We start from the raw sequence: 57354 nt of genomic DNA, 5'->3' as shown, positions 1-57354 counted from the left end.
AAACGGTGGAGCTGAACGATGACGTATTCGTCAGCGCAGGCTGGATCGACTCCCACGTCCACTGCTACCCGAACTCCCCCATTTACCACGACGAACCGGACAGCGTGGGTATCGCTACCGGCGTCACCACCGTGGTGGATGCGGGCAGTACCGGTGCCGACGACGTGGACGATTTCTACGAAATCACCCGCAAAGCCTCAACCGAGGTCTTTGCCCTGCTGAATATCTCCCGCGTGGGGCTGATTGCCCAGAACGAGCTGGCCAATATGGCGAATATTGATGCCGATGCCGTGAAGCAGGCGGTGAAACGCCATCCTGACTTTATCGTCGGGCTGAAAGCGCGCATGAGCAGCAGCGTGGTGGGTGAAAACGGTATTACGCCGCTGGAGCGTGCGAAAGCCATTCAGAAAGAGAACGGCGACCTGCCGCTGATGGTGCACATCGGCAATAACCCGCCTAACCTCGACGAAATTGCCGAGCTGCTGAGCTCGGGCGACATCATTACCCACTGCTACAACGGCAAGCCAAACCGCATTCTGACGCCCTCCGGCGAGCTGCGCGCCTCCATCAACTCCGCCCTGAAACGCGGTGTGCGGCTGGACGTAGGCCACGGTACGGCGAGCTTCAGCTTTGAAGTGGCGAAACGCGCTATCGCGATGGGCATTCTGCCGCACACCATCAGCTCGGATATCTACTGCCGCAACCGCATCAACGGCCCGGTGGGCTCGCTTTCGAGCGTGATGTCGAAATTCCTCGCCATCGGCATGTCATTGCCGCAGGTGATTGACTGCGTCACCGCCAACGCCGCCGACGGCCTGCGCCTGACGCGCAAAGGGCGTATCGAACCCGGCCTCGACGCCGACCTGACGCTGTTCACCCTTAAACGTCAGCCGACGGTGCTGACGGATGCTGAAAACGACAGCCTGCAGGCTGAACACATTCTGGTGCCGCTTGCCGCGATCCGCGCGGGCAAGGGCTACATGACCGAACAAGGGAGCACGGAACATGCCTTCGATTTATGAGAAGTACCACTTAAAGCAAGTCATCAACACCTCCGGCCGCATGACGGCGCTGGGTGTCTCCACGCCGCGCCCGGAGGTGGTGCAGGCGGCGATGGACGGCATGAATCACTATTTCGAGATGAAAGATCTGGTCAATAAAACCGGGGAATACATCGCGAAGCTGCTGGACGTGGAGGGCGCGACGGTGGTCTCCTGCGCATCCGCGGGCATCGCCCAGTCCGTGGCGGCGGTGCTGGTGAAAGACAGCGACTGGCTGCTGGAAAACCTGCACGTTACCCCAATTGAGAACAACGAAATCGTGCTGCCGAAAGGCCACAACGTAAACTTTGGCGCGCCGGTGGGCACCATGGTGGCGCTGGGCGGCGGCAAGCTGGTGGAAGCGGGCTATGCCAACGAATGCTCAGCCGATCAGCTGGCGGCGGCCATCACCCCGCGCACCGCGGCGATCCTTTACATCAAATCGCACCACTGCGTGCAGAAAAGCATGCTCAGCGTTGAGCAGGCGGCGGTTGTGGCGCGCAAACACGATCTGCCCCTGATCGTCGATGCCGCAGCGGAAGAAGATCTGCATACCTATTACCGCTCAGGCGCCGACCTTGTGATCTACAGCGGCGCGAAAGCGATCGAAGGGCCCACCAGCGGCCTGGTGATCGGCAAGACCCAGTACGTTGAGTGGGTGAAGCGCCAGACGGCGGGCATTGGCCGCGCCATGAAGGTGGGTAAAGAGGGGATCCTCGGCCTGACCTGCGCCATCGAACACTACCTGACGGCGACTAAAGAGAGCGGGGCGGAGATGGTGGCGAAGATGACGCCGTTTATCGACGCGCTCAACACCCTGAACGGCGTTACCGCGCGCGTGGTCTGGGACAGCGCCGGTCGCGATATCGCGCGTACCGAGATTAAGTTTGACGAAGCCGTAACCGGCATCGGCACCGGCGAGCTGGTGAATGCCCTGAAGCAGGGCGAATACGCCATTTATTTCCGCGGCTACAAGGCCAACGAAGGGATTATCGAAGCGGACGTGCGCAGCGTGAACGCTGACCAGCTGAACATTGTGTACCGCCGCATAAGCGAAGTGTTAGGACAGGAGAAAAAGGCATGAAACTGACCCCCAATTTTTACCGTGACCGCGTCTGCCTGAACGTGCTGGCAGGCTCAAAAGCGAACGCCAGCGCCATTTACGAGGCGGCGGAAGGTCATGTGCTGGTGGGCGTGCTCTCCAAAAATTACCCGGACGTGGCCAGTGCGGTTGCTGATATGCGCGAGTACGCGGCGCTGATTGATAACGCGCTCTCGGTAGGCCTGGGGGCGGGTGACCCGAACCAGTCGGCGATGGTGAGCGAAATCTCCCGTCAGGTGCAGCCGCAGCACGTTAACCAGGTTTTCACCGGTGTAGCCACCAGCCGTGCGCTGCTGGGGCAGAATGAATCGGTGGTCAACGGTCTGGTCTCCCCGACCGGTACCGTCGGGATGGTAAAAATCTCCACCGGCCCGCTGAGCAGCGTGGCACCGGACGGCATTGTGCCGGTTGAAACGGCGATCGCCCTGCTGAAAGACTTTGGCGGCAGTTCAGTCAAATACTTCCCGATGGGCGGCCTGAAGTGCCGTGACGAATACCAGGCCGTGGCGGAAGCCTGCGCCCGTCACGACTTCTGGCTGGAGCCGACCGGGGGTATCGATCTGGAAAACTACGAGGCGATCCTGCAGATCGCCCTGGACGCGGGCGTGAGCAAAATCATTCCGCATATTTATAGTTCGATTATCGACAAAGCCAGCGGCGATACGCGTCCGGAAGATGTGCGTACGCTGCTTGCGATGACGAAGAAGCTGGTGAAGTAAAACAAAACCTTACCCCTCACCCCAGCCCTCTCCCCAAAGGGGAGAGGGTGTAATCGTCCCCTCTCCCCTTTGGGGAGAGGGTTAGGGTGAGGGGGGAACACACCGCACAACCCCAAAGGAGCCACCATGCACACCCGTACCCTGCTCGTCGCTTCACTCTCTTTACTGGCTAACGCCGCTATCGCCCAGCCGCAGTACGCCTGGGTGGGCACCTATAACCCCAACGGGGAAGGGCTGTACCGCTTTACCGTCGACCCGAACACCGGTGCGCTCGGCGATAAAACGCTGGTGAGTCAGCTGCCGAACGCCGCGCAGCTGGCCGTCTCGCACGATGGCAAAACGCTGTATCTGGCAAGCGAAGTGGAGTAGGGCGTGGTGCAGGCGCTGCGGATAGATGATAACGGTGAGCTGAACGAGCTGAATCAGGTCTCCTCCGGCGGTGCGGGGCCGGTGTATCTTTCGCTCACGCCGAACGGTCAGCATCTGCTGGTGGCGAACTACGTAAGCGGATCGATCGCAGTGCTGCCGATCAAAGCCGATGGCAGCCTGGGTGACGCCACGGATCGGCACCAGGATCAGGGTGAGCCAGGCGCTGCGAAACCGGAGGCGGCAGCAGAAGGCAGTTTTGCCATCAGCGATCATAATGGCCCCCATGCGCACATGATCGCCGCCGATCCGAGCGGGAAATATGTGTTTTCCACCGATCTGGGGCTGGATCGTATCTATCAGTACCGCTTTGACGATCGAGCCGGCAAGCTGACGCCGAACGATCCGCCGTTTATCAGCGCTTCCTCAAAAGGAGCCGGGCCGCGGCACTTTGTCTTTACGCCGAAGGGGGATGCGCTGTGGCTGATTAACGAAGAGGCGTCTACGCTCACCCATTATACGCTGGACAGCAACGGCAGGCTGAAAGAGGGCAAAACGCTCTCCGCGCTGCCAGAAGGTTACAAAGGCACCAGTTTTGCGGCCGGACTGGCGCTGAGTGCAGATGGTAAACAGCTGTACGTGGCTAACCGTTTGCATAACAGCATCGGGCACTTTACCGTAACAGCGGAGGGCACGCTGACGCATCAGGACGATGTCTGGACGCGTGGCGACTACCCGCGCACCCTGACGCTCGATAAACAGGGGCGCTGGCTGTACGTCATGAACCAGCGCAGCGACAACATAACCCGTTTCCGCGTCGGTCAGGACGGCAAGCTAAGCTTTGAGTCAGACTACACCCCGGTCGGCAGCCCATCCCAGATGGTCATTTCACCCTGAGCAGTAAGAGGACAACGACGTGCGATTTCCGAACCAACGTTTAGCGCAACTTTTTGATCTGTTGCAAAACGAGACGCTGCCGCAGGACGAGCTGGCGCAGCGGCTGTCGGTCTCCACGCGAACCGTCCGGGCGGATATTTCCGCCCTGAACGCGCTGCTGGCAAGCCACGGCGCGCAGTTTATTCTCAGCCGCGGCAATGGCTACCAGCTCAAAATTGACGATGCGGTACGTTATCAGCAGCTACAGGCTTCCCATCCGCGCGCGCTGCGCATTCCCCGTACCGGGCCGGAGCGCGTGCATTATCTGGTGGTGCGTTTTCTCACCTCGGCGTTTTCACTCAAGCTGGAAGACCTGGCCGATGAGTGGTTCGTCAGCCGTGCCACGCTGCAGAGCGACATGGTGGAGGTGCGGGAGTGGTTCCACCGCTACAACCTGACGCTGGAAACGCGTCCACGTCACGGCATGAAGCTGTTTGGCAGTGAGATGGCGACCCGCGCCTGTCTGACCGATCTGCTCTGGGAGCTGGCCCAGCAGGACAGCCAGAACCCGCTGGTGACCGACGTGGCGCTCAATGCCGGAGTAGCAGAGCAGATGGTGCCCGTACTGCACGAGGCGCTGACGCGGCATCACATCCGCCTGACCGACGAAGGCGAGCTGTTCCTGCGACTCTACTGCGCGGTGTCGGTGCGCCGCATCAGCGAGGGGTATCCACTGCCGGAATTCCACGCCGAAGATGTGGAAGAGAACGTGCGTGACGCAGCGAAAGATATCGCGGTGACCATTCAGCAGCTGGCGGGCAAAGCGCTTTCCCCTTCGGAAGAGAGCTGGCTGTGCGTGCATATCGCCGCGCGGCAGATCCAGGATATCGCGCCGAGTGCCATCAATGCGGATGACGACGAAGCGCTGGTCAACTACATCCTGCGCTATATCAATACCCACTATAACTACAACCTGCTCAGCGACGAGCAGCTGCATGCGGATCTGCTTACCCATATCAAAACCATGATCACCCGCGTGCGGTATCAAATCATGATCCCGAATCCGCTGCTGGATAACATCAAGCAGCACTATCCGATGGCGTGGGATATGACGCTGGCGGCAGTCTCAAGCTGGGGCAAATACACGCCGTATGTGATCAGCGAAAACGAGATTGGCTTCCTGGTGCTGCATATTGGCGTCGGGCTGGAGCGCCACTACAACATTGGCTACCAGCGCCAGCCGCGCGTGCTGCTGGTGTGCGATGCCGGTAATGCCATGGTGCGCATGATTGAGGCGGTGCTGCAGCGCAAATACCCGCAGATTGAGGTCACACGCACGCTTACGCTTCGCGAGTACGAGCAGACGGAATCCATTAGCGAAGACTTTGTGATCTCGACTGCCCGCGTCAGTGAAAAGTCTAAGCCGGTGGTGATGATCGCCCCGTTCCCGACGGACTACCAGCTGGAGCAGATTGGCAAGCTGGTGCTGGTGGACAGAACCCGTCCGTGGATGCTGGACAAATACTTCGACGCTGCGCATTTCCGTATTCTCAACGCCCCTGTGGACCAGCAAACGCTGTTCCGCGAGCTCTGCGTCCAGCTTGAAGAGGAGGGCTTTGTGGGGGCTGAGTTCCTCGACTCGGTCGTTGAGCGTGAAGCCATCGTCAGCACCATGCTCGGCGACGGCATCGCGCTGCCGCACTCCCTTGGCCTGCTGGCACAGAAAACGGTGGTCTATACCGTGCTCGCCCCGCACGGCGTCCAGTGGGGCGACGAAACTGCCCACGTTATCTTCCTGCTCGCCATCAGCAAAAGCGAATACGAAGAGGCGATGGCGATCTACGATATTTTCGTTACCTTCCTGCGCGAACGTGCGATGTCACGGCTGTGTAACTGCGGAGATTTTGCCGAGTTTAAGGCGGTGGCGATGGAGAGTTTGAGCCGGTTTTGAGAGGCGTTATCCAGAATTCGATGTAATGCGAATGTAATGCTAAACTGCATTACACATTCGATTCTCCTGGAGGCATAATGGCTACGCTTAACGTCCGTCTGGATGACAAACTCAAAAACGAGGCTTATGCCGTGCTGGAAAAACTCAATATCACCCCAACAGAAGCCGTGCGACTCCTGTTTCAGTACGTTGCGGAGACGGGGCGCATGCCGGTGAAAACAGTCACGATTAGCGACAGCGAAGATGCGCTGATACAGACAGTCCGGGAGCGACTGGCTAATCCGCAAAAGGGAATTAAGGTTAGTCTGGATGACTTATGAACTGGAATTTGACCCGAGGGCGTTAAAAGAGTGGAGCAAGCTAGGGGAGACTGTAAAAAAGCAGTTCAAGAAGAAACTTGCCGGGGTGTTGGTAAACCCCCGGATCGAATCAGCCCGTCTGCATAATCTGCCTGATTGCTACAAAATAAAACTCAGATCCCAGGGTTACCGTTTGGTCTATCAGGTTCAGGACAACGTGGTAACGGTAGTTGTCATCGCTATTGGGAAAAGAGAGAAATTAACCGTGTATCACGATTCTAACAAACGGCTATAGCGTTCAGCGCAAATGATGCACAACCTGGTTACTGCTGCCGCGCCAGATAAGCGCCGGGTCTTTTAAATCCTGTACAAATTTGCCGTCGACCAGCACGTTAATCAGATCCACCACTTCCCTTTGCTGCGCGTTCAGCTCGTCCAGCTTATAGCCCGTCCAGACCCAGATATCTTTTCCTGCGCACTCGCGGCGAATGCGTTTCACCAGCTTCAGGATCTCCGGCACGTTTTGCGGGTGCAGCGGATCGCCGCCGGAGAGCGAAATCCCCTGGCGTTTGATGCGAGTGTCATTGAGGTCGTTAATGATCCGGTCTTCCATCTCGGCAGTAAACGGCATGCCGGAATTGAGCCGCCAGGTGCTTTTGTTGTAGCAGCCAGGGCATTCGTGCACGCAGCCTGAGACAAAAAGAGTGCAGCGGGTGCCGGGGCCGTTAACGATGTCGACGGGGTAGTACTGGTGATATCGCATAGAAATGTCCAGAGAATGTATGCGCGCTGATGCCCTCACCCCGGCCCTCTCCCACGGGGAGAGGGGGAAGAGTTCCCTCTCCCTTGAGGGAGAGGGCTAGGGTGAGGGGGAGAACACGGAACTTAACCGATCTGCCCATTCCCTAAATGCTTCACGCGGCGTTTCACCTCTTCCTGCTTACCGGCGTTGAACGGACGCGCATCCGGGCTACCAAGATAGCCGCACACGCGGCGGGTCACCGATACGCGGGCCGCATCGTGGTTGCCGCATTTCGGGCAGGTAAAGCCTTTACTGGTACACTCAAACTCGCCGGTAAAGCCGCACTCGTAGCACTCGTCGATAGGCGTGTTGGTGCCGTAATACGGCACGTGCTGATAGCTGTAATCCCACACGTCTTCCAGCGCTTTAAGGTTGTGCTGGATGTTCGGGTATTCGCCGTAGCAGATAAAGCCGCCGCTGGCGATAGGGGGATAGGCCGCTTCAAAGTCAATTTTGTCGTACGGGTTAACCTTTTTCTCCACGTCCAGGTGGAAGCTGTTGGTGTAGTAACCTTTATCAGTCACCCCTTCCACAATACCGAACTCGGCGGTGTCCAGACGGCAGAAACGGTCACACAGGTTTTCGCTCGGCGTACTGTACAGGCTAAAGCCGTAGCCGGTCTCTTCTTTCCACTGGTCAACGGCGTCGCGCAGGCGCTGAACAATGGCGATGCCTTTCTCGCGCAGCGCGTCGCTGTCATACATATGCGTGTTGCCAAACAGGGCGTTGATGGTTTCGTGAATGCCGATATAGCCCAGCGAGATCGACGCACGACCGTTTTTGAAGATCTCAGACACATCGTCGTCCGCTTTCAGACGTACGCCGCAGGCCCCTTCCATATAGAGGATCGGTGCCACGCGTGCCTTGACCCCTTCCAGACGGGCGATGCGGGTCATCAGCGCTTTACGCGCCAGCTGTAAACGTTCATCCAGCAGCGCCCAGAAGGCGTCTTCATTTCCTTTGGCTTCCAGCGCGATGCGCGGCAGGTTCAGGCTGATCACGCCCAGGTTGTTGCGGCCGTCATGCACCTGCTCACCATTTTCGTCCTCATACACGCCGAGGAAGCTGCGACAGCCCATCGGGGTTTTAAACGAACCGGTGACTTTCACCACCTGGTCGTAGTTCAGAATGTCCGGATACATGCGCTTGCTCGCACACTCCAGCGCCAGCTGTTTAATGTCGTAGTTCGGGTCACCAAACTTATGGTTCAGACCGTCGCGGATGGCGAACACCAGTTTCGGGAACACCGCCGTTTTGCGGTTTTTGCCAAGACCGGAGATACGGTTACGCAGAATGGACTGCTGAATCAGACGCGACTCCCAGCTGGTTCCCAGACCAAAGCCGAACGTGACAAACGGCGTCTGACCATTCGCGGTATGCAGCGTGTTCACCTCGTACTCCAGCGACTGGAACGCGTCATAGCACTCTTTCTCGGTGCGGGAATGGGCGTAGCCGTCAGCATCGGGGATCTGCCACTCTTCCGCCGTTTTACGGTGCTTCTTAAAGCTTGCAGTGACAAACGGGGCCAGCACTTCATCAATGCGGTTAATGGTGGTGCCGCCGTAAATGTGGCTCGCGACCTGGGCGATAATCTGCGCCGTGACGGCCGTCGCCGTGGAGATAGACTTCGGCGGCTCAATCTCGGCGTTACCCATTTTAAAACCGTGGGTCAGCATGCCTTTGAGGTCGATCAGCATGCAGTTAAACATCGGGAAGAACGGCGAGTAGTCGAGATCGTGGTAGTGGATCTCTCCGCGCTCGTGCGCCGATACCACGTCGCGCGGCAACAGATGCTGACGGGCGTAGTGTTTAGCCACGATACCGGCCAGCAGGTCGCGCTGGGTTGGGATCACCTTGCTGTCTTTATTGGCGTTTTCATTGAGCAGGGCGGAGTTGGTCTGCTCGACCAGACCGCGGATTTCCTGATTCAGACGACCGCGTTTTTCACGCTGGACGTCGCGGTCGTGGCGGTACTCAATATAAGCGCGTGCTAACTGCTTGTAAGGACCAGACATCAGCTGGTTCTCAACCGCAGTCTGGATCTCGCTGATATCCACCTGGCTGCGTTCGTTCATCTGGCGGCTAACGACGTCTGCGACGGTGGCGCAGTAATCTGCGTCATCGACTCCCGCTGCTTTAGCTGCACGCAGAATGGCTTCCTGAATGCGCTCTGATTTAAACGGCACTTTACAGCCATCACGTTTCATCACATGCGGTGTCATGATCACTCCATTTTAAAAACAGGTTATCCACAGAGGTGGGGAAGTATGCACCGGGTGGATTATCAGCCAGCCCAATGACTTCCCGCGTTCCCGACCCTTGTTATCCACAATCCCGGAGAGCGGAGTCGCCGTGTTGTTGTTGGAATAGTAGACGATAAATACAAGATGTTGGGTCGGCCAGCATTTTAAGTGCTACATATAGTGATTTGCATCAAACATGTTTGCGATTTTTTTGATTCAGAACAAAGTAAAAAGACGAGAGTACAAACGGCGGGCGCTGGAGCGAATGTAAATCCGCAAAGGAAAAATCTGATTAATTATTCAACAAAAACAGTAAAGTAAGCCGGGCGCTGCTGTTACGCCCGGCGGGAGATTACGCCTGTAGCCACCAGACGGCTTCAAACGGACGTAGCGTGGCGGTATGTGGGGCCGGGTAGTTACGCATGACGGCCTGCCACTCACCGCTGAGAACGTCGGATTCCCATTCATGAGACTGATGGCTGAGGTTAGCCACCACCACCAGGGTTTGCCCCTGCCACTGGCGGCGATAACACCACAGGGACGGATGTTCCGGCAGCAGATCCTGATAATCGCCCCACGTCAGCACCGGCAGGGTTTTGCGCAGGCGAATCAGCGACTGGTAGGTATAAAACACCGAATCGGGATCGTCCAGCGCCGCGCGGGCGTTGGCCGTCTCGTAGTTGTCGCAGACGCCAATCCACGGCTCACCTTCGGTAAAACCCGCATTGTGCGAGGCATCCCACTGCATCGGTGTGCGCCCGTTATCGCGCGACTTACTCGCCAGAATCGCCAGGAGTTCGTTCGGATCGCGGCCGTTAGCCCGCAGTTCGGCGAACATGTTCAGGCTTTCCACGTCGCGGTAATCGGTGATGCGGCTGAAGTGCGGGTTGGTCATGCCAAGCTCTTCACCCTGATAGATATACGGCGTGCCCTGCATCCCGTGCAGCACCATGCCCAGCATCTTCGCCGCCGGTACGCGATATTCGCCTTCATCGCCAAAGCGCGACACAATGCGCGGCTGATCGTGGTTACACCAGAACAGCGCGTTCCACGCTTTGTTATGCATCCCCTGCTGCCAGTGATTGAAGAGGGTTTTCAGCGCCACGAAATCCGGTTTTGCCAGCGTCCATTTTTCGCCGCCGGGGTAATCCACCTTCAGATGATGGAAGTTAAAGGTCATCGACAGCTCGCGCCCGTCGAGAGAGGCATACTGCTGGCAGTTCTCCAGCGAGGTGGAGGACATCTCGCCCACCGTCATCAGATTACGCGGCGTAAAGACGTCGCGGCTCATCTCCTGGAGATATTCATGAATGCGCGGCCCATCGGTGTAGAAGCGGCGACCGTCGCCAATATCGTCATTCGGGAAAGCCTGGTCTTTCGAAATCAGGTTAATCACATCCAGACGCAGGCCGTCCACGCCGCGATCGGCCCAGAACTCGCACACCTTTTTCAGTTCAGCACGCACGGCCGGATTCTCCCAGTTGAGATCCGCCTGCTCCGGGGCGAAGAGGTGCAGATAATACTGCTCGCTCTCGGCGTGCCAGCGCCAGGCGTTGCCGCCGAATTTGGAGCGCCAGTTGTTGGGAAGCTGCTCCGGCGTGCCGTCGCGCCAGATATAAAACTGGCGGTACGGGCTGGCTTTATTCAGTGATTCACGGAACCAGGCGTGCTGGGTTGACGTGTGGTTGAACACCATATCCAGCACGATGCGAATGCCGCGTTCATGCGCCCGGGCGACCAGCTCGTCAAAGTCATCCAGCGTGCCGTACGCCGGGTCGATGGCGGTGTAATTCGCCACGTCGTAGCCGTTATCCACCTGCGGGGAGATGTAAAACGGCGTCAGCCAGATGGCGTCAATACCGAGGGTTTTCAGGTAGTCCAGCCGCTGCGTCACGCCGCGCAAATCGCCGGTGCCGCTGCCGGTCGTGTCCTGAAAACTTTTTGGGTAAATCTGATAGATGACCCCGTTCTGCCACCAGTGAGGAAGGGTATTCATAATGCGTTCCTGCAAATGCGAAGGGGCGCAACTGCGCCCCGAAAGATGAAGTTAAACAATCTGCAGCGCGCCCTGACGGAACTTACGCTGGTAAACCACGGTGGTGAGCGCCATAGGGACGATGATCGCGATGGCCATCGCCAGGGCAAACACCTGCCAGAAGGCGGGCTGAATGGAGAGAATACCCGGCAGGCCACCAACGCCGATGCCGTTCGCCATCACGCCGTTGAGACCACACACCAGACCCGCCAGACCCGAGCCGATCATGGCGCAGAGCATCGGGAAGCGGTATTTCAGGTTGATACCGTACATCGCCGGTTCGGTGACCCCGAGATACGCGGAGATGGCGGCCGGAACGGAAATTTCACGCTCGTTATGCTTACGGCTGACCAGAATAATGCCCGTTACGGCAGATGCCTGAGCGATGTTAGACAGCGCGATAATCGGCCAGACCGGCGTGCCGCCAAGGCTCTGGATCATCTGCATATCAATCGCCAGCGTGGTCTGGTGTACGCCGGTGATCACCAGCGGGGCGTACAGGAAGCCGAACAGCGCGGCACCAATCGGCGCGAAGCTGCCGGTCATCAGGTGACGGACGGCAAAGGCCACGCCGTCGCCGATCATGCGGCCAAACGGACCGATAAAGGCGTGCGCCAGGAACACCGCCAGGATCAGCGAGCAGACCGGCACCACCACCAGATAGAGGTAATCTGGCACGATGCGTTTCAGGCGCGTTTCAATAAAGCCCAGCGCCAGACCCGCCAGCAATGCCGGGATAACCTGCGCCTGATAACCCACTTTGGCGATGGTGAACAGGCCAAAGTTCCATACTTCCGGCGCCTGCTGGCCAAGTAAGTAAGCGTTCATTAACTGCGGAGAGACCAGCGTTACGCCGAGTACGATACCCAGAATCGGGGTACCGCCCATTTTACGCACGGCGGACCAGCAAATCCCCACCGGCAGATAGAAGAAGATCGCTTCGCCAATCAGCCACAGGAAGTCGTAAATGGTTTTCAGCGCCGGGTACATCTGCGCCAGGGTTTTGCCGTCGCTCATCGGCACATCACCGATGACGTTACGGAAGCCTAAAATTAAGCCCCCGCTGATCAGCGCCGGCAGCAGCGGGAAGAAGATCTCTGCGAAGTGGGAGATAAGCTGCTCGTGCCATTTCATATTCTGGCGCGCGGCCTTTTTGGCCTGCTCTTTATCTGCCGCGTTGTGCCCGGTAGTGGCGAGCAGAGACTGATAGTAATCGCCCACTTCGGTACCAATAACCACCTGGAACTGCCCGGCGTTGGTGAAGCAGCCTTTCACCATCGAAAGCGCTTCAATCGCTTTCGGATTGGCTTTGGCCGGATCGTTCAGCACGAAGCGCAGGCGGGTAATACAATGGCTGACCGTCGCGATGTTTTCGCGACCGCCCACCAGGACGATCAGCTGATCGATATCTGCTTGTTTGACTTTACTCATCATGAAACCTCATGACAGATGGGAGGGGTGTAATGACCTGAGCGCAAGCCTACTCCTTCAGCGGGACGGCGAAAATGGGAACGTTCCCGAAATCGGGCGAAGATCACAATAAACCGATTTATGGCGGTTATGAAAGATGGACGGGAATGACGATTTGGCGGGGTTCTGCGCGCCCGTTGATCTGCTCAATCAGCTGTGCGGCCGCCTGACGGCCGGACTCGGCGTAGCCCGGATCGACGGTGATGATCTCCGGGTGCAGGAACTTCATCAGCGGGGTACTGCCTACGCTGGCAACCTGCAGGTCGTCGATGCGCTGTTCCTGTATATATTTGCTCGCACCCAGCGCCAGGGTGTCGGTCGCGCACACCAGCGCGGTGGTCTGCGGGGTCAGCACGCTGGCGACCTGTTCATAGCCCTGCTTCATGCCAAGCCCGGGCAGGGAGGCCACGGCAGAGAGGTTGTGCTTTTTGCAAAACGCCAGATAGGCTTCATGACGGCGTTTGCCGGTGGTGACGTCCGCGTGCGGTACGCCAAGATAGCTGATATGGCGATGGCCTTTTTCGTACAGGCGCTGCATCAGGGTAATAATCGCCCCTTCATCGTCATAGCAGACGGACGCAAATCCGTGGGCATCGCGTGCCAGCAAGACCAGCGAGGGTTGCCAGGGTTTGAGCATCTCCTCTTTAATGCCGGTAAAGCCAAACAGGACCACCCCGTCGATGTTGCGTCGCGCCAGCATCCCCAGATGCTCTTCCACCAGCTGTGGCGAGAACTGACTCTCCATCATGATTGGATCGTAACCCTGCTCATAGAAGGCGGGCAGCATGGTCTGTACGGCGAGGTTTTCAGAGAGGGAATCCAGACGCGAGACAATAATGGCGACCACTTTATCGCTCTGTCCGCGCATGGCGCGTGCGGAACGGGAAGGGGAAAACCCGTGCTGATTCATCACCGCCTCGACGCGCTCGCGCGTGCGTTCGCTGACACCGCTCTCGTTGTTCAGCACGCGCGACACGGTGGATTTCCCCACGCCGCTTAAACGCGCAATGTCTTTAATCGTAAGGCGGTTTTGCATGCTGTATTCCCTGTAACAACGATAACGGTGTCAAATGAGCCTAATGCTATAGCGCTAATTCGCTATGGGCAAAGTCTGGTTTACGTTCGGTTTATTTGAGGGTGGGTATAATACCGCCCGACGCGCCGCTTAGGGTACGGTTAAATCCTTATACTGCGCGGCGTACCCCTTATTTTTACTTACCGGAGGCGACATGGATCCCGATCCCACACCTCTCCTGACCAGGAGAACCCCTTCTTTCCGGTAAGCCAGCCTTGTGCTGTCTCACCGGTGATGTGAGGCAGCAACGTTCTGAACGTTCCTGCTTGAAAATTTAAGTGCCTGTCAGGTACGGCTTTGCCACGCCTGCAGGAATGACTGCGTCCGCCCTGGCGGATGCGGGGGAATGACTATGTTTAAAAATATCACCCGGCAGCTGCAGGCGCTGCTGAGCCGCCACCTGCCACACCGTCTGGTTCAGCGCGATCCGCTGCCAAACGGCAAAAATTTCTCCGGCGCCACTATTCCCGCCAGCCTGACCGAGCGTTGCCTTAACGTGGCGGCGATGGATGAGAACGAAGTCTGGCGCGCCTTTAACGGACACCCGGAAGGGCTGAATGCGGCTGAAGTGCTAAAAATCCGGGCCGTGCATGGCGATAACCTTATCCCGGCGCAAAAGCCAGCGCCGTGGTGGGTGCATCTGTGGATCTGCTACCGCAACCCCTTCAATCTGCTGCTGACGGTGCTGGGCATTATCTCTTATGCCACTGAAGATCTGTTTGCTGCAGGCGTTATCGCCCTGATGGTGGGGATCTCCACGCTGCTGAACTTTATCCAGGAAGCGCGATCCACCAAAGCGGCGGATGCCCTGAAGGCGATGGTCAGCAACACCGCGACTGTGTCGCGAGTCATTAACGATCTGGGTGAAAACGCCTGGGTCGAACTGCCCATCGACCAGCTGGTGCCGGGCGATCTGGTGAAGCTCGCCGCCGGGGATATGATTCCGGCGGATTTACGCATCATCCAGGCGCGCGATCTGTTCGTGGCCCAGGCCTCGCTCACCGGTGAGTCCCTGCCGGTGGAAAAGGTGGCGCGGAGCCGCGATCCGCAGCAGATGAACCCGCTTGAGTGCGACACCCTGTGCTTTATGGGCACCACGGTGGTCAGCGGCACGGCGCAGGCGATTGTTACCGCCACCGGCGGCAATACCTGGTTTGGCCAGCTTGCCGGACGTGTGACAGAGCAGGAGAGCGAGCCGAACGCGTTCCAGAAAGGGATTGGCCGCGTCAGCATGCTGCTGATCCGCTTTATGATGGTGATGACGCCGATTGTGCTGCTGATCAACGGCTACACCAAAGGCGACTGGTGGGAAGCCGCGCTGTTTGCGCTCTCCGTGGCGGTTGGCTTAACGCCGGAAATGCTGCCGATGATTGTCACCTCCACCCTGGCGCGCGGGGCGGTGAAGCTGTCAAAACAGAAGGTAATCGTCAAACACCTCGACGCCATTCAGAACTTTGGCGCGATGGACATTCTCTGCACCGACAAAACCGGCACGCTGACGCAGGACAAAATCGTGCTGGAGAACCACACCGATATCGCCGGTAAAACCAGCGAACGCGTGCTGCACAGCGCCTGGCTGAACAGCCACTACCAGACCGGGCTGAAAAATCTGCTTGATGTTGCGGTGCTGGAAGGGGTGGATGAAGAGTCTGCCCGCTCACTCTCTGGCCGCTGGCAGAAGGTGGATGAGATCCCGTTCGATTTTGAGCGCCGCCGGATGTCGGTGGTGGTCAGCGAGCAGCCGGATGTGCACCAGCTGATCTGCAAAGGCGCGTTGCAGGAGATCCTCAATGTTTCCACCCAGGTGCGCTACAACGGCGACATCGTGCCGCTGGACGACACCATGCTGCGCCGCATCAAACGCGTCACGGATAACCTGAACCGTCAGGGGCTGCGGGTGGTGGCGGTGGCGAGCAAATTCCTGCCTGCGCGCGAGGGGGACTATCAGCGTATCGACGAATCCGATCTGATCCTCGAGGGTTATATCGCATTCCTCGATCCGCCGAAAGAGACCACCGCTCCGGCGCTGAAAGCGCTGAAGGCCAGCGGGATCACCGTGAAAATTCTTACCGGCGACAGCGAGCTGGTAGCCGCCAAAGTGTGCCACGAAGTGGGGCTGGACGCGGGTGACGTGGTGGTAGGCAGCGATATCGAACACCTCAGTGACGACGAGCTGGCTCAGCTTGCCCGGCACACCACGCTGTTTGCCCGCCTGACGCCGATGCATAAAGAGCGCATCGTCACCCTGCTGCGTCGCGAAGGGCACGTGGTGGGCTTTATGGGCGACGGTATCAACGACGCGCCCGCGCTGCGTGCGGCGGATATCGGTATCTCCGTGGACGGGGCGGTGGACATCGCCCGCGAAGCGGCAGACATCATCCTGCTGGAAAAGAGCCTGATGGTGCTGGAAGAGGGCGTGATCGAAGGGCGTCGGACTTTTGCCAACATGCTGAAATACATCAAAATGACCGCCAGCTCCAACTTCGGTAACGTCTTCAGCGTGCTGGTGGCGAGCGCGTTTCTGCCGTTCCTGCCGATGCTGCCGCTGCATCTGCTGATCCAGAACCTGATGTACGATGTCTCTCAGGTGGCGATCCCGTTTGATAACGTCGATGACGAGCAGATCCAGAAGCCGCAGCGCTGGAACCCGGCGGATCTGGGGCGCTTTATGCTCTTCTTTGGCCCGATCAGCTCCATCTTTGACATCCTGACCTTCTGCCTGATGTGGTTTGTGTTCCACGCCAATACACCGGAACATCAGACCCTGTTCCAGTCCGGCTGGTTCGTGGTGGGGCTGCTGTCGCAAACGCTGATTGTGCATATGATCCGCACACGTCGTATTCCGTTCATCCAGAGCCGTGCCGCCTGGCCGCTGATTGTGATGACGGGGATTGTGATGGCGCTCGGCATTGCGCTGCCGTTCTCACCGTTGGCCAGCTACCTGCAGCTGCAGGCCTTACCGCTGAGCTACTTCCCGTGGCTGGTGGCGATCCTCGCGGGCTATATGGTGCTGACGCAGATGGTGAAAGGGTTTTACGCGCGTCGGTATGGGTGGCAGTAAAAACATACCCTCACCCTAACCCTCTCCCCTTTGGGAGAGGGCCGGGGTGACCGGACTGGCTTTCCTCTCAAATTCAACAACCTGTGATCTCCGTCGGCGCATTCGCTTGACGACAAATTGAGCGCATGTTACCAGAATGTTTTGCCTGTATTTGGCCCGTCAGACAAGGAACATTCATGTTACGGTACAGCCTCTTAACCGCCGGGCTGCTGCTCGGCGCGTCAGCGTTTGCCGCCCCGGCAGGCGATCTTCCCCTGATGCCCTGGCCTGCGAAGGTTGAACGCCCGACCACTCAGGGCGCGCTGGTGCTTAATAATCAACTCTCCGTAAGCGTCAGCGGAGACGATCTCGGTGACGCCGTTAACCGCCTGCGCCAGCGCATTGCCCTGCAAACCGGCTGGACGCTGCAGCCGCAGGCCGACAAACCCGAAAAACCGACCATCCGCATTGCCATTGCCAAAAAAGTGAAGCCGCAGCCGCTGCCGGACAGCGACGAAAGCTATAAGCTGACGGTGGATGCCAACGGGGTGGATATCTCCGCCAACACCCGCTTCGGCGCGCTGCGTGCCATAGAAACGCTGCTCCAGCTGGTGCAAAACGGCGCAGAAAACACCTCTGTACCGTGGGTGACCATTGAAGATTCCCCGCGCTTCCCGTGGCGCGGGCTGCTGCTGGACTCGGCGCGCCACTTTATCCCGCTGGCGGATATCAAACGCCAGATCGACGGTATGGCCGCGGCAAAACTCAACGTGCTGCACTGGCATTTAACCGACGATCAGGGCTGGCGTTTCAGCTCAAAGCGCTATCCTAAGCTGACCCAGCTTGCCAGCGACGGGCTATTCTACACGCCAGAGCAGATGCGCGAGATTGTCCGCTATGCTGCCGAGCGCGGTATCCGCGTGGTGCCGGAGATCGATATGCCAGGCCACGCCTCGGCCATTGCCGTGGCCTACCCGGCGCTGATGAGCGCGCCGGGGCCGTACGAAATGGAGCGCCACTGGGGAGTCTTAAAGCCGGTGCTGGATCCGACCAAAGAGGCCACTTACGCCTTTGCTGACACGATGGTCAGCGAACTGGCGGCGATCTTCCCCGATCCTTATCTGCACATCGGTGGCGATGAGGTGGACGACAGCCAGTGGAAAGCGAATCCGGCCATTCAGCAGTTTATGCGCGACCACAAGCTGGCGGACAGCCACGCGCTGCAGGCGTATTTCAACCGCAAGCTGGAAACGATCCTTGAAAAACACCACCGGCAGATGGTGGGCTGGGATGAGATCTACCATCCCGATCTGCCCAAAAGCATTCTGATCCAGTCCTGGCAGGGGCAGGATGCGCTGGGACAGGTGGCGCAGAACGGCTACAAAGGGATCCTCTCGACGGGCTTCTATCTCGATCAGCCGCAGTCCACCGCTTACCACTACCGCAATGAGATCGTGCCGCAGGCCTTAAACGGCGTGGACGTGATTGCCGACACCGACAGCGCCCAGAGCTGGGCCTTCTCCATGCCGCGTCTGAAAGGCAAGCCGGTCGAAGGCAGCTTTACGCTGGTGAAAGGGGAGTCCGGCTGGCGCGGATTTATTGATTTTGCCGGCAAGTCCCGCCGCGCGGTGGATAACATTGCGTGGCGCGATAACAATCAGGTGACGTTTACCGTTGATACCTGGATGGGCGAAACGCGCCCGGTGGTGTCGGTTGATAACGATAAGCTCACGGGTTATTTCCTGGTGGGGAATGTCCGCTACCCGATCAGCGGCACGCGTCTGGATGAGGTTCCTAAAGGCACTCCGCCGGTAGTGCCGGATATCGCGCATCAGGTTAATCTGCTTGGCGGAGAAGCCGCGCTGTGGGCGGAAAACGTGGTGGCGCCGGTGCTGGATATCCGTCTGTGGCCGCGTACCTTTGCGGTGGCGGAGCGGTTATGGTCCACGCAGGATGTTACCGATGTCGACAACATGTACACCCGCCTGCAGGCGATGGACAGCTGGTCGACGGTCTCGGTCGGGCTGCAGCAGCACACCCAGCAGCAGGTGCAATTCACGCGCCTTGCCGGGAATGCCGATACGCTGCCGCTGCAAATCCTCGCCCAGGCGGTGGAGCCTGCGCAGTATTACACTCGTCAGCATCTCAAATTCCAGGCCGGAAACTACCATCAGTTTGAGCCGCTCAACCGCTTCGCGGATGCGCTGAACGCCGAAAGCGCCACCGTGCGCCAGATGAACAAATGGGCCGACCGTCTGGTGAGCGACGCCGAGGATACCGAAAGTGCCGACGCGCTGCGCCATGTGTTTAACCGCTGGCAGAGCAATACCAGCGACGCGCTGGCACTGAGTGAAAACAGCTATCAGCTGAAGGCGATCAAGCCGGTGATTCAGGAGGTGGATAAGCTGGCCTCGATTGGCCTAAGGCTCACCGATCTGGTGGCGCGTCAGGGCACGCTGGACGATAAAGAGATCGCCTCAATTCAGAGCGAGCTGGATAACGCGGCGAAGGTTCAGGACGAAGTGGTGATTGCGGCGGTGTACCCGCTGGAGACGCTGCTGCGCGCGACGCGGAATCAGTAGGAAAAACCCCCTCACCCCAACCCCTCTCCCCAAAGGGGCGAGGGGCTCGATCGGTTCCCTCTCCCCTTTGGGGAGAGGGTTAGGGTGAGGGGACTAGTGCTTAAGCACCCACGCCTCTTTCCAGTGTGAACCCGTGCCCGGCTCAAACTGGGTCGCATACTTGCTCCACTGCACGCAGTAGCCGCTGTACGGGAAAGGCTTACACTGGTAGGTCTTACCGTCTTTTGGCTGCAGCACCACGGTGCCTGCTTTGTACGACGCGATGTTATCCGGGAAGATGTAGTCATGCTGACCGGTGCTGTTGTCCGCCGCGGCTTCCTCTTCCAGCATCAGGTTCAGCACATCCTGCGCAAACAGCGTGCCGTCTTTATTGGTGGCGTAGTACTTCAGCATGTGGTGACCCGCCTCAACGCCGGTCAGCGTCAGGGTGACGTCCTGATTCGCGTTATTCATCTCCTGCTTCAGGTACCCTTTTTCCGCCCCGTGATGGTTCATGACGTGGGCTTCGAAATCGACGTTACCGTGAGTATTCACATGGAAGGTGACGGTCGCATTGCCGTTCTCGATTTTGCTGTAGTGCAAATTGCTGACGGCGATGGTTTCATTGACCTCTGCCTTCTGCTCTTCGTATGAAATCGCAACGGACTGCAGGGCGCTGCCCTCTTTGACGAAGACGCTGTTGGCGCCATGGACCGGGCTAATCTCGCCGCCCTCATCCTTCACGCCGACGCGAATGTCCTGGTGCGCGGTATTAATTTTCTGCGCCAGATCGTACGACCACTGGTTAGCATCCCCCTGCGCGGCCGTGGCGATCGTCATTTCCGTGCGCAGGGACGTCACTTCACCGTGCGCATCGAAGAAGCGGGCAATGACCTTATCGCCGACGTTCAGGTTATTTCCTGCAATCTGGCCGCTGAGGACCTTGCTCCACTCTGATTCGATGCTGGCACCGTCATCCGGGGTAACATTGCCGCCGTTACCAAAATCAACGTCAATGGCCTGGTAGAAACTGTTTGAGGTATCCGCTATTTCCCAGACGCCATAAATCACCTGGTAACCCGTTCGCGCAGGTACATTACAGGTCATGGCTTTGCGCATCGCGGGGGCCTGGCCATTTCCATTCACGGTACAGAACGGGGTTAATTCAAACTGATCGCGGGTCAGGGGTTTATTCGGATCCCAGTTTTGTTTGGTGATGTAGTAACGCCAGTTGGTGGTTTTGTGCGGCGCGGTGTGATACCAGACAAACTCATGCGGGCCGGCAGTCATGGGGCTTTTCGTCCACGCGTTCAGGCTCTGTTTATCCAGTTGGGAGTAATTCGCAATCCCCGCGCTGGCAAGCTGGCCGTCTGGCGGCATCGCACCGCCCGGGAAGCCGGAGGTTTTCTCCACGCTCTGCGGTTCATACTGAACGGAGCCACAGTCAATGTTTTGACCGAGCTTGCACATATAAGCGCGGCTGGCAGGAGACTCAATATATCCGTGCGCTAAAGCGGATGAGGCAACGGTCAGGGTCGCCATCGCAAGGGCAATTTTTGATAATTTCATTTTTAGTCCATTAATAATAAATACGCAGGGTGATGTTATTAATGGCGGGTGGGGGAAGTCATGCGTTGGTGAGAGGAAAAATAACCAAAAAAAATGGACAGCCGAAGCCGCCCATTCTCTGCTGCTATCAATCAGCGACGTACGGCAATCGCTTCGATTTCAATTTTCACGTCTTTTGGCAGACGAGCCACTTCCACGCAGGAGCGCGCCGGGAAAGAGGCGTTATGCTCGGTGAAGAACGCTTCATAAGTGGCGTTAACGGTGGCGAAATCGTTCAGATCTTTCACGAAAACGGTGGTTTTCACGATGTCGCCCACTTTCAGGCCTGCGGATTCCACGATCGCCTGCACGTTTTCCAGCGACTGACGCGCCTGCGCCGCTACGTCGGCTGGCACTTCACCGGTCTTCGGGTTCACCGGGATCTGGCCAGAGGTAATAATCATGCTACCCAGATCAACGCCCTGAACGTATGGGCCGATAGCCGCTGGTGCATTTTCCGTCGCGAGTACTTTGGTCATGATTTCTCCAGAATAACAGCTGATTTAAGAGTCCCGGCCATTATAGGGAGGCCGGGATCCTTTACCAACCTCAATTAGTTGGCCAGCACCACATAATGAGAAAACTCTTTTTCGCAGTATTTGCATTTGAGTGCGATGTCATCGGCGCGTTTTTTCACTGCGAAGCTGGAGGAGACCGGTTCCGCGTGGCTGATGCAGTTGCTGTTCGGGCAAACCAGCACGCTCTCAATCCGCTCCGGCAGGCTTGGGCGTGATTTGCCCACCACGTCGTAATTGTCGATACGGTTAACGGTGGCGTCCGGCGCGTACAGCGACAGCTGGTTAACCTGCTCGTCGGTCAGGAAGGTATTCTCGATCTTGATCAGGTCCTTGCGGCCCATTTCGCCTGACGGCAGATTCAGGCCGATGGTGATGCGCTGGTCGGTTTCGGTCAGTTTAAACAGCGTCAGCAGCTTAAAGCCGACCTGCGCAGGGATGTGGTCAATCACGGTGCCACGTTTGATGGCTTCAACCTGGAGTTTGTTATCGTGTGTCATTGTCGTTTCCCCTTACAGAGCCAATTCGCGATTCAGAACCAGTGCCAGTAACGCCTGGCGGGCGAAGATGCCGTTTCCGGCCTGCTGGAAGTACCAGGCGTGCGGCGTTTTATCCACGTCTGTGGTGATCTCATCGATGCGCGGCAGCGGGTGCAGCACCTTCATGTTGTCGCGCGCGCCCTCGAGGTCGCTGGCGCGCAGCACAAACTGCGCCTTCACGTTGGCGTACTCGGACGGATCCAGACGCTCTTTCTGCACGCGGGTCATATACAGAATATCCACGTTGCCCATCACCTCTTCGATGCTGGCGTGCAGGCTCCACGGAATGCCTTTTTCATCCAGCATGTCGAGAATGTACTGCGGCATCGCCAGCGCGTCCGGGGCGATGAAGAAGAAGCGGTTGCCGTTGAATTTCGCCAACGCCTGGGTCAGGGAGTGAACCGTGCGGCCATATTTCAGGTCACCTACCATGGCGATGTTCAGGTTTTCCAGACGGCCCTGGGTCTCCTGAATGGTGAACAGATCCAGCAGGGTTTGCGTCGGGTGCTGGTTGGCACCGTCACCGGCGTTCAGCACCGGAATACCGCCGGAGAACTCGGTCGCCAGACGGGCCGCGCCCTCCTGCGGGTGACGCATTACAATCGCGTCAACGTAGGTGCTAATCACTGAAATGGTATCCGCCAGGGTTTCGCCTTTTTTACCCAGCGACGTGTTACTGCTGTCTGAGAAGCCCACCACGCTCGCGCCCAGGCGGTGCATGGAGGTTTCAAAGGAGAGGCGGGTGCGGGTCGACGCTTCAAAGAAGCAGCTCGCAATCACCTTGTGCTTCAGCAGCTCCGGTTGCGGATTGGCCTTCAGTTTTGCCGCGGTTTCCAGAACCAGTTCCAGCTCTTCGCGGCTGAGGTCGTTTATGGAAATGATGTGTTTTTGATAAAGCGGATTCATGTTTATCTCCTGACGCCGGGCAAAAAAAAGCCCCTCAAATGAGGGGCTCTGGGAATAGGTTTAGCAACGGGAAGAAAAACGGCAGGCCAGCGTCTGATTTCAGACGCGGTAAGACGTTATGTCGAACACGCTTGACCATGCTTCCTCCCGGCAAATTGTCGGGCATTATACGCACCCCGATGTCCGGATCAAGCAATTTAATGCACGCTTTACTCAATGCAAACGGTTCTTTATGAATATTAATGCGTTCTGAGTAAATAATTAATTTGCTTATGCACCAGCGCGGTACGCTTCACCACCCGGGGGGCGACCCAGACAATACTGCTTCCGGCAACCACGCCTAAAATTTCCGGTAACTGGTGATAATCCAGAATGCGCGCCACCGCGCGGCCATATCCGGCCACGGTATGAATAAGGATAAATTCGCTATTATGCTCCACGCTGACCACCATTTCGGAAACTGTACGTGCGGCGTCGGGGGCAGGGCGCAGAAGAGGATTCAACGAATAAATCTTTAGCCCTTTGGCATTTCGAATTTTTATGACACCAAGCAACTTGAGCAGACGTGAAACGGTGGACTGGCTGATGGTCTCAAAACCACGCTCCTGCAAATCGCGGCGAATCTCTTCCTGGGAGAGATAGCTCTTTTCTGCGATCAGGCGCTGACAGACCGTCAGCTGTAGCTGTTCTTTTGGAGAGTAATCACCATATTCCGTCATAACTATTTCCCATGTAAGTGGCTGAAACAAAACGCCCGGTGGCGCTACGCTTACCGGGCCTACAACGTCAAAACATCACAATACTGCCCCCAGGCTTAACGCCACCATGATCACCACCGTGAGTATCCCCAGCAGCGGCGCCACCCATTTCAGGTAGCGCACATAGGGCACGCGGGCGATAGCCAGCCCGCCCATAACCACAGCGGAGGTGGGCGTCACCAGGTTAACGATACCGGAGGCTGACTGGTAAGCCGTGACTACCAGGTCGCGGTTGACGTTAGCGAAATCGGCAAGCGGTGCCATGATCGGCATCGTCAGAACGGCCAGGCCGGATGAAGAAGGCACAAGAAACGACAGCACCACCTCCAGCCAGTACATCACGTTGATAAACGCCACCGTGGATAACCCGCTGACCAGCCCTTCCGCGCTGTGCAAAATGGTGTGGGTAATCATGCCCTTATCCATGATGACTACGATACCGCGGGCGATGCCGATAATCAGCGCGACGCCCAGCAAATCTCGTGCGCCGTTAATAAACGTTGAGGTCAGCTCCTCTTCGCTCATGCGGGCGATAAGCCCCACGATAATGGCGCTGGCGAGAAACACCGCCGAGATCTCCGCCATCCACCAGCCCAGCACCGCCACGCCGTAAATCATCACCGCGAAGGCGAGGGCGAAAATGACCAGGATGATTTTGCGCACCGGGGTAAATTCCAGCGTCTGTGCGTCTTTGTTACCGAGGAAATGGGCGCGGTTCTCTTCCTGTTTGTCTGCAACGATGGAGAGAGACGGATCCTGGCGCACCTTACGGGCGTAACGCATTACCCACGCCACGCAGATGATCCAGCCGATGACCAGCAGCGCCACGCGCAGGGCGATCCCGTTGGTGAAGGGGATCCCGGCGGCGTTGGCGGCGATCACCGTGGCGAAAGGGTTGATGGTAGAGCCGAGCGTGCCGATCCCCGCGCCGAGCAACACGGTGGAGGCCGCAACAACCGGATCAAAACGGGCGGCCAGCATCACCGGCACCAGCAGGGTGTAGAACGGCAGTGACTCTTCGGCCATGCCGTAGATGGTGCCGCCTGCGGCGAACAGCGCCATCAGGATCGGGATCATCCACTCTTCACGCCCGCGTAATCGTGTGGTGACGCGCTCGATCCCGGCGTCGATCGCCCCGGTTTTGGTGACGATCCCGAGAAATCCCCCGATGATCAGGATAAACAGCGCTACATCGATCGCCCCGGCCTGGCCGGACTCCGGATCGTACAGCCCGGCAATGGGAGCCATCAGTACGGAAACCAGCCCCTGCGGGTGGGCCGCCACGTGCGCGTAGGTCCCGGCAACCGGCACGTCCTTGCCGAGCGCCTCGTTCATTGCCATATGGTACTGTCCGGCCGGAATAATCCACGTCAGCACGGCCACGACGGCAATCAGAAAAAAGAGAATGGTGTAAGCGGAGGGAAACTTAAACTTGCCCATGATGTTCTCCTGAACCCCGGCGCACCCCGTGGCGCGCCGGGCGGTGATTAGTCGCCGAGTGTCGCCACCATGACGGCTTTTATGGTGTGCATACGGTTTTCTGCTTCGTCGAAGACAATAGAGTTTGGTGATTCAAAGACCTCTTCCGTCACCTCCAGTCCTTTCAGGCCGTAGGCCATCTCAATTTCGCGGCCCACTTTGGTGTGTTCGTTGTGAAACGCCGGCAGGCAGTGCATAAACTTGACGTTCGGGTTGCCGGTGGCCTTCATCACCTGCGCATTGATTTGATACGGCTTCATCAGGCTGACGCGCTCGGCCCAGGCTTCCTTCGGCTCTCCCATGGAGACCCACACGTCGGTGTAGAGGAAATCGGCTCCCTGCACACCTTCTTCTACGTCGTCGGTAAGGGTGATGCGTGCGCCCGTTTCTTTGGCGATGGCGCGGCACTGCTCAACCAACCCCGCTTCCGGCCAGAAGGACTTTGGTGCCACCAGGCGGATATCCATTCCCATCTTGGCCGCACCGACCATCAGCGAGTTGCCCATGTTGTTGCGCGCGTCGCCCAGATAGGCAAAGCTCAGCTCCGGCAGGGTTTTGCCCGGCGAGTGCTCCAGCATGGTCATCAGATCGGCGAGGATTTGTGTGGGGTGGAACTCGTCAGTCAGGCCGTTCCATACCGGCACGCCCGCGTACTCGCCCAGCTCTTCGACGATGGCCTGGCCGTAGCCGCGATACTCGATGCCGTCATACATGCGGCCCAGCACGCGGGCGGTGTCTTTCATCGACTCTTTATGGCCAATCTGCGAGCCGCTTGGGCCGAGGTAGGTGACCTGCGCGCCCTGGTCAAATGCGCCCACTTCAAAGGCGCAGCGGGTGCGGGTGGAGGTTTTTTCAAAAATCAGGGCGATATTTTTCCCGACCAGGGTTTGCTTCTCACGTCCGGCTTTTTTGGCGGCCTTCAGTTCGATGGCGAGGTCGATCAGGTACTGGATCTCCGCCGGGGTATAGTCCAGCAGTTTGAGGAAGTTGCGGTTTTTCAGGTTGATGGTCATGTGGGAAATCCTTTTTAAAATTTTGCTGTCTGGTGCCCTCACCCCGGCCCTCTCCCACGGGGAGAGGGAGAGTCGGGTGAGGGGGAAGTTATTCAGTTACGAATCAACGTGCCTTTCTCGCCCGCGAGGATCTCCGCGCCGTCGGCCAGCGCGCCGATCCCGGCAATCCCGTTGCAGGCCTCAACAAACTCGCGGCAGGCGGCCACTTTCGGTCCCATCGAGCCGGCGTCGAACGCCATGCCCTTGAGCAGTTCCGGCGTCACCTGTGCCAGCGGACGCTGGGTTGGTTTGCCCCAGTCGAGGTACACCGCGTCGGCATCGGTGAGGATCAGCAGGGCATCCGCCTCAATCTGGCGCGCCAGCAGGGCGGCGGAGAGGTCTTTGTCGATCACCGCCTCAATGCCGTGATAGCCGTTGGCGTTTTCCACCACCGGCACGCCGCCACCGCCGTTGCAGATCACCAGGTGGTCGCGCTGGATCAGCGCCGCGATGGCATCGCTCTCAACGATGCGTTTCGGCTGCGGAGAGGGCACCACGCGGCGGAAGTAGCTGCCGTCGGCCTTGAACACCCAGCCTTTCTCTGCCTGTAGCGTTTTTGCCTGGGCTTCGCTGTAGACCGGGCCGATGTACTTGGTCGGGTTGCTGAAGGCCGGGTCGGCGGCGTCCACCTCCACCTGGGTGAGCAGCACGCTCACCTCGCGCTGGGGCAGGCTGTTTTTCAGCGCCTGCTGGAGCATGTAGCCGATCATCCCCTGGCTTTCGGCGCCGAGAACGTCCAGCGGGTAGGGGGCGACTTTGTCGTAGGCGCTGTTCTGCAACGCCAGCAGCCCGACCTGCGGCCCGTTGCCGTGCACCAGCACCACGCGCCACTGCTCCGTCAGCCCGGCGATGGTACGGGCCGCGAGATCGATGTTTTTACGCTGGATCTCGGCTTCTAGCGGTTCGCCGCGTTTGAGCAATGCGTTGCCGCCCAGGGCCACAACCAGAGTGGGTTTTCGTTCCATAGTGGCTCCTTAAATTCCGTCGCGTTCCAGTGGGCAGCTCATGCAGCGCGCGCCGCCGCGACCGCGTCCCAGCTCGTCGCCCGGGATAGGCAGCACGGTGATCCCCGCTTTGTCGTATTTCTCGTTGGTCCAGACGTTGCGCTCGTAGCCGATCACCACGCCCGGGCGGATGGTGAGCACGTTGTTGGCGTCGTTCCACTGCTCGCGCTCGGCTTCAAAGGCGTCGCCGCCGGTGGTGATCAGGCGTACCTGATTAATACCGAGCGCTTTCTCGATGGCGTGCAGCAGGTCGGTTTCCTGGGTGCGCAGCAGGCCGCCGCGTCCGTCCGGGGTGAGCGTCCAGCACTGGGCGTCTTTACGCACCACTTCCGGGTAGACGGAGAAGGTGTCCACGTCGATGTGGGTCATGACGGTGTCGAGGTGCATGCAGGAGCGGTGTTTTGGCAGCTCAACGGCAATCACGCGCTCGGCCTGTCGATGTTTAAACAGGCTGTTAGCGAGGAACTCCACGCCCTGCGGGGTGGTGCGTTCAGACATGCCAATTAATACCGCGCCGCGGCCAATCACTAATACGTCGCCGCCCTCCAGGGTGGCATGGTCATAATTAATATTCTCGTCGCCGAAATACTTAATAAATTCGCCATCGGCGAATGCCGGGTGCCAGCGATATATGGCCCGCAGGTTATTGGTTTCACGCTGGCGGGCCGGTTTGGCCATCGGGTTAATGGAGACGCCGTTATAAATCCAGCACGAGGTATCGCGGGTAAATAAATGGTTTGGCAGCGGCTTCATAATAAAATCATTCGCCGTGTGGGTATCCACCACCATATTTTTAATCGCCGCCGGAATTTCACCGTAGGTTAATCCGCCGCTCAGTCTGCGCGCCAGTTCCCGGTGCGGCATATCCGCCAGCCAGCCGCGGACATCGCTGGCAAAGGTGGGGCCGAGACGGTAGTCGGAGATTTGCGTCTCCAGCAGCCAGGCTTTCGCCTCTGCAATATCAAGCGTTTGAGTGAGAAGGTCGGTCAACAGCAGGACTTCCACACCCTGCTCGCGCAGCGTGTTTGCGAAAATGTCATGCTCCTCACCCGCCCGCTCAACCGAGAGCACATCATCAAATAACAGCTCCTGACAGTTTGATGGCGTTAAGCGTTTAAGACTTAAATTAGGGCGGTGCAGCATCACGCTACGCAATTGACCAATTTCAGAACCGACATAATGCTTTTCCATAATTATTCCTTTAACTGTTTTTCAGAATAAAAAGGGCATGCGCCATATTCGTGTAATGATATGGCGGCTAAGCTCAATTGATTTCGTGGTCAATAGTAGGCGCTTAAATAAACCGTATTGTGATGTTGCTCACGTGAAATTAGGTATTGAGTAGTTTGTTTTCATTTGCATGATTCGCATCAGATAATGATTAATTTGATATTATTAGCCGGTGAATAGCTAAGCAGGATCCGTTGGCATTATTTGTGGTTGTTATTATTTTGTAGAATTTAATGTTTTGACATATTTGGTTATGATATTGATTTTAAATGATTTTATTTCATGTGCGGAATGGCTATGCAGAATAGCCAATTAACTATTTTTGACTTAAGAAAAATCAATAAATAATTATGGAATTTAATAGCAAATAATCAAAATGATAAAGTGTGAAGCTGGCGCGAGTTTTATGATGAAGGCAGTACAATCAGTGAGTTAGCGACACGGCATCGTCACGACGCGCTGAGGTTATGCATAACAACTGCATAAATGCCTGTGAGGGATTAACAGCAAATTAACACCATTCCCGATAAACATGCGTTCGCGCAACTCTCCGCGAAAAAGGGCTGGTATGGCAGTTTGAATTCTCGTATAAAAGATTAAAATGAAACAGCGTTTTATTATGAGGGTTTAATTATGATTATCGGCAACATCCACCATCTGCAAGCCTGGCTACCGGAACCCCTGCGTCTGGCCATCGAGCACGTTAAAGCCCACGTCACCGACGCCACCCCGCCGGGCAAACACGACATCAACGGCAACAACCTGTTTTATCTGGTCTCCGAAGACATGACCCAGCCGTTTGCCGAGCGCCGCGCGGAGTACCATGCTCGCTATCTGGACATTCAGATTGTGCTCAAAGGGCAGGAAGGGATGACGTTCAGTACCTTGCCACACGGCACGCCGGACACCGACTGGCTGGCGGATAAAGATATCGCGTTCCTGCCGGAAGGCGAGCAGGAGAAAACCGTGGTGCTGAGCGAAGGGGATTTCGTGGTGTTCTGGCCGGGTGAAGTGCATAAGCCGCTGTGCGCGGTGGGGGCGCCTGCTAAGGTCAGGAAAGTGGTTGTTAAGATGTTGGTGGAGTAACCCCTTACCCCTCACCCTAACCCTCTCCCTGTGGGAGAGGGCCGGGGTGAGGGCACCAGACCGCACCCACGCATAATGTGATCCAGCTTAAACTTCCCACACTCCCTCCTCATCTCTCATTTACCTGTGCTTTTTCTGCGTCATAGTATGATCGTTAAATTAATGAACGCCGTTCTATAATGTAGAACAAAATGATTCAGCAAGGAGATCTCATGCCGCAGTCCGCGTTGTTCACGGGAATCATTCCCCCTGTCTCCACCATTTTTACCGCCGACGGCCAGCTCGATAAGCAGGGCACCGCCGCGCTGATCGACGATCTGATCGCGGCAGGCGTTGACGGCCTGTTCTTCCTGGGCAGCGGCGGTGAGTTCTCCCAGCTCAGCGCCGAAGAGCGTAAAACCATTGCCCGCTTTGCTATCGATCACGTCGATCGTCGTGTGCCGGTGCTGATCGGCACCGGTGGCACCAACGCCCGGGAAACCATTGAACTGAGCCAGCACGCCCAGCAGGCGGGGGCGGACGGCATCGTGGTGATCAACCCCTACTACTGGAAGGTATCTGAAGCGAACCTGATCCGCTATTTCGAGCAGGTGGCCGACAGCGTCACGCTGCCGGTGATCCTCTATAACTTCCCGGCGCTGACCGGGCAGGATCTGACGCCGGCGCTGGTGAAAATCCTGGCCGACTCGCGCAGCAACATCGTCGGCATTAAAGACACCATCGACTCCGTGGCCCATCTGCGCAGCATGATCCACACCGTCAAAGCCGCCCATCCGCACTTCACCGTGCTGTGCGGCTACGACGATCATCTGTTTAATATCCTGCTGCTCGGCGGCGATGGGGCGATCTCGGCCAGCGGCAACTTTGCTCCGCAGGTGTCGGTGAATCTTCTGAAAGCCTGGCGGGATAAAGACGTGGCGAAAGCGGCTGAGTATCATCAGACCTTACTGCAAATACCGCAGATGTATCAGCTGGATACGCCGTTTGTGAATGTCATTAAAGAGGCAATTGTGCTCTGCGGCCGCCCGATTTCTACCCACGTGCTGCCGCCCGCCTCTGCGCTGGACGAGCCGCGTAAGGCGCAGCTGAAAACCCTGCTGCAACAGCTCAAGCTCTGCTGAGCCGGACGATAACCATGACCATCGAGAAAATTTTCACCCCGCAGGATGATGCGTTTTATGCCGTCATCACCCATGCGGCGGGGCCGCAGGGCGCGCTGCCGCTGACTCCGCAGATGCTGATGGAATCCCCCAGCGGCAATCTGTTCGGCATGACCCAGAACGCCGGGATGGGCTGGGACGCCAACAAGCTGACCGGCAAAGAGGTGCTGATTATTGGCACCCAGGGCGGCATCCGCGCCGGGGACGGACGACCAGTTGCGCTGGGCTACCACACCGGGCACTGGGAGATCGGCATGCAGATGCAGGCCGCGGCGAAGGAGATCACCCGCAACGGCGGGATCCCGTTTGCGGCCTTCGTCAGCGATCCGTGCGACGGGCGCTCGCAGGGCACGCACGGGATGTTCGACTCCCTGCCGTACCGCAACGATGCGGCGATTGTGTTTCGTCGTCTGATTCGCTCCCTGCCGACGCGCCGGGCGGTCATTGGCGTGGCGACCTGCGATAAAGGGCTGCCTGCCACCATGATTGCGCTGGCCTCGATGCACAATCTGCCGACCATTCTGGTGCCGGGCGGGGCGACGCTGCCGCCGACCGTGGGGGAAGACGCGGGCAAGGTGCAGACCATCGGCGCGCGCTTTGCTAACCACGAACTGTCATTGCAGGAGGCCGCCGAGCTGGGCTGTCGCGCCTGCGCCTCGCCGGGCGGCGGATGTCAGTTCCTCGGCACGGCGGGCACCTCGCAGGTGGTGGCCGAAGCGCTGGGTCTGGCGCTGCCGCACTCCGCGCTGGCGCCGTCCGGGCAGGCGGTGTGGCTGGAAATTGCCCGCCAGTCGGCGCGGGCGGTGAGCGAGCTGGATAACCGCGGCATCACCACGCGCGATATCCTCACCGATAAAGCCATCGAAAACGCCATGGTGATCCACGCGGCGTTCGGCGGCTCCACCAATTTACTGCTGCACATCCCGGCCATCGCCCACGCGGCGGGCTGCACGATCCCGGACGTAGAACACTGGACACGCGTCAACCGCAGGGTGCCGCGCCTGGTCAGCGTGCTGCCCAACGGCCCGGACTATCACCCGACCGTGCGCGCCTTCCTTGCGGGCGGTGTGCCGGAGGTGATGCTCCACCTGCGCGATCTCGGCCTGCTGCATCTGGATGCCATGACCGTCACTGGCCAGACGGTGGGCGAAAACCTCGACTGGTGGCAGGCGTCCGAGCGCCGTAAACGCTTCCGCCAGTGCCTGCGCGAGCAGGACGGCGTGGATCCGGATGATGTGATCCTGCCGCCGGAGAAGGCAAAAGCGAGAGGGCTGACCTCGACGGTCTGCTTCCCGACGGGCAACATCGCGCCGGAAGGCTCGGTGATCAAGGCCACGGCCATTGACCCGTCGGTGGTGGGTGCCGATGGCGTTTACCGTCATACGGGCCGGGCAAGGGTGTTTGTCTCGGAAGCACAGGCGATTAAAGCCATCAAGCAGGAAGAGATTAAACAGGGCGATATCATGGTGGTGATCGGCGGTGGGCCGTCCGGTACCGGCATGGAAGAGACCTACCAGCTCACCTCTGCGCTGAAGCATATCTCGTGGGGCAAGACGGTGTCGTTAATCACCGATGCGCGCTTCTCTGGCGTGTCGACGGGCGCCTGCTTCGGCCACGTGTCGCCGGAAGCGCTGGCAGGCGGGCCGATTGGCAAGCTGCGCGACAACGACATCATTGAGATTGCCGTGGATCGCCTGACCCTGACGGGCAGCGTCAACTTTATCGGCACCGCAGAAAACCCGCTGACGCCGGAAGAGGGCGCGCGCGAGCTGGCAGTAAGACAGACGCACCCGGACCTGCACCCTCACGACTTTTTGCCGGACGATCCCCGCCTGTGGGCGGCATTGCAGTCGGTGAGCGGCGGCACCTGGAAAGGCTGTATTTATGACACCGATAAAATTATCGAGGTAATTAACGCCGGTAAAAAAGCACTCGGACTTTAATTATTTTCTGAGCGATACCGTCTACGGGAAATATCCCGTGGACGGTTTTCGCGTATCTTAAATTTATCAATTTAAACAATGCGTTGTGATATATCGGTGGCGTCACAAAAGCAAAATATCGTAATTCGGAAATAAGATATGACCATTGCTGGTTAATTGAACAGCTCATTACACTCCATTAACACGATGTTGTGAAATCAGCATACGAAAATAAAGGTGCGATGATGATGCAATTAACCATGAAAGATAAAATTGGCTACGGGCTGGGTGACACCGCCTGCGGCTTTGTCTGGCAGGCCACCATGTTCCTGCTGGCTTACTTTTATACCGACGTGTTTGGCCTGTCGGCGGGCATTATGGGCACGCTGTTTTTGGTCTCCCGCGTGCTCGACGCCGTGACCGACCCGCTGATGGGGCTGCTGGTGGACCGCACCCGCACGCGCTACGGCCAGTTCCGCCCGTTCCTGCTGTGGGGGGCGATCCCGTTTGGCATCGTCTGCATGCTGACCTTCTACACGCCGGATTTCTCTGCGCAGGGCAAAATCATCTACGCCTGCGTAACCTACATTCTGCTGACCCTGGTCTACACCTTCGTTAACGTGCCGTACTGCGCCATGCCGGGCGTGATTACCGCCGACCCGAAAGAGCGTCACGCCCTGCAGTCGTGGCGTTTCTTCCTGGCGGCGGCGGGCTCGCTTGCCATTAGCGGCATCGCGCTGCCGCTGGTGAGCATCATCGGCAAAGGGGACGAGCAGGTGGGCTATTTCGGCGCCATGTGTGTGCTGGGGCTGACCGGCGTGGTGCTGCTCTACGTCTGCTTCTTTACCACCAAAGAGCGCTACACCTTTGAGGTTCAGCCGGGCTCGTCGGTGGCGAAAGACCTTAAGCTGCTGCTGGGCAACGGCCAGTGGCGGATCATGTGCGCGTTCAAGATGATGGCGACCTGCTCTAACGTGGTACGCGGCGGGGCGACGCTCTACTTCGTCAAATACGTGATGGATCACCCGGAGATGGCGACCCAGTTTTTACTCTACGGCAGCCTCGCCACCATGTTTGGCTCGCTCTGCTCCTCCCGCCTGCTGGGGCGCTTCGACCGCGTTACCGCCTTCAAGTGGATCATCGTCGCCTACTCGCTGATCAGCCTGCTGATTTTCGTCACCCCGGCGGAGCATATCGCCCTGATTTTCGCCCTCAATATCCTGTTCCTGTTCGTCTTCAACACCACCACGCCGCTGCAGTGGCTGATGGCCTCTGACGTGGTGGATTACGAGGAGAGCCGCAGCGGGCGACGCCTCGACGGGCTGGTGTTCTCCACCTATCTGTTCAGCCTGAAGATTGGCCTGGCGATTGGCGGGGCGGTGGTGGGCTGGATCCTCGCGTACGTCAACTACTCCGCCAGCAGCAGCGTGCAGCCGGTGGAGGTGCTGACCACCATCAAAATTCTGTTCTGCGTGGTGCCGGTGGTGCTCTACGTGGGCATGTTCATCATGCTGTCGTTCTATAAGCTCACCGATGCCCGCGTGGAGGCCATCAGCCAGCAGCTGATCAAGCACCGCGCGGCGCAGGGCGAGGCCGTTCCCGACGCAGCGACAGCCGCATCCCATTAACCGGAGGCAATATGGAAATCACCAACCCAATACTCACCGGCTTCAACCCGGATCCGTCTTTATGCCGCCAGGGCGAGGACTACTACATCGCCACCTCGACCTTCGAGTGGTTCCCGGGCGTGCGCATCTACCACTCCCGCGACCTGAAAAACTGGTCGCTGGTCAGCACGCCGCTGGACCGCGTGTCGATGCTGGACATGAAGGGCAACCCGGACTCCGGCGGCATCTGGGCACCGTGTCTGAGCTACGCCGACGGCAAATTCTGGCTGCTCTACACCGACGTAAAGATTGTCGACTCGCCGTGGAAAAACGGCCGCAACTTCCTGGTCACCGCGCCGACCATCGAGGGCCCGTGGAGCGAGCCGATCCCGATGGGCAACGGCGGGTTTGACCCGTCCCTGTTCCACGACGACGACGGCCGCAAGTACTACCTCTACCGTCCGTGGGGGCCGCGCCACCACAGCAACCCGCACAACACCATCGTGATGCAGGAATTCGATCCGCAGACCGGCACGCTCTCGCCCGAGCGCAAAACGCTGTTTACCGGCACGCCGCTCTGCTACACCGAAGGCGCGCACCTGTACCGCCACGCGGGATGGTACTACCTGATGGTCGCCGAAGGCGGCACCAGCTACGAGCACGCGGTTGTGGTGCTGCGTTCAAAAACCATCGACGGGCCGTACGAGCTGCACCCGGAGGTGACGATGATGACCAGCTGGCACCTGCCGGAGAACCCGCTGCAGAAGAGCGGCCACGGCTCGCTGCTGCAGACCCATACCGGGGAATGGTATATGGCCTACCTCACCAGCCGCCCGCTGCGCCTGCCCGGCGTGCCGCTGCTGGCCACCGGCGGACGCGGCTACTGTCCGCTGGGGCGCGAAACCGGCATCGCCCGCATTGAATGGCGCGACGGCTGGCCGTACGTGGAAGGCGGCAAGCACGCGCAGTTGACCGTGAAAGGCCCACAGGTGGCGGAACAGCCTGCATCCGTTACGGGCAGCTGGCGGGAGGATTTCGACGGCAGCACGCTTGACCCGGAACTGCAGACCCTGCGCATCCCGTTCGACGACACCCTCGGCTCACTCACCGCGCGCCCCGGCTATTTACGGCTCTACGGCAACGACTCGCTCAACTCGACCTTCACCCAGTCGACCGTGGCGCGCCGCTGGCAGCACTTCGTCTTCCGCTCAGAAACGCGGATGCAGTTCTCACCGGTTCACTTCCAGCAAAGCGCGGGGCTGACCTGCTACTACAACAGCAAAAACTGGAGCTACTGCTTTGTGGACTACGAGGAGGGGCAGGGGAGAACCATCAAGGTTATTCAGCTCGACCACAATGTGCCGTCATGGCCGCTGCACGAGCAGCCGATTCCGGTGCCGGAGAATGCGGAGAGCATCTGGCTGCGGGTGGATGTGGATACGCTGGTCTACCGCTACAGCTACTCGTTTGACGGCGAGACGTGGCACACCGTGCCGGTAACGTATGAGGCGTGGAAGCTGTCGGACGACTACATCGGCGGGCGCGGTTTCTTCACCGGCGCGTTTGTGGGGCTGCACTGCGAGGACATCAGCGGCGACGGCTGCCACGCGGACTTCGACTACTTCACCTACGAGCCGGTTTAACGGCTCAGGCCGGGTAGCCCAGCGCGCGTGAGAGCTGGAGCCCGGCCTGCTGAAGCTGCTCGCGGAAATTAGCCAGCCCGGCATCGTCCACGCGCGAGGTCAGCGTCGACAGGCTCAGGGCGGCAATCACGCGGGATTCATGGTTCCACACCGGCACCGCCACGCAGCGCACGCCCTGCTCGTTCTCTTCGCTGTCCAGAGCGTAACCCTGCTCGCGGGTCTGCGCGAGGGCGCTCATTAAGGCTTCGCGAGAGGCGAGGGTGGAAGGGGTATAGGTGGTGTACTGATAGCCCTCAAGCAGGGCGTTCAGCTCGGTCTCGCCCAGCCAGGCAATCAACACCTTGCCGATGGCGGTGGCGTGAACCGGCAGACGGCGGCCAATGCGCGAATAGGCGATGGCGGCCAGCTTGCCTTCAATCTTCTCGATATAAACCCCTTCACGCCCGTCCAGGATCCCCAGATGGGTGGTCTGCCCGGTCAGCCGGGACAGCTCCATCAGCCAGCCTTTCGCCTTCTGCCGAATATCGATGGAGCCCACGACGAAATGACCGCGCTCGACCAGCTTCATGCCGAGGCGATACTTGCCGTTCTCCGGGTTCTGATCGATATAGCCATGCAGCTGCAGGGTTTTCAGCAGCGAGTGGAGGGTACTCTTGCTCAGCCCCATCAGTTTGCTGATGTCGGTGATCTTAAGCTCGGTGGCCTGCTCGTTGAACAGGTCGAGGATCTGCAACGCACGTTCAACAGACTGAATAATCGGCATAATGCTGGTATGTCCACGCTGGAATTAAGGCGAAAACGTACCTTTTTCGGGGTGAAAAATCAATGAAATGGAGGTAAAAGCAAAAACGACAACCCTGTTGTCGTTTTTTAGTGTTTTCCCCCTCTCCCCGTGGGAGAGGGCCGGGGTGAGGGCACCAGACCGCAGAGGATCCAATCACTCCCCAAGCGTCGCCACCATCACCGCCTTAATCGTATGCATCCGGTTTTCCGCCTGGTCAAACACGATGCTCGCCGCCGACTCAAACACCTCGTCCGTCACTTCCATCCCGCCGTGCAGGTCGAACTCTTTCGCCATCTGCTTGCCGAGCGTGGTCTGGTCGTCATGGAACGCGGGCAGACAGTGCAGGAATTTCACGTTCGGGTTGCCGGTCAACGCCATCATCTGCGCGTTCACCTGATACCCGCGCAGCAGCGCAATCCGCTCCGCCCACTTCTCTTTGGCTTCGCCCATCGACACCCACACGTCGGTATAGATAAAGTCCGCACCCTTCACGCCCGCCGCCACGTCTTCCGTCAGGGTGATCTTCCCGCCGTGCTTCTCCGCCAGCGCGCTGCACTCCGCCACCAGGCTCTCTTCCGGCCAGCAGGCCTTCGGAGCCACCAGACGCAGATCCAGCCCGGTCAGCGCTGCCGCTTCCAGCATTGAGTTGCCCATGTTGTTGCGCGCGTCGCCCGCGTAGACCAGCGTCATCTCGTTAAACGCCTTGCCCGGCAGGTGCTCCTGCATGGTCAGCAGGTCCGCCAGCAGCTGCGTTGGGTGGAACTCGTTGGTCAGCCCGTTCCATACCGGCACGCCCGCGTACTGCGCCAGCGTCTCGACCACTTCCTGGCCGTGACCGCGATACTGAATGCCGTCGTACATCCGCCCGAGCACGCGCGCGGTGTCCTTAATTGACTCTTTATGCCCAATCTGGCTGCCGCTCGGCCCTAAATAGGTAACGCGCGCGCCCTGGTCAAATGCGGCAACTTCGAAAGAGCATCGTGTACGGGTTGAGTCTTTTTCGAAGATGAGCGCGATGTTTTTGCCAGTAAGCTTTTGTACTTCCTTGCCATTTTTTTTATCGGCTTTGAGCTGTGCGGCAAGAGTCAGCAGAGAAGTAAACTGTGCAGGGGTAAAGTCGAGCAATTTCAGAAAGTGTTTCTTGTACAGATCAGACATTTTATCCTCACATGGCGAACGCCACTTATTGAATTAAAATTCACTTTATATGTGTAATTATTCATTTGCAACCCCGTTTAACAAATCTTTCTTACAAAGGTGGAGGCAAACACGTCCGTGTGTGAAAATAGAAGTATCTGCCGCACTTTAAAGAGGAATGACCCATGGCAAACCCGGAACACCTGGAAGAACAACGCGAAGAGACGCGTCTGATTATTGAAGAGCTGCTGGAAGACGGTAGCGATCCGGACGCGCTGTACACCATCGAGCACCATTTCTCTGCGGATGATTTCGACGCGCTGGAAAAAATGGCGGTGGAAGCTTTTAAACTGGGTTACGAAGTCACCGAGCCGGAAGAGCTGGAAGTGGAAGAGGGCGATACCGTCATCTGCTGCGACATCCTGAGCGAAGGCGCGCTGAAGGCGGAGCTGATCGACGCGCAGGTAGAACAGCTGATGAACCTGGCCGAGAAGTTTGACGTGGAGTACGACGGCTGGGGAACCTACTTCGAAGATCCGAACGGTGAAGACGGCGAAGAAGGCGACGACGAAGATTACGTCGACGAAGACGACGACGGCGTGCGTCACTAAGCGTTTCAGGCGGTGGCGCGCGCCACCGCTTTTTCAAGGCAGAACCATGGATTACCCGCAGATACTCGCCCCCGTACTCAACTTCCTCCAGTGCCCGACCCCGCAAGCATGGATTGATAAAGCCCGCGACCCGGCGAACCTGCCGCTGCTGCTCACCGACCACATGGTGTGCGAGCTCAAGGCCGCCCAGACCGCGCTGCTGCTGGTGCGTAAATACGTCGCCGACGAAAGCGGTGCCGACGCGCTGCTCGACTGGCTCAACCCCTACGAACAGTTCACCTTCCGCGACGGCCCGGAGCCGGACTTCATCGCCCTGCACAGGCAGATTGGCAAAAGCGTGATGCCCAAAACCGACGACCCGTGGGGCCAGGCGCTCATCGACAGCATGGTGCTGCTGATTAAAGAGGAGCTGCACCACTTCTGGCAGGTGCGTGAGGCGATGCTGGCCCGCGACATTCCGTACGTCAAAATCACCGCCAGCCGCTATGCCAAAGGGATGCTGAAGGAAGTGCGCACCCACGAACCGCTGACGCTGATCGACAAGCTCATCTGCGGCGCCTACATCGAAGCCCGCTCCTGCGAACGCTTCGCCGCGCTGGCCCCGTTCCTCGACGACGACCTGCAGAAGTTCTATCTCTCGCTGCTGCGCTCGGAAGCGCGCCATTATCAGGACTACCTGACGCTGGCCCAGCAGGTGAGCGACGACGATATCTCACCGCGTATAAAGCTTTTTGGCGAAATTGAAGCCACACTTATCTCGACACCGGACAACGAGTTTCGCTTCCACAGCGGCGTGCCGGTGTAAACCGGCATAACTCAAGGATAAGGATGCGAGATGAATAAAACGTGGACCCGTATTGTTATTGTCGTCATTGCGGCTGCCGCCGTGGCGTTCTGGGTGTTTTTCGACAGGCAGCGCGCCCCGGAACGGCAGATGGATAACGCCCTCAACGCGATGCCCGCCTGGCAGGTGATTAAGGAGCAGGAGCCCGCGCTGCATCAGCGCATCCTCGACCAGATGGCCGCCCTGCAAAAAGCGGGCGAGCCGGAGCAGCAGATTATCGACACCATCCAGCCGCAGATCCTGCATCTGCAGATGACGCGCCTGCAAAACGCCCCGGACGCCAACGTGGTGAACTACATGACCATCAACATGGAGCAGACCGCCGCCATCCAGAAGGTGAGCGACGACGCCTGCTTCCGCTTCCTCTACCCGATGGTGAAGGGCGGCATCAACCCGATGCGCATGCTGGATAAAGACCTGATGGCGCGGCGCATGCAGGCCGACGCCGACATGATGCGCGCGGCCTACGGCAAAAACAGCCACACCGTGACCCCGGCCGAGCGCGAGGCGGCAGTCGAAGATGTGCGGCCGATTATGAAGGCGCTTGCCGATAAGTACGGTGAGGACATCCAGCTGCTGCAGATGCCGGAGAAGGCGGTGGGCAAAGAGAAGCTCTCCTGCGATATGGTGCAGGAGATGTGGGTCAAGGTGCTGGCGCTGCCGGAACAGAAGGCTGCGAGGGTGATTCGGCTGGCGGTGTCTGAGCTGGACTGAAGAAGGGCGCTGGTTTTTTGGGCACTTAGCGCGGGTTTCGCGCGTCGTCGCTTGCATGGCGGCGCGCGACAGGTATAATCCACAACGTTTCCGCATCCCCTTCAGTGCCGAAGTGGCGAAATCGGTAGACGCAGTTGATTCAAAATCAACCGTAGAAATACGTGCCGGTTCGAGTCCGGCCTTCGGCACCAAGTCACTAAATTCCTTACAATACAGGTAGTTAGACAATAAAATCTGTCTCTTTTGCCTGTAAGAAATGCTCTGTTATGTCCCTTGAAAAAGCCGCTGTGGTTGATAGTGGTAATTGGGATGTTAACTCATAGCGGCGTGTCGTTCCAAGCGTCAAACACGTACTGACTCAACTTGAAAGCTATGACGTAGCCACTGTCTCTAAACAATCCCAAAAACTTTTAGTGAAGCGCATTTAAGCCCGATGCCCCCGTTCTGTCGCCGTCGCGAGACGCCGCAGGGGATAAACAGGTTTATGGTGGTCACGGTACTTGCAGACCATATGCAAGCTCTGCCAGCGGTTCGGCCTCGCTCCCCTTGGGTACATGGTCATCCTGATAAGCCTCACTAACTGACATAACTGTGATGTAGTCGCCATAGGCTCCGCTTGTTGCTATACCACCAACGGGGCTTTATGACTTATATTGTTCTAATTCACAAGGCAGGTTTAACGTACGGGTTAACCGGTGAAGAGGACAAAACATGTTAGAGGAAGTCTATAATTTATTTTACTTCTCCCCCGATGGTAAAACTATCAGCCATGTAGGAATCGCTACTCATAATTTATCGGGGAGCGACGATGAGAAACTTTCTTTCTTGAAAAAGAATATTAATTCTGACTTATGCTCGTGTGAATACTTTGACGTCAGTCCGCAGTGCCTTGGAACTAATAAAACCTTATCTGTGGGGCGTTACATGGCTTTAGCTAGAAGAGGAATTGCGACGTTAGTTTATGAACTTGCCCTGCAAGCCAAAAGGGCAACAGATAATCCATTAGTTATATGCACTGCTGTTGTTAATGGACAAATAAAGGTGGATGGAAATATTGACGTCAATAAAGAACTAAGAAGAGATGACTTTCCCTCTAACTCAATACCGGGAGTGAGAGATATGCCTGACTATTTAGACAAATACATAGTTGATGGGCATTTTTATATTAAAGATTTGTTAGTAGATGATCATGTCAAAGCGATACATCTTCTTTTTAATAATAAACATTATCTTTCAAGTATTAAATTGTTAATGTCATTTATCGATACTGTGGCTTTTTTAGAATTTGGCGATGTAAATAAAGCCTTTCCAGTTTGGCTTGATAAATATTGTGAACTATCGACGCTAAAAATAACATCAAACGAACTTTATGAGTTAAGGCATTCACTTCTTCATATGACAAACCTTAACTCCCGTAAAGTAATACAGGGTGTTGAAAGGCGTATAAGCTATAGTATTGGCCCAGTCGGTACACCCACAAGAGAGCATGATGGGATAGTGTTTTTTAATTATTTAGATTTTATACCGTTATTTGAAAGTGCTATGGATAAATGGTTAGCAACGTATGATGGCGAGAAAATAATAACTTTTATTGAACGGTATGACCAAGTTGTCCGCGAAAATTATTAGTTTATACTCTTAGTTAATTATTTTATAATCTACGGAATGTCAGGGGGGGCAAGCTACCAATGAAAAATAATATACTAGCAGATGCCTTGTTGCAGGCTGTGGATAAAATTGGGCCTGAAAACTCTATTTCTAATATTGTTAACTCAAGTAAGCAAGCGAAGGAGTTAAAAAGAAAAGCCTATGCGCAGTCGATGACATTAAATGAGTTACTTCGAGTTAAAGATGAATACCTCAAAATAGTAAATGATCCTATTACTTCTAAAGAAAAGAAACAAGAGCTTTTAGAGATGATAAGGTCTTTAAATTATGAAATTAAAATCAAAGGAAAGGTTGGTAGAAAACCCTTTCTGATTAATGAAAGCCTGGTCGACGTTACCTTAGCTAAAGGAAATATCGATACTGCTCAGTTACGTCAATTTAAAAGAACAAAGCCACCTCATAAATTAGTGCCGCCCTCATCAGAAAACAAGTTTTTACCCTATAACCAAGAGTTTGTTGAGCGAGATAGAATACGCAAGGAATTGATTGCTATTGAAGCCAAAGCTGAACTGGAGAGAATGGCCATTCTTTCTCGTGTCACATACACTAAAATAAATCTAGCCGACACAACAAAAAAGAAAAATACTTCTTTAGAAAAGCATGAGGTTAAATCTCCTTCTGCATCAGTCAAGGAGGAAGTAACAAAAGAATTTTACTTTAACAAAGAATTGTATAGTGTTTTAATTAGAACAATGCCTGTTTCGCAAGCTTATAAGATAGCTAAAAGTCGTGAGTTAGCATTGCAGTACTATGATAGTAGAATTATTCCCGGAGAGTATTATTACTTTAATGCCCTTACATATCTCCTCGCTATGAGGAAGAAAAACAAAACTGAGGCTCTCTGTGTTGCACGCAATCAGCAGCAATCTGAAGAATTTCTCTATAATTTGATCACGGTTGGTTATCGTGTTCAGAAGCGACTCGCTAATATAATGGCGTTACCTGAAAAGGAAAAATATGTTAAAAAACCAACCTCTCTTGAGGGGATAGATTTAAAGTTAATTTCAAGTAATGTCGAACGTACTATCCAGTTACGAAGAATTAGTGATCAGCAAAGTTTCCGTAGAAGAGTGGAACTGAATTTCAAAGGTAAATGTGCGGTTACAGGGCAGTCAGCACAAACACTTCTTCAAGCTTGCCATCTGGAGGACTATAGTTTTTCACACAACATGGACACGAGTAACGGCATACTCCTAACCTCCGATTGCCATAGGATGTTTGATAGTGGTGAACTTGGCATAAATCCTGAAACACTTACTGTTCATTTTAATGTCGACTGCATATATTCAAGAATATTTGAGGGGAAAAAAATTGGTGATCATTCAGTGAATCTAGATAAAGAAAAGCTTCTAAGAAAGTGGGAGTTGTTTTTGAATAAAAGAGCATCTTCAATCGAATGTAAATAGGATTCATAAGCACAATAAAAGTTCACCTTCACAAATCATTATAGCCCTCTAAAAACCGTACATCCGGCTTCAAAAATTGCACGCTTATACTTTTCCCTCCCTCAACGGTTAAGGCTTCAACTTCCCCCGTGCGCCTCTCCCAGCCGAAGGCTGGGCGGGCTGTATATTGATTTGCCTTCCTCTGCGGCGTTTATGACCCTGTTTCGCGTTCTGATCATGAGGCTGTGGGTTAGGGTTACTCTTCTCTTTAAACGCTAAATCACTCTTGAATCTCCACTGTTAATGCACTTTGCGTTGATGCTTGGCGCTTCTCTTGGCTGTCGTTATTGTTTTGGCTTCGGTGTCATCAATCGTTCGATTCTTGCTACCTGCCTGAGTGATTACTATCTGGTGTCATCAATTTAGGGTTTGACTAAATGCTACCACTAATGCAATGATGCTACCGTTTTGTGATACCAGACGGGTGAGGTGAACCATGAGGACTTTTATCTACTGCCGCGTTTCAACACGCGAGCAGGATACGCAGAATCAGGTGCTGGCTATTGAGCGTGCCGGGTACACGGTGCCTGAGAGCAGGGTAATCAGCGAGGACATTTCCGGCAGCGTTCAGGCTATGCAGCGCCCTAAGTTTCGGGCGATGGTTGAGCATAAGCTGGAAGCGGGAGATCAGCTTGTCGTGCTGAAACTGGACAGGCTGGGGCGCGACAACATCGACGTGCAACAGACCATCGACATGCTGTTAGAACGTGGCGTGAAGGTGGTGTCTCTTGACCTGCCTGCGCGTGATCTGACTTCATCTGAGGGCAAGCTAATCCGCCAGATGTTTGGAGCTTTTGCTGAGTTCGAGCGAAACCGTATCCGTGAGAGGACGCTTGACGGGCTGGAGAAGGCGAAAGCCAATGGCGTTAAGCTGGGACGCAAAGAAGCCACCGACACCACTCAAAAGGTGCAGGAGCTGCGGAGTGAGGGGCTGTCTCAATCGAAGGTAGCGAAGCGTCTCGGCGTTAGCGTGAGCACCGTTAAACGCCACTGGAACAAGGGCGAGGGATGATGACCTACAAGCGAACGAGGTGCTACGACTGGCCGTTACTGGGCTGTGGGTGATGGGTGGCCTACAGCTTTTATAGGAATATCAGGGTGTTATGTTATGCGTAATCTCGTAATGCTATGATTTATAGTGTATTTTCGTATTACTTGCGGCTCTTGATGCGAAGAGATGGCGGGGCTTTAGCCGTGCCAGACGATGAGCATCAAGATCAGATTGTGAATGTGATTCATCACTGAACAATTCGAGGGATGGGGCAGGGGAAGGGATCAAAGGCTGCGTTGTCCAATCACTAAGCGAGATTTGAAGCTGGTCAACACGTTAGTAGTATCTTTAAAGTTGCATTTGAAATACATGTACAGGAAAGGGTTCTTCCCTTACATCCCTTCTCCTAAATGTAGTTACGAGTGCTTCGCTCTCTTCACTTGCTGCGCTTCTCGCTATGCTCCAGCCCGCTCCATCGCCTTTGGCTCATTCCCGGTCTTCGCCCGCTGCTGATGCTCGGCCACTCTACGCAACCGTGCTTGCCGTGGCAGGCAACGCGGCGGGGATGTGTAGTGGAACGGTACTCTTTATCGGTATTGTTAATTTAATCAATCATATACTGTTATCGGTAGGTATTCTTCAAAACATCTTCATTCATTTCTGTATCGTTCAATCATCTTTCTTGTTCGTTTCCTTTCAGGTCTTAGCCGTCGGTCATTGGTCTTACTGCCTGCTGTGCTACTGCCAGCTATGGCACGCCGTCACGGTCTACTGTCTGTCATCTGTCCTACTGCCTTCACTGTCTGCCGTCTGTCAGTCCTACGGTCTGCCATCCGTCATCCGTTCGGCGCTCGCTTGTTTCGGCTGCGCCGCGCTCGCTCTGCGTATCTAGCGATACTTATCACTATAGATGCTTTCATAATTATCTAATGATTACAGTAATTTATATTTTTAATTTTAAAGGCTACTAATAAGGAGATATAGAGCATTACTTTCCCGCTTTTGACCGACAAAAATCGCGCTGTTAAGTATTGCCAGCCCAGGCTCAGTAAGGCTTAGCGAGGTTGTGGTTAAAAATTGACCTAATGAAAGTATCTACTAAGGAGAAAGAATAACTCCCGAAGCGAGACAAACTCTCCGATTTTGAAAGTGACTATTAAGGCAGATAAAGACACTGACACTGTTGCCGACATGAAAACCTCTATAAGGGCAGAGAGTCTGCCGCACCTGTACCACCGCCCCAACCTGAGCTAATACCTACCCCTATTTTCTGGAGATTTCACCATGCCAACAAACCTATGCCGCCTGCTTGTGCAGGCTGCCGACGCTGACCCGCTCAATACTGCGGACGCAGATGTACAGCAAATGATCGCTGACGGGATTGTTATTCGACGTTCCAAGATATGCCCTGTAAAGCGTAAACCCGTTAAGGCGGCATACAACACAAAGATCGAAGAGTTTTATTACAATGCAGATGGCTCCGCGATGACCTTGCGGGAGTGGCGAACGCTGCACGGTGTTCAACCGAAGAAACAAAAACAGCGCTCTGACGCTGGGTTGCGGCAAGTCATCCAGCCCGGCGACGTGATTCACTGTCGACGCGCTGAGATTGAGCAATGGCTAAATAAAAAGCCTGCTCGTTATGTTGAACCACTGCCGCCAGATTTCCCCGGCGTTCGCGTTGACGATGCCGCATTGAAACCGCGCGAGCACGCCGTGCCGGAATCAACAACCGGACAGAATGCTTTTCTCAAAGCCTGCCGCGAGTTTCTGATTTGCGATGAGAAGACCATGCGCCGCATTAACAGGGGCATGAGTAAACTGGAAGCGATGCGCAACGCAGATTTCAAACGCTACGGAGACTCAGGGGAGTTTCGTCAATTGTGGTGTGGAGAGTCTAAACCTACCGAGGATAAATTTAACAGTACAAATCATCATTGTGACCCAAACGGCTTGGCAGTGTCGCCGTCTGTGCCGTCACTGAATACAGCCTCTTATGAGTTCCGCCCGCTGGTTCGCTGTGACCGAAACGCACGCGTTAGCCTGCTGCCACCCGATGGGCTGGAGTGGAGGCCGGGGCAGTTGTCTGTTGCTGATGCGATCTTCTCCCGTGGTAGTGATGTGCTGGCCGTTCTGCCGACTGGGTATGGGAAAAGCGCCGCCTTCACTTATCCATTGATTTATGAATCCCGCGCTGGCGTTGGCCTGTCTGTTATCGTTGTTCCTACTAATACCCTTAAGCGTCAGATTCTCCGCCAGTTGCGGGAGGCTGGCATTCACGCTGTGGCATTTGGCGATAAGCTACCGAGGCACCGCAACGCACAACAACTGGCGGGACTAGCTGCCGGGGCGTTCCGGGTTGCTGTTGTTTCGCCTGAACATCTGGTTCCGTCGAGTCAGGTTCTCGCGGCGCTGATGGCTTATGGCGTTGATCGTTTTATTATCGATGAGGCACACACGGTCAAAGACTGGGATTTCCGCCCAGCTTACGACGCAATGCAGCACACACTACAGAATGCTTTTCCCTCGGCTCAACGCTGCGTGTTTACGGCTACTCTACTACGTGAAAATGAGCGCGGTTTAATGGAGGCGCTGGGATGCCGTGGCAATTACGTCACATTCCGTGCTGATGTTGCTCGCGAGAATATACAGTTGATTCCGGTCAGGCAGTGCCGCCAGCGATACTGTGCGGCTGTTGGTCTGGCCGAGGCTCTGCCGGATGAAGAGAAGACGCTCATTCTCGTCAATGACCTTAAGACGTTGCGGGCGTACCTGAAACTCTTAGGTGACCGGGCGCGGCCATATCACTCGAAGACGATGCATCTGAGTAACGAAGAACGCCACGCAAACGCTGAGTGGTTTGCCACTACGCCGGGCGCAATTCTGGTTGCAACTAAAGCCTTCGGGCTGGGTGCTGATATTCCTGATATCCGTAACGTTGTCGTGACATACATCCCCGATGACTTGCCTGATCTCGTTCAGATGATCGGACGTGCCGGGCGCGATGGGGAACCTGCCCGCGCGTTTCTGCTGTGGTCATCGCTGGCGCTGGATGCTGCGCCTGATGAGCTTGCTTACTTCTACCGCCCTGAAAACTGCAACTGGCAGTGCATCGCTAAATACCTCTGAGTCGAAAGGCTCTCCCTGATTCTCTGGAGTTAATCATATGTCTGTTACCGAACACGCGCAGCGTCGTGCTGCGCGTGCGGATGCGCTCATCACCGCACAACTTGCCTTCGCCCTGAACGGCTATTCCTTTGATGGATTGGCTGAGCACCACCGCCAGACCCTTAACCGTGAGGCTTTGTTACGTCAAGCAAGTACGCCTCTACAGCGATATTGCCTGCTCAATAACTGTGAGCCTTGGGAATGTCTGGCCGCTCTGCTGAATAGATTTCGACGCCGGGAGGATGGCGCTCGTCTTTGGCCGACCTATCGCATGGCTCGTGAGGTCTTTAATGGGGCTGTTCACCCTGCCGACAAGACGCGCGACGAGATATTTCAATCTGTGCAGCGTCGCCTGTTTTTACCAAAGCCAGTACATGCCGAGGTCATTCAACACCTGCGTGCAATGGGGCTAACTGGAGACAACCACCAATGACGAAATCTGAATTTGAAAATGAAACGTGGCGAATGAAAGGCTTGCTTCTTGGGGCGCTGATTCGCCGCCTTGAGGAAGATAAGGCTGGCGAGTCGCGCATGGCCGCAGCGGAGTTATCCAGTGCGGTCAACTTCCTCAAGGCCAACGCCGTAGAAGCGCCGGACACATCATTTAATCGTGTATTTGAGGATGACGAGCAATGACACCCGCAGAGTTTAGAACATGGTTTGCCACCCTGCCGCCGAATTATCAGAGCGCCGCACGCACCATGTACGACAACGCCCGCAAGTCGGGCACACATACCGCATCAAGCCTTGCGCTGATCCACACGCTGGTTACTGACCAGATTAAATTTGATTCGGAGTTTAATTTATGACTTTGAGTATTACCGATATCCAGCGCATTAACGCGCTGGCTCATAAGCACCTAAAGAACAATGAAGAGATTGCAGCGGAGACAGGTCATACCCTGACCGATATTGATGCTGTAATCCGTGGCGTCTATGTCGATGACTTGGCCGAAAATTGGAAAGACGATGCTGATATCACTCTGGCGGAGTACAACGCCATCCGCAGCCGCCATAAGCCCGGCAAGCTGCACCGCGATACAGAGTTTATGATTGCCCGCGATATGCTGATTCGCCCTGAGACTGTGCTGGCTATCGCCCATTCCCGCTTTAGCAACGTCCACACTCACCCAGTGCCGAAAGCCGTCAAAGCAAAGCCGGAGAAAGCGAAAGTAGTGCGCAAGTTGGTGCCTACTGATTTAGATGAAATTCACAAGTTAGAGCGCTTCGGTTGGCCTGCTGCGGAGATCGCCGGGAAGCTGGGCGTCCCTGTTGAGGTCGTCGCGCATGTGCAACGCTGCCTGAGAAATCGTTGGTCGTACCCGGATACTCTGGAGTCTGTTAACTCCAAATTCAGCGAGGCTGAATGATGGCAGAGAACGAACCTCTGCACCCCGCCGTTAACCCTGATCTCTACGTGAACCTTGACGAACAACGTGAAGGATACGCCCCGTTTGAATCACGCGGCTGGGATGTACTGACAAAGAACCTGTCCGGGGAAGGGCGAACTGACCCCGGCCAAATGCTTAACCAGAATCCGAAACAACGCCCGCGCGGCTCCGTTGGTGAGCGTCGTTGGCTTCGTAAACGTGGATTACTTTAACGAGGAATTACCATGAGCAAAACTATCGTATTGCTGCCGCCACGCAAGAATACAGACTGGGCTGCGCAATTAAAGCTGATTTCTGAATCGCTTGAGGTGAGTCAGGCAGATCTCGCCCGCGCCTATCAGGTTGATCGTCAGGATATGGGTAAAGCGTATCACGGTATGCGCAAACTGCCGGAGCGTTGTGTGCCTGTTCATATGCTGTTGTTAGCGCAGGTACACGACTTTAGAGCTTTATCAGGAGAATAATTTATGTCTGACCAGAATGTTAATCCGTACCTTTCCGGTGCTGATGCTGCATCGCAGCAATCGCCATACATGGCTGCACCTGTTGGAGCTGACAATGGCGCATCCCGCTTTAGTTCTGCGCCTGCTGATGCTGATTTCCTCCGTACCCAGCCCGTTAACGGCAATGCTGGTGGTCAATGGCATAATGGCAATATCGCAAATCAGCAAGACCAGAACGCTGACAGCGCCGGGGCGCAGGTGGGCGATACTATCCCCCTGATGGATGGAACCGCTGTAGAGTTGACTCCTGAACTTCATGGGCTGATGGGGCAATTTCACCAGTCTGTCGAAAGCCAGCTAGGTCAGGGTACAGTTGACGCGATGTTGCAGTACGCTGGCACGCTCGACGCCGGGACGCAATCAACCCTTGAACGGATGGTCATGTCTGGCGACCCCGCGCAGATGTCGCGTGCGGTTCAGTATCTGCAAGAGCGTATGGCCGCTGGCTCTGCCACTGGTTATGTCCCGTCGCAGGGGAACACATATGGTCAGCCCGCCGCGCAACCTGTCGGAATGTCTCATGCTGAGTTTATTACAGCGTATGACCAGCTTTCGCAGTGGGCGCAGCAATCAGGGTATGGCCCCGGCCATCGTCAGTACGACGAGCAATACCGCGCTCTGGTTGCGCAGCGCTCCGCTGGCAAACGTGCTGGCCGCTAAGCAATTGCCTGTCCTGTCTTCCCCACGTCTTAACCTTACGTTTTAGAGCCTGAATCGCGTTGTACATCGCCAGATGTGCATTCGTACACCTGCGCCTGTAAAACGCGAAATTACCTCTCAAACACCACACATAAACCCACTTTGCATTGAGATCTGACAATGACCTTACTGACACCTGAAAACGTGGCAGCGGCTAGGGCTGCCCGTAGCACGAGGATTGAACACTGGAAAGCCAATGCCAGCCAGCTTAAACAGGACTTTGCTGACGAAGCGCACTGGCGGCGGCTCGCCTCACTCTACGGCGTGCGTATGCCCTCGGCGTATGTTCCCGGCTCTGAGCTGCGATTGTTGCGCAGGGCGGCCAAACGCACGGGCATCTCTGGTGCTGATATGCGCGATGCTTTTGGTGGGGGCGTTGCGCACCTGCACGAGCTTAATCCCCGCTGGCCTGCTTTCGCGCTTATCGGCCTGATTCTTGAGGTAGCTGCTGAAAAAGCTGCTGCCTGACCCGTCACATTCTCTTTTCCCATTTCTATAAATCGCGCTGGCTATCGCTGGCGCGGGAGCTATTCCTATGATTGACAATGTTTATACCCCTGATCAATTCCGCCCGCACTGGGGCGGTGTAGATGCTGACAACGACATTCACATTGAAGCGTATGACCGGGACGTTCAGACCCGTCTTGAGTCAAAGAGCGTCTTTCTGGCCGAGGGGCTGAGCACATACAAGCCGCTGAAAGCCAGCAACCAATACCGCATTGATCGCCTGAGTGGTGATCTTGAGGTGAAGGGCAGAACCGCAGGGCAATCGCTGGAGCCAACCGCTGTTAAGTCGGACAAGCTGATTATCTCTGTGGATACGCTGAGTTATATCCGCATCCCGATTGATTATCAGGATGACTGGACTGCACCCACCTTTCGCGCAGAGCTGAGCCGCAATATCGGCACTGCGCACGCTAAGTTCTACGACGAAGCGCATACCATCCAGTTAATCAAAGCGACTGACTTTGTACCACCGCCGACACTGCAACCAACGTTTAACCCGCTTACGGATAATGTTGTCTCGCTCGACCTGACCACGGGGAGCGAAGAGGATGCAGCTAACGAACTGGTTCACGCTATCAAAGCTGCTGTTAATCGATTCCTGACTGAGAAAGATATTCCGGTGGCGGAGCTGGTACTGCTTATCGACCCAGCTTGGTTCAGCATCCTGATGGAACATAAGATGCTGATGAACGTCCGTTACAGCCGGGATAGTGGCAACGATTACGCATGGCGTCGTGTTGGCTATGTCGCTGGGGTGCGAGTTATTGAGCTGAACAGTTACCCGCAGGAAGCCATTACCGGGCATGAACTGGGCGCTGATTATGACGTTACCGCAGAGGAAGCGATGACGAGGGCAACGCTGTTTAAACCTTCCTCGGTACTGTTGACGGTCGAAGCGCAGAGCGTCATCAATCGCCAGTGGGATGATGAACGCGAAATAACGATGGTGATGGACTCATATCGCCTGTTCAACGTTGGGCTGCGTCGTCCTGACTGCGTTATCAATTTCCGACAAGCTGCATAACTGGAGGGGCTGAGTCATGGTTAATGATGCTTACGCCCCTGAGCTGTTGCGATTCCTTTTCCTGTATGACCCGGTGACAGGTCGCCTGCACCATAAAGCTAACCGACGCCGGGTTAAGGCTGGCTCCTATGCTGACTCCACCCGGCGAGCTGATGGCTATCGTCAAGTTGCCCTGCGACTTGATGGCAAGCAGTACCAGCTAAAAGCCCATCGCGTGGCGTGGATTCTTGCGCATGGCGCTATTCCTTACGGTAAGCAGATCGATCACATCAACGGTATCCGTGACGACAACCGCCTATGCAATCTGCGCTTGGTTACGCAGCGGGAAAACGACCAGAACCGACGCAAGGCAAGGGGGTATAGCTGGAATAAGGGCTGTAGCAAATGGGAGGCTTACATACGCGTAGATGGTGTACTCCGTCACCTTGGCTTATTTACTACCGAAGCGGCGGCGCGTGCTGCCTATCTAAAAGCTAAAGCCAGATACCATCCCTCAACGCCAGCCGATTTGTTGCAGGCTGCCTAATCCTCGGAGGTTCCATATATGGCTGATGAAAAGCCAATTAAACCGCTGGCATGTGATGACCCACGCCGCCAGCGGTACGCCGAACTGTTGGCGCAGGCTGGCCGCATGACTATTCCCCGACTGCATCCGGGCGATGCTAATAGTGTTATGAGTCAGCTTGCGACAACGCTCGGCGCACCTGTCCCGATAGTGGGTGCTATGACGGAGCACGCCGCTGCATGGCGTGCCTGTCTGCTGGATCAAGGACTTGGCGATCTTCTGGATGGATTGAGTAAACAGGTGCTGACAATCTTCTTTCTGCTTTGCTGGAGAGACAGCGCCTTGCGATTGGCTGGTAAGCAAAAGGAACTGCTGGATATAGCTATCGAAGGAATGACGCTTAAACAAGCCAGTGAAGCGAGAGCAAACGATATAAAGAGGAATGCTTATGGCATTGACGATTAAATTAAGGTGGCGGTACATCGAGCCGCCGCCAATGACTGGCGCACTCGCTGACTTGAAACAGTGGGTAATGGATACAGGAGAGCCTGAGCTTGAGGCTGAATTTCGTAGGCTGCTAGGGCTGATGCGCCGCAATGGTATCAGTGACGAACATGTTAATGCGATGGCCGATGAGCTTTATGCTTTGGTACGCCAACGCCAGCGCGAAGAATACGAAGCCTGCAAGCGGGCTGCGTCTGACAATGGAGACTTTGAATCATGGTTACACGGACAGACCAACTACTAATAAGAAAAGCGATGCGGGGCTATCTGGAACACCTCGGCAATATGCCGCTGGCGGAACGGATTACAAACGCTGCTGCATTCGAAGATGTTTATCGCTTTCTGTTGAATGGTTCCGGGCGGCTGGAGTTGCGCCGCGCTGATGTGGCCGCTGTCCGTGTCTTCCTGTGGAATTATCAATACCGACGCTGTGCGGTGACAGGTAAGCCGCTGCGCCTCACGTCTGCCGTGCTAGATCACTGCCACCGAACCGGGCGCGTGCGTGCTGTGGTGCATCGTTCTGCTAACGCTGCTGAGGGAGGCCGCTACGTTGGGCGGACGTGTGGTGTTAGCGCTACGAATCTAAGGACTATGATTGGCAGCTATCGCAAGCAATACACTGGTATTGGCGTGTTATATCCATAACAGCGAGGTAATAAACCCCGCCGAAATAGTAGCGTAACCACTCAAACAGGAATGTTGTAGTAATGACAAATTGCATTAGTTAGTAGAGCTGGTGCAGCAGACGCTGCAATATTTAGCGTTCCCGCGTATGCTTTACCAATCATATTTACAACCCACTTCCCAAGGCTATCACTGAAATTGTCCGGGGTAGTTGGGGCTGGTGATTCTTGTATAGCTTGATGAAGGCTCTTAATATCTTCATCATTAGCGCCCCAATCCTTGAGCTGCTTTTCAAGCGAGTTGAAGTCTCCAGCGTTGACAGTATTATTTTGTGAAATGTCCCCGTTACCAGAGCCGATAACGCCAGCGTTGTTTACGTTGCCATGAATGTTGGTCACGTTATGGACAGTCATTGGTGCTACCTCTTTTTCTCTTAGTGAAAACTGTAACCCTTCGCCTAAAATACCCTTTGACTCTAAATCTAAAGACCAGTCGAGAATTTTATTCCTGACGGTAGTTATTACATGTTCTAAGATTCCCGGACTAATAACCCACACGATTTCTGTTTTTTGACCGATGCCTTCATACAACGTATCCGCCATCCAATCCGGTAAAGGAAGAAAAGGGGTTTCTCCTTTATTATTCATCTTTTTAACGGATGATATTGATTCTGTAATGTGAAACGTTGATACCATTGCATTTAATTCCGCGTCGTTGAAGTTGACCACAAGCGGAACCCAGCTTTGATGTTGGGGACTATATGCTTTTAACTGCGATTGACCTTTCCTGTATTCAGGAACCGTATCAAAGCTGGGATAGCCATTTAATTCGAGCTGTATCCACTCGGTCAAATCGCTGAGGCCGAGCTTCACTGCAATCATTTTGGCCTTCATGAGTACAGATAAAATATCGGAGTCGGGATCGCATGCTAGTGCTTGAAGTTCAAGAACTGGTGAGTTAGCCATATCAAGACCTTAGTATTGTTTTGATAGGGTATCTTACCCGCATCGAACCATGCAGTCTAAGGTTCGCAGGCTAAACTCACCCACGAGTTAGATGTTTATTCCTTCATGCTGGATGAGTTCGACATACTTACCGATCTCTATAGGGGAAGCTGCATTTTTCGAGTAAGTTTTGAAGCTCTCTGTACTCCCGCGCTCATGACCGACGAGCAGGGCAATACGATCCTCTGGTACTTGAGCACGGTCGAGCTGTTGCACAAACGCATGTCGGAGTGAATGAAACACTTTTCTCTCTGCGGCAGGTTCGCCAAGCGCTTTGCGCTTCGCCCGTGTGAACTGCTGGGTGTGCCACGTTGAACGCTTTCCGTCTGCCCGGTCTGTGATTGCGGCGTGATAGAACAGAAAACCGCTATGTGTGGTCTTGAGCAACGACTTCACGAGAGGGATTAGCTTGCTGTGTACTGGGACGATTCGTGCCGCGCTCTTGGTCTTCCCCTCGGTGATCTCAAAGCACAAAACGCCCTCGATGGTTTTAATACTGCTCTCACGCAGCGTACATATTTCATTGATCCGCATACCGCTGTAAGCACCAATAGCCGTTACCGCCTTCATCTCGTCATCAAGTAAGGCATAGATCTTTGCCAGCTCTCCCGGTGCGAAGACTTCATAGCTGACCTTGCTGCTTTTTGCTTCGAGCGCATGACCACGCCAAGGATTGTCCTGTGGTGCATCGTGATAGCGATTGCGTGCCAAATCCCAAATCTGTGCCAGTGCGCTTATATAGTTCTGGATGGTTTGCGGCGCTCGCTCAGTTTTGAGCTTATCTAACCAGCCTGTAACTATGGTTCGATTAATATCCCGCAACTGGATATCTTTCTTTTTCAGGTGGGTTAACAGCACCTCTACGGCTTTGTTGGTCTTGGATAGCGTGGTTAGCTTTCTCTTCTCGCTGTATTGGAGAAGATACAGATCGCGCATTTTAAGTAGGGAAGGGCAAGCCTGAACTGATGCACCAAATGATGCGGGGGCTTCCTTAGCATACACACTGACACGGCGTAGCTCATCAATGATTTGATCGACGGACGAGCCGCCTTGTGGCTTAAGCATATTCCGTAAGCGAGTCCATTCCAGAGCAATAGCATCGCGAAACAAACGCGCTTGCCGTATGTCTCGTGTCCCTGTGCTTTTCATAAAGTAGCGCTTCCCTTGGAACAGGTGGCGCATGTAGCTGGGAATAGCTATCCGCACGAGGTAATTCCCGCAGGGATCTAAAACTAGATAACGATCTCTCTTGAAACTCATACAAACCCCGGTTATGTTGTCGGGGCTTTTTCATGGCTAAACAGTCTGTGAAATGTGCCGGGGCTATGAGCTTTAGTCTCGCTACTTCAATGAGTTAACAATGATTATTGAAGCAAGCTAAGCCGCTATAACCCGTGCCGGTTCGAGTCCGGCCTTCGGCACCATTAGTACTTCCAAGACCATCCGAGAAAGTCCATAAAACTCTTTAAAATCAATGCTTTTATCGATTTTTATATCATGAATCGTCCGAGGTTGTCCGTTGAAATCCGGATGTCATTGGGGGGCATCTTAACTTCGACTAGAAATGTGCCCCCAAATGAAGCTCTACGCCAGACAGGTCGAGACCACAAAGCCAAAAGACAAATCTATAAAATGGCTGATGGCGGCGGTTTGTATCTCGAAGTTTCTGCCAAGTGTTCTAAATACTGGCGCATGAAATACAGACGCCCCTCAGACAAAAAAGAGGATTGCCTCGCTTTTGGTGTTTGGCCTACTGTGACGCTTACTCAGGCAAGAGCAAAGCGCGATGAAGCTAAAAAGCTGTTAGTGCAGAGCATTGATCCAAAAGCCGAACAGAAAGAAGCTCAGGCCGAGAATTCGGGTGCATATACTTTCGAAACTATTACTCGCGAATGGCATGCCAGTAACAAGCGATGGAGTGGAGACCATCGATCGCACGTCCTTCGCTATCTTGAGCTTTATATCCTCCCTCATGTCGGTTTATCCGACATTCGCCAGCTGAAAACCAGCCACCTATCAGCCCCGATTAATAAAGTTGATGCCAGTGGTAAACACGACGTCGCTCAGCGCATGCTACAGCGCGTTACGGCCATTATGCGTTATGCCGTACAGAACGATTACATCCACTCAAATCCAGCCAGTGATATGGCCGGTGCGCTATCTACAACTAAAGCGAGACATTGCCCCGCTCCGCTTCCCTGAGTTTCTTGCTCGTCTTGCTGCTTATCGTGGCCGTGTAATGACACGGATCGCGGTCGAGCATTCACTGCTGACTTTTGTTCGCTCTAGCGAAATGCATTTTGACCGTTGGGATGAGTTTGATTTTGAAAAGGCTCTCTGGCGTATACTGGCGAAGCGAGAAGAGATACAAGGCGTGCGTTACTCGCACCGTGGCATGAAGATGAAAGAGGAAGATATTGTTCCACTTAGCTTACAAGCTGTGGCGTTGTTAGAGCAGCTCAAGCAAATCAGTGGTGATAAAGCATTGCTCTTTCCGGGAGATCACGACGCAACGAAGGTTATGAGTGAAAACACTTTGAATAGTGCGTTACGCACGATGGGCTATGACACTAAGACCGAAGTTTGCGGGCACGGATTTAGAACGATGGCACGTGGTGCTTTAGGTGAGTCAGGCTTATGGAGCGATGACGCGATAGAACGCCAACTGAGCCATTTAGAACGCAATAATGTACGTGCTGCATATATTCATACATCTGAGCATTTGGATGAACACCGTTTGATGGTACAATGCTGGGCTGATTATTTGAATGGAGTTAAGGAGGAATAAATTCCTCCTTATGAATTCGCAAAATGTTGATTTTTGTTTGTCAGCGATTTTTATTAGCGCTAATATTTAGTTTGTAATATTTATTGCAATATCACCTCTTCTACCATGGCTAATCTGGAATTTTACCGGTTGACCAATTGTCAGCTTATCACCTGTTTTATTTTCATTAAGTCTGAAGTGGTATTCATTACCTTTCTCATCAACTACAAATCCAAAAAATCCTCTAGAAGAAACTTTCTTAATTTTTCCATTAATGGTAGCGGAAGTTTTTATTACTATTGTCATTCGTGGGGTCACCATTCACGAAGCGGTCGGTCAGCACGAAATAGACCGTAGCGTTTTGCCAGCTAAACGGC

Annotated in this window: 54 protein-coding genes, 1 tRNA gene and 2 pseudogenes (1 of these 57 only partly in view); 36 read left to right on the top strand and 21 right to left on the bottom strand. The window is 55.5% G+C overall.

The window, feature by feature from the left end:
• The 7 genes and pseudogenes from AK59_RS0118585 to AK59_RS0118555 form a co-directional block, all read left to right on the top strand.
• Positions 1-1022: the 3' portion of an amidohydrolase/deacetylase family metallohydrolase gene (locus AK59_RS0118585; RefSeq protein ID WP_029883492.1), read on the top strand. The gene continues 112 nt to the left of window position 1, outside the view; 1022 of the gene's 1134 nt are visible here — the last part of the coding sequence; its start codon lies off the left edge, out of view; its stop codon occupies positions 1020-1022.
• Complete coding sequence (locus AK59_RS0118580) at positions 1006-2124, top strand: DgaE family pyridoxal phosphate-dependent ammonia lyase (RefSeq protein WP_013095352.1); 1119 nt, start codon at positions 1006-1008, stop codon at positions 2122-2124. The genes AK59_RS0118585 and AK59_RS0118580 overlap by 17 nt, the downstream gene beginning before the upstream one ends.
• On the top strand, positions 2121-2861 hold the full coding sequence (gene dagF / locus AK59_RS0118575) for a 2-dehydro-3-deoxy-phosphogluconate aldolase (protein WP_029883491.1): 741 nt from the start codon (positions 2121-2123) through the stop codon (positions 2859-2861). Before AK59_RS0118580 ends, dagF begins: the two co-directional genes overlap by 4 nt.
• 126 nt (positions 2862-2987) lie before the next feature.
• A pseudogene (locus AK59_RS01000000123845) lies at positions 2988-4124 on the top strand (lactonase family protein).
• Positions 4125-4143: 19 nt separating this feature from the next.
• Complete coding sequence (locus tag AK59_RS0118565) at positions 4144-6054, top strand: BglG family transcription antiterminator (protein ID WP_029883490.1); 1911 nt, start codon at positions 4144-4146, stop codon at positions 6052-6054.
• A 77-nt stretch (positions 6055-6131) separates the two neighbouring features.
• A complete protein-coding gene (locus tag AK59_RS0118560; RefSeq protein ID WP_008501400.1) occupies positions 6132-6374 on the top strand; it encodes a type II toxin-antitoxin system RelB/DinJ family antitoxin in 243 nt (80 codons plus the stop codon).
• A complete protein-coding gene (locus tag AK59_RS0118555; RefSeq protein ID WP_029883489.1) occupies positions 6364-6648 on the top strand; it encodes a type II toxin-antitoxin system RelE family toxin in 285 nt (94 codons plus the stop codon). The genes AK59_RS0118560 and AK59_RS0118555 overlap by 11 nt, the downstream gene beginning before the upstream one ends.
• Positions 6649-6651: 3 nt before the next feature.
• Here the strand turns inward: AK59_RS0118555 and nrdG are convergent, their stop codons facing one another.
• The 5 genes from nrdG to treR form a co-directional block, all read right to left on the bottom strand.
• Positions 6652-7116, bottom strand: a complete 465-nt coding sequence (gene nrdG / locus AK59_RS0118550) for an anaerobic ribonucleoside-triphosphate reductase-activating protein (RefSeq protein WP_029883488.1) — start codon at positions 7114-7116, stop codon at positions 6652-6654.
• Positions 7117-7238: 122 nt separating this feature from the next.
• Complete coding sequence (nrdD, locus tag AK59_RS0118545; protein WP_013095357.1) at positions 7239-9377, bottom strand: anaerobic ribonucleoside-triphosphate reductase; 2139 nt, start codon at positions 9375-9377, stop codon at positions 7239-7241.
• Positions 9378-9750: 373 nt separating this feature from the next.
• Positions 9751-11394 carry an alpha,alpha-phosphotrehalase gene (treC, locus tag AK59_RS0118540; RefSeq protein WP_029883487.1) on the bottom strand — a complete coding sequence of 548 codons (1644 nt, stop codon included), beginning with the start codon at positions 11392-11394 and terminating at the stop codon, positions 9751-9753.
• A 51-nt stretch (positions 11395-11445) separates the two neighbouring features.
• Positions 11446-12864, bottom strand: a complete 1419-nt coding sequence (gene treB / locus AK59_RS0118535) for a PTS trehalose transporter subunit IIBC (RefSeq protein WP_029883486.1) — start codon at positions 12862-12864, stop codon at positions 11446-11448.
• A gap of 127 nt (positions 12865-12991) precedes the next feature.
• Positions 12992-13939 carry a trehalose operon repressor TreR gene (gene treR / locus AK59_RS0118530; protein WP_029883485.1) on the bottom strand — a complete coding sequence of 316 codons (948 nt, stop codon included), beginning with the start codon at positions 13937-13939 and terminating at the stop codon, positions 12992-12994.
• A 391-nt stretch (positions 13940-14330) separates the two neighbouring features.
• On the opposite strand from treR, the gene mgtA reads away from it, so the two are divergent.
• Complete coding sequence (mgtA, locus tag AK59_RS0118525; RefSeq protein WP_029883484.1) at positions 14331-17039, top strand: magnesium-translocating P-type ATPase; 2709 nt, start codon at positions 14331-14333, stop codon at positions 17037-17039.
• A 176-nt stretch (positions 17040-17215) separates the two neighbouring features.
• Positions 17216-19600, top strand: coding sequence for a beta-N-acetylhexosaminidase (locus AK59_RS0118520; protein ID WP_029883483.1), 2385 nt, complete (start codon positions 17216-17218; stop codon positions 19598-19600).
• 93 nt (positions 19601-19693) lie between these two features.
• Here the strand turns inward: AK59_RS0118520 and gbpA are convergent, their stop codons facing one another.
• The 10 genes from gbpA to arcA form a co-directional block, all read right to left on the bottom strand.
• The gene (gene gbpA / locus AK59_RS0118515; RefSeq protein ID WP_029883482.1) at positions 19694-21148 is read right to left on the bottom strand and encodes an N-acetylglucosamine-binding protein GbpA; all 1455 of its coding nucleotides are present in this window, start codon (positions 21146-21148) and stop codon (positions 19694-19696) included.
• Between the two features lie 131 nt (positions 21149-21279).
• Positions 21280-21666, bottom strand: coding sequence for a 2-iminobutanoate/2-iminopropanoate deaminase (gene ridA, locus AK59_RS0118510; protein WP_006810315.1), 387 nt, complete (start codon positions 21664-21666; stop codon positions 21280-21282).
• Between the two features lie 74 nt (positions 21667-21740).
• Positions 21741-22202: an aspartate carbamoyltransferase regulatory subunit gene (gene pyrI / locus AK59_RS0118505; RefSeq protein ID WP_013095364.1), complete on the bottom strand. Its 462-nt coding sequence runs from the start codon at positions 22200-22202 to the stop codon at positions 21741-21743.
• A 12-nt stretch (positions 22203-22214) separates the two neighbouring features.
• Positions 22215-23147: an aspartate carbamoyltransferase gene (pyrB, locus tag AK59_RS0118500; RefSeq protein ID WP_014830458.1), complete on the bottom strand. Its 933-nt coding sequence runs from the start codon at positions 23145-23147 to the stop codon at positions 22215-22217.
• Between the two features lie 34 nt (positions 23148-23181).
• On the bottom strand, positions 23182-23286 hold the full coding sequence (locus AK59_RS1000000124600) for a pyrBI operon leader peptide (RefSeq protein ID WP_022646880.1): 105 nt from the start codon (positions 23284-23286) through the stop codon (positions 23182-23184).
• 100 nt (positions 23287-23386) lie between these two features.
• Positions 23387-23866 carry an arginine repressor gene (locus AK59_RS0118495; protein ID WP_013095367.1) on the bottom strand — a complete coding sequence of 160 codons (480 nt, stop codon included), beginning with the start codon at positions 23864-23866 and terminating at the stop codon, positions 23387-23389.
• 75 nt (positions 23867-23941) lie between these two features.
• The gene (locus AK59_RS0118490; protein ID WP_029883481.1) at positions 23942-25345 is read right to left on the bottom strand and encodes a YfcC family protein; all 1404 of its coding nucleotides are present in this window, start codon (positions 25343-25345) and stop codon (positions 23942-23944) included.
• Between the two features lie 47 nt (positions 25346-25392).
• Entirely contained in the window at positions 25393-26397 is a 1005-nt protein-coding gene (gene argF / locus AK59_RS0118485) for an ornithine carbamoyltransferase (protein WP_013095369.1), read from the bottom strand.
• A 92-nt stretch (positions 26398-26489) separates the two neighbouring features.
• The gene (locus AK59_RS0118480) at positions 26490-27401 is read right to left on the bottom strand and encodes a carbamate kinase (protein ID WP_013095370.1); all 912 of its coding nucleotides are present in this window, start codon (positions 27399-27401) and stop codon (positions 26490-26492) included.
• Between the two features lie 9 nt (positions 27402-27410).
• A complete protein-coding gene (gene arcA, locus AK59_RS0118475; RefSeq protein WP_013095371.1) occupies positions 27411-28631 on the bottom strand; it encodes an arginine deiminase in 1221 nt (406 codons plus the stop codon).
• 672 nt (positions 28632-29303) lie between these two features.
• Between arcA and AK59_RS0118470 the strand changes: the two genes are divergently transcribed.
• From AK59_RS0118470 to AK59_RS0118450, 5 genes are all read left to right on the top strand, one after another.
• A complete protein-coding gene (locus AK59_RS0118470; RefSeq protein WP_013095372.1) occupies positions 29304-29756 on the top strand; it encodes a YhcH/YjgK/YiaL family protein in 453 nt (150 codons plus the stop codon).
• 212 nt (positions 29757-29968) lie between these two features.
• Entirely contained in the window at positions 29969-30877 is a 909-nt protein-coding gene (yagE, locus tag AK59_RS0118465; RefSeq protein WP_013095373.1) for a 2-keto-3-deoxygluconate aldolase, read from the top strand.
• 14 nt (positions 30878-30891) lie between these two features.
• Positions 30892-32859, top strand: coding sequence for a xylonate dehydratase YagF (gene yagF / locus AK59_RS0118460; RefSeq protein ID WP_029883480.1), 1968 nt, complete (start codon positions 30892-30894; stop codon positions 32857-32859).
• Between the two features lie 224 nt (positions 32860-33083).
• On the top strand, positions 33084-34466 hold the full coding sequence (locus AK59_RS0118455; RefSeq protein ID WP_029883479.1) for an MFS transporter: 1383 nt from the start codon (positions 33084-33086) through the stop codon (positions 34464-34466).
• An 11-nt stretch (positions 34467-34477) separates the two neighbouring features.
• Positions 34478-36088: a glycoside hydrolase family 43 protein gene (locus tag AK59_RS0118450; protein ID WP_029883478.1), complete on the top strand. Its 1611-nt coding sequence runs from the start codon at positions 34478-34480 to the stop codon at positions 36086-36088.
• A 4-nt stretch (positions 36089-36092) separates the two neighbouring features.
• Here the strand turns inward: AK59_RS0118450 and xynR are convergent, their stop codons facing one another.
• The 3 genes from xynR to argL form a co-directional block, all read right to left on the bottom strand.
• Positions 36093-36851: a DNA-binding transcriptional repressor XynR gene (gene xynR, locus AK59_RS0118445; protein ID WP_029883477.1), complete on the bottom strand. Its 759-nt coding sequence runs from the start codon at positions 36849-36851 to the stop codon at positions 36093-36095.
• Positions 36852-37025: 174 nt separating this feature from the next.
• Entirely contained in the window at positions 37026-38030 is a 1005-nt protein-coding gene (argF, locus tag AK59_RS0118440; RefSeq protein WP_023299201.1) for an ornithine carbamoyltransferase, read from the bottom strand.
• A complete protein-coding gene (argL, locus tag AK59_RS1000000125300; RefSeq protein ID WP_213014347.1) occupies positions 38000-38095 on the bottom strand; it encodes a putative translational regulatory protein ArgL in 96 nt (31 codons plus the stop codon). The genes argF (AK59_RS0118440) and argL overlap by 31 nt, the downstream gene beginning before the upstream one ends.
• 99 nt (positions 38096-38194) lie before the next feature.
• On the opposite strand from argL, the gene rraB reads away from it, so the two are divergent.
• The 21 genes from rraB to AK59_RS0118335 all read left to right on the top strand — a co-directional run bounded on the left by rraB (position 38195) and on the right by AK59_RS0118335 (position 53227).
• On the top strand, positions 38195-38620 hold the full coding sequence (gene rraB, locus AK59_RS0118435; RefSeq protein ID WP_006810300.1) for a ribonuclease E inhibitor RraB: 426 nt from the start codon (positions 38195-38197) through the stop codon (positions 38618-38620).
• A gap of 46 nt (positions 38621-38666) precedes the next feature.
• Positions 38667-39425: a tRNA isopentenyl-2-thiomethyl-A-37 hydroxylase MiaE gene (miaE, locus tag AK59_RS0118430; protein ID WP_029883476.1), complete on the top strand. Its 759-nt coding sequence runs from the start codon at positions 38667-38669 to the stop codon at positions 39423-39425.
• Between the two features lie 30 nt (positions 39426-39455).
• On the top strand, positions 39456-40178 hold the full coding sequence (locus AK59_RS0118425; protein ID WP_029883475.1) for a hypothetical protein: 723 nt from the start codon (positions 39456-39458) through the stop codon (positions 40176-40178).
• A gap of 106 nt (positions 40179-40284) precedes the next feature.
• A tRNA-Leu gene (locus AK59_RS0118420) sits at positions 40285-40369 on the top strand.
• A 520-nt stretch (positions 40370-40889) separates the two neighbouring features.
• On the top strand, positions 40890-41807 hold the full coding sequence (locus tag AK59_RS0118415; protein ID WP_029883474.1) for a hypothetical protein: 918 nt from the start codon (positions 40890-40892) through the stop codon (positions 41805-41807).
• Positions 41808-41866: 59 nt separating this feature from the next.
• The gene (locus tag AK59_RS0118410; protein ID WP_029883473.1) at positions 41867-43252 is read left to right on the top strand and encodes an HNH endonuclease signature motif containing protein; all 1386 of its coding nucleotides are present in this window, start codon (positions 41867-41869) and stop codon (positions 43250-43252) included.
• 475 nt (positions 43253-43727) lie between these two features.
• The gene (locus AK59_RS0118405; protein ID WP_023277344.1) at positions 43728-44303 is read left to right on the top strand and encodes a recombinase family protein; all 576 of its coding nucleotides are present in this window, start codon (positions 43728-43730) and stop codon (positions 44301-44303) included.
• A 1263-nt stretch (positions 44304-45566) separates the two neighbouring features.
• On the top strand, positions 45567-47411 hold the full coding sequence (locus AK59_RS0118400) for a DEAD/DEAH box helicase (RefSeq protein ID WP_029883472.1): 1845 nt from the start codon (positions 45567-45569) through the stop codon (positions 47409-47411).
• Positions 47412-47448: 37 nt separating this feature from the next.
• Positions 47449-47883, top strand: a complete 435-nt coding sequence (locus tag AK59_RS0118395) for a hypothetical protein (RefSeq protein ID WP_029883471.1) — start codon at positions 47449-47451, stop codon at positions 47881-47883.
• Positions 47880-48086 (top strand): hypothetical protein, encoded by a 207-nt coding sequence (locus AK59_RS0118390; RefSeq protein ID WP_015387042.1) that lies wholly within the window; start codon positions 47880-47882, stop codon positions 48084-48086. The genes AK59_RS0118395 and AK59_RS0118390 overlap by 4 nt, the downstream gene beginning before the upstream one ends.
• Positions 48083-48259, top strand: coding sequence for a hypothetical protein (locus tag AK59_RS1000000125140; RefSeq protein WP_185949883.1), 177 nt, complete (start codon positions 48083-48085; stop codon positions 48257-48259). The genes AK59_RS0118390 and AK59_RS1000000125140 overlap by 4 nt, the downstream gene beginning before the upstream one ends.
• Entirely contained in the window at positions 48256-48819 is a 564-nt protein-coding gene (locus tag AK59_RS0118380) for a hypothetical protein (RefSeq protein ID WP_029883470.1), read from the top strand. The genes AK59_RS1000000125140 and AK59_RS0118380 overlap by 4 nt, the downstream gene beginning before the upstream one ends.
• Positions 48816-49052 carry a hypothetical protein gene (locus AK59_RS0118375; protein WP_227028241.1) on the top strand — a complete coding sequence of 79 codons (237 nt, stop codon included), beginning with the start codon at positions 48816-48818 and terminating at the stop codon, positions 49050-49052. Before AK59_RS0118380 ends, AK59_RS0118375 begins: the two co-directional genes overlap by 4 nt.
• A 12-nt stretch (positions 49053-49064) precedes the next feature.
• Positions 49065-49304 (top strand): hypothetical protein, encoded by a 240-nt coding sequence (locus AK59_RS0118370; protein WP_029883468.1) that lies wholly within the window; start codon positions 49065-49067, stop codon positions 49302-49304.
• 3 nt (positions 49305-49307) lie between these two features.
• On the top strand, positions 49308-50003 hold the full coding sequence (locus AK59_RS0118365) for a hypothetical protein (RefSeq protein ID WP_029883467.1): 696 nt from the start codon (positions 49308-49310) through the stop codon (positions 50001-50003).
• A gap of 159 nt (positions 50004-50162) precedes the next feature.
• On the top strand, positions 50163-50510 hold the full coding sequence (locus AK59_RS0118360) for a hypothetical protein (protein ID WP_029883466.1): 348 nt from the start codon (positions 50163-50165) through the stop codon (positions 50508-50510).
• Positions 50511-50577: 67 nt separating this feature from the next.
• The gene (locus AK59_RS0118355) at positions 50578-51573 is read left to right on the top strand and encodes a phage capsid protein (protein WP_029883465.1); all 996 of its coding nucleotides are present in this window, start codon (positions 50578-50580) and stop codon (positions 51571-51573) included.
• A gap of 16 nt (positions 51574-51589) precedes the next feature.
• The gene (locus AK59_RS0118350) at positions 51590-52099 is read left to right on the top strand and encodes an HNH endonuclease signature motif containing protein (RefSeq protein WP_029883464.1); all 510 of its coding nucleotides are present in this window, start codon (positions 51590-51592) and stop codon (positions 52097-52099) included.
• Positions 52100-52117: 18 nt separating this feature from the next.
• Positions 52118-52543 carry a hypothetical protein gene (locus tag AK59_RS0118345; RefSeq protein ID WP_029883463.1) on the top strand — a complete coding sequence of 142 codons (426 nt, stop codon included), beginning with the start codon at positions 52118-52120 and terminating at the stop codon, positions 52541-52543.
• Positions 52527-52826, top strand: coding sequence for a hypothetical protein (locus tag AK59_RS0118340; RefSeq protein WP_029883462.1), 300 nt, complete (start codon positions 52527-52529; stop codon positions 52824-52826). The genes AK59_RS0118345 and AK59_RS0118340 overlap by 17 nt, the downstream gene beginning before the upstream one ends.
• Entirely contained in the window at positions 52799-53227 is a 429-nt protein-coding gene (locus AK59_RS0118335; protein ID WP_029883461.1) for an endonuclease domain-containing protein, read from the top strand. The genes AK59_RS0118340 and AK59_RS0118335 overlap by 28 nt, the downstream gene beginning before the upstream one ends.
• Before the next feature lie 41 nt (positions 53228-53268).
• Here AK59_RS0118335 and AK59_RS0118330 read toward each other — a convergent pair whose 3' ends face one another.
• Positions 53269-54171 (bottom strand): AbiTii domain-containing protein, encoded by a 903-nt coding sequence (locus tag AK59_RS0118330; RefSeq protein WP_029883460.1) that lies wholly within the window; start codon positions 54169-54171, stop codon positions 53269-53271.
• Between the two features lie 87 nt (positions 54172-54258).
• Positions 54259-55470: a site-specific integrase gene (locus tag AK59_RS0118325; protein ID WP_029883459.1), complete on the bottom strand. Its 1212-nt coding sequence runs from the start codon at positions 55468-55470 to the stop codon at positions 54259-54261.
• Positions 55471-55786: 316 nt separating this feature from the next.
• On the opposite strand from AK59_RS0118325, the pseudogene AK59_RS01000000123840 reads away from it, so the two are divergent.
• Positions 55787-56998 (top strand): annotated as a pseudogene (locus AK59_RS01000000123840) (tyrosine-type recombinase/integrase).
• A 66-nt stretch (positions 56999-57064) separates the two neighbouring features.
• On the opposite strand, the gene AK59_RS1000000124595 reads toward AK59_RS01000000123840, so the two are convergent.
• A complete protein-coding gene (locus AK59_RS1000000124595; protein WP_072007039.1) occupies positions 57065-57283 on the bottom strand; it encodes a cold shock domain-containing protein in 219 nt (72 codons plus the stop codon).
• Between the last annotated feature and the right edge of the window lie 71 nt (positions 57284-57354).

This window comes from Enterobacter sp. T1-1 (assembly GCF_000710795.1).
Taxonomy (GTDB): Bacteria; Pseudomonadota; Gammaproteobacteria; order Enterobacterales; family Enterobacteriaceae; genus Enterobacter; species Enterobacter cloacae.
The sequence above is the reverse complement of the archived record's forward strand: the minus strand, read 5'-3'. Positions and strand labels throughout refer to the sequence as shown.

Bases quoted from the DNA above. Each gene is read 5' to 3' on its own strand.
- AK59_RS0118425 (WP_029883475.1), top strand. From the start codon at position 39,456: ATGAATAAAACGTGGACCCGTATTGTTATTGTCGTCATTGCGGCTGCC.
- nrdG (WP_029883488.1), bottom strand. From the start codon at position 7,116: ATGCGATATCACCAGTACTACCCCGTCGACATCGTTAACGGCCCCGGC.
- AK59_RS0118520 (WP_029883483.1), top strand. From the start codon at position 17,216: ATGTTACGGTACAGCCTCTTAACCGCCGGGCTGCTGCTCGGCGCGTCA.
- yagE (WP_013095373.1), top strand. From the start codon at position 29,969: ATGCCGCAGTCCGCGTTGTTCACGGGAATCATTCCCCCTGTCTCCACC.
- argF (WP_023299201.1), bottom strand. From the start codon at position 38,030: ATGTCTGATCTGTACAAGAAACACTTTCTGAAATTGCTCGACTTTACC.
- gbpA (WP_029883482.1), bottom strand. From the start codon at position 21,148: ATGAAATTATCAAAAATTGCCCTTGCGATGGCGACCCTGACCGTTGCC.
- AK59_RS0118560 (WP_008501400.1), top strand. From the start codon at position 6,132: ATGGCTACGCTTAACGTCCGTCTGGATGACAAACTCAAAAACGAGGCT.
- pyrB (WP_014830458.1), bottom strand. From the start codon at position 23,147: ATGAATCCGCTTTATCAAAAACACATCATTTCCATAAACGACCTCAGC.
- AK59_RS0118370 (WP_029883468.1), top strand. From the start codon at position 49,065: ATGAGCAAAACTATCGTATTGCTGCCGCCACGCAAGAATACAGACTGG.
- AK59_RS0118350 (WP_029883464.1), top strand. From the start codon at position 51,590: ATGGTTAATGATGCTTACGCCCCTGAGCTGTTGCGATTCCTTTTCCTG.
- AK59_RS1000000124600 (WP_022646880.1), bottom strand. From the start codon at position 23,286: ATGGTCAAGCGTGTTCGACATAACGTCTTACCGCGTCTGAAATCAGAC.
- yagF (WP_029883480.1), top strand. From the start codon at position 30,892: ATGACCATCGAGAAAATTTTCACCCCGCAGGATGATGCGTTTTATGCC.
- AK59_RS0118495 (WP_013095367.1), bottom strand. From the start codon at position 23,866: ATGACGGAATATGGTGATTACTCTCCAAAAGAACAGCTACAGCTGACG.
- treB (WP_029883486.1), bottom strand. From the start codon at position 12,864: ATGAGTAAAGTCAAACAAGCAGATATCGATCAGCTGATCGTCCTGGTG.
- AK59_RS0118490 (WP_029883481.1), bottom strand. From the start codon at position 25,345: ATGGGCAAGTTTAAGTTTCCCTCCGCTTACACCATTCTCTTTTTTCTG.
- AK59_RS1000000125140 (WP_185949883.1), top strand. From the start codon at position 48,083: ATGACACCCGCAGAGTTTAGAACATGGTTTGCCACCCTGCCGCCGAAT.
- AK59_RS0118470 (WP_013095372.1), top strand. From the start codon at position 29,304: ATGATTATCGGCAACATCCACCATCTGCAAGCCTGGCTACCGGAACCC.
- ridA (WP_006810315.1), bottom strand. From the start codon at position 21,666: ATGACCAAAGTACTCGCGACGGAAAATGCACCAGCGGCTATCGGCCCA.
- AK59_RS0118395 (WP_029883471.1), top strand. From the start codon at position 47,449: ATGTCTGTTACCGAACACGCGCAGCGTCGTGCTGCGCGTGCGGATGCG.
- AK59_RS0118580 (WP_013095352.1), top strand. From the start codon at position 1,006: ATGCCTTCGATTTATGAGAAGTACCACTTAAAGCAAGTCATCAACACC.
- argF (WP_013095369.1), bottom strand. From the start codon at position 26,397: ATGACCATCAACCTGAAAAACCGCAACTTCCTCAAACTGCTGGACTAT.
- treR (WP_029883485.1), bottom strand. From the start codon at position 13,939: ATGCAAAACCGCCTTACGATTAAAGACATTGCGCGTTTAAGCGGCGTG.
- AK59_RS0118380 (WP_029883470.1), top strand. From the start codon at position 48,256: ATGACTTTGAGTATTACCGATATCCAGCGCATTAACGCGCTGGCTCAT.
- AK59_RS0118410 (WP_029883473.1), top strand. From the start codon at position 41,867: ATGAAAAATAATATACTAGCAGATGCCTTGTTGCAGGCTGTGGATAAA.
- miaE (WP_029883476.1), top strand. From the start codon at position 38,667: ATGGATTACCCGCAGATACTCGCCCCCGTACTCAACTTCCTCCAGTGC.
- AK59_RS0118365 (WP_029883467.1), top strand. From the start codon at position 49,308: ATGTCTGACCAGAATGTTAATCCGTACCTTTCCGGTGCTGATGCTGCA.
- AK59_RS0118325 (WP_029883459.1), bottom strand. From the start codon at position 55,470: ATGAGTTTCAAGAGAGATCGTTATCTAGTTTTAGATCCCTGCGGGAAT.
- xynR (WP_029883477.1), bottom strand. From the start codon at position 36,851: ATGCCGATTATTCAGTCTGTTGAACGTGCGTTGCAGATCCTCGACCTG.
- AK59_RS0118555 (WP_029883489.1), top strand. From the start codon at position 6,364: ATGACTTATGAACTGGAATTTGACCCGAGGGCGTTAAAAGAGTGGAGC.
- nrdD (WP_013095357.1), bottom strand. From the start codon at position 9,377: ATGACACCGCATGTGATGAAACGTGATGGCTGTAAAGTGCCGTTTAAA.
- AK59_RS0118455 (WP_029883479.1), top strand. From the start codon at position 33,084: ATGATGCAATTAACCATGAAAGATAAAATTGGCTACGGGCTGGGTGAC.
- AK59_RS0118480 (WP_013095370.1), bottom strand. From the start codon at position 27,401: ATGGAACGAAAACCCACTCTGGTTGTGGCCCTGGGCGGCAACGCATTG.
- rraB (WP_006810300.1), top strand. From the start codon at position 38,195: ATGGCAAACCCGGAACACCTGGAAGAACAACGCGAAGAGACGCGTCTG.
- AK59_RS0118330 (WP_029883460.1), bottom strand. From the start codon at position 54,171: ATGGCTAACTCACCAGTTCTTGAACTTCAAGCACTAGCATGCGATCCC.
- AK59_RS0118405 (WP_023277344.1), top strand. From the start codon at position 43,728: ATGAGGACTTTTATCTACTGCCGCGTTTCAACACGCGAGCAGGATACG.
- AK59_RS0118375 (WP_227028241.1), top strand. From the start codon at position 48,816: ATGATGGCAGAGAACGAACCTCTGCACCCCGCCGTTAACCCTGATCTC.
- pyrI (WP_013095364.1), bottom strand. From the start codon at position 22,202: ATGACACACGATAACAAACTCCAGGTTGAAGCCATCAAACGTGGCACC.
- AK59_RS0118340 (WP_029883462.1), top strand. From the start codon at position 52,527: ATGGCATTGACGATTAAATTAAGGTGGCGGTACATCGAGCCGCCGCCA.
- AK59_RS0118345 (WP_029883463.1), top strand. From the start codon at position 52,118: ATGGCTGATGAAAAGCCAATTAAACCGCTGGCATGTGATGACCCACGC.
- arcA (WP_013095371.1), bottom strand. From the start codon at position 28,631: ATGGAAAAGCATTATGTCGGTTCTGAAATTGGTCAATTGCGTAGCGTG.
- AK59_RS0118415 (WP_029883474.1), top strand. From the start codon at position 40,890: ATGTTAGAGGAAGTCTATAATTTATTTTACTTCTCCCCCGATGGTAAA.
- AK59_RS0118390 (WP_015387042.1), top strand. From the start codon at position 47,880: ATGACGAAATCTGAATTTGAAAATGAAACGTGGCGAATGAAAGGCTTG.
- treC (WP_029883487.1), bottom strand. From the start codon at position 11,394: ATGAATACCCTTCCTCACTGGTGGCAGAACGGGGTCATCTATCAGATT.
- AK59_RS0118355 (WP_029883465.1), top strand. From the start codon at position 50,578: ATGATTGACAATGTTTATACCCCTGATCAATTCCGCCCGCACTGGGGC.
- mgtA (WP_029883484.1), top strand. From the start codon at position 14,331: ATGTTTAAAAATATCACCCGGCAGCTGCAGGCGCTGCTGAGCCGCCAC.
- AK59_RS0118400 (WP_029883472.1), top strand. From the start codon at position 45,567: ATGCCAACAAACCTATGCCGCCTGCTTGTGCAGGCTGCCGACGCTGAC.
- AK59_RS0118335 (WP_029883461.1), top strand. From the start codon at position 52,799: ATGGTTACACGGACAGACCAACTACTAATAAGAAAAGCGATGCGGGGC.
- dagF (WP_029883491.1), top strand. From the start codon at position 2,121: ATGAAACTGACCCCCAATTTTTACCGTGACCGCGTCTGCCTGAACGTG.
- AK59_RS0118360 (WP_029883466.1), top strand. From the start codon at position 50,163: ATGACCTTACTGACACCTGAAAACGTGGCAGCGGCTAGGGCTGCCCGT.
- argL (WP_213014347.1), bottom strand. From the start codon at position 38,095: ATGAATAATTACACATATAAAGTGAATTTTAATTCAATAAGTGGCGTT.
- AK59_RS0118450 (WP_029883478.1), top strand. From the start codon at position 34,478: ATGGAAATCACCAACCCAATACTCACCGGCTTCAACCCGGATCCGTCT.
- AK59_RS1000000124595 (WP_072007039.1), bottom strand. From the start codon at position 57,283: ATGACAATAGTAATAAAAACTTCCGCTACCATTAATGGAAAAATTAAG.